At 48.7% G+C, this 57,671-nt stretch carries 45 protein-coding genes (1 of these 45 running past the window's edge); 11 read left to right on the plus strand and 34 right to left on the minus strand.

Annotation, left to right across the window (positions count from 1 at the left end; translation table 11 throughout):
• Positions 1–120: 120 nt before the first annotated feature.
• The gene (locus SD53_RS16615; protein WP_046519100.1) at positions 121–936 is read right to left on the minus strand and encodes an alpha/beta fold hydrolase; all 816 of its coding nucleotides are present in this window, start codon (positions 934–936) and stop codon (positions 121–123) included.
• A 427-nt stretch (positions 937–1,363) separates the two neighbouring features.
• Between SD53_RS16615 and SD53_RS16620 the strand changes: the two genes are divergently transcribed.
• Positions 1,364–2,470: a phosphoribosylaminoimidazolesuccinocarboxamide synthase gene (locus SD53_RS16620; RefSeq protein ID WP_046521320.1), complete on the plus strand. Its 1,107-nt coding sequence runs from the start codon at positions 1,364–1,366 to the stop codon at positions 2,468–2,470.
• A 77-nt stretch (positions 2,471–2,547) separates the two neighbouring features.
• A complete protein-coding gene (locus tag SD53_RS16625; protein ID WP_046521321.1) occupies positions 2,548–3,033 on the plus strand; it encodes an arsinothricin resistance N-acetyltransferase ArsN1 family B in 486 nt (161 codons plus the stop codon).
• 77 nt (positions 3,034–3,110) lie between these two features.
• Here SD53_RS16625 and SD53_RS16630 read toward each other — a convergent pair whose 3' ends face one another.
• The 7 genes from SD53_RS16630 to SD53_RS16660 all read right to left on the minus strand — a co-directional run bounded on the left by SD53_RS16630 (position 3,111) and on the right by SD53_RS16660 (position 14,847).
• The gene (locus SD53_RS16630) at positions 3,111–6,230 is read right to left on the minus strand and encodes an efflux RND transporter permease subunit (protein ID WP_046521322.1); all 3,120 of its coding nucleotides are present in this window, start codon (positions 6,228–6,230) and stop codon (positions 3,111–3,113) included.
• A gap of 9 nt (positions 6,231–6,239) precedes the next feature.
• A complete protein-coding gene (locus SD53_RS16635; protein ID WP_046521323.1) occupies positions 6,240–7,481 on the minus strand; it encodes an efflux RND transporter periplasmic adaptor subunit in 1,242 nt (413 codons plus the stop codon).
• Entirely contained in the window at positions 7,478–8,791 is a 1,314-nt protein-coding gene (locus tag SD53_RS16640) for a TolC family protein (protein ID WP_052749439.1), read from the minus strand. The genes SD53_RS16635 and SD53_RS16640 overlap by 4 nt, the downstream gene beginning before the upstream one ends.
• Before the next feature lie 45 nt (positions 8,792–8,836).
• Positions 8,837–9,208, minus strand: coding sequence for a hypothetical protein (locus tag SD53_RS16645; protein WP_052749440.1), 372 nt, complete (start codon positions 9,206–9,208; stop codon positions 8,837–8,839).
• A gap of 123 nt (positions 9,209–9,331) precedes the next feature.
• Positions 9,332–10,201, minus strand: coding sequence for a nucleoside diphosphate kinase regulator (gene rnk / locus SD53_RS19030; protein WP_162198676.1), 870 nt, complete (start codon positions 10,199–10,201; stop codon positions 9,332–9,334).
• A 374-nt stretch (positions 10,202–10,575) separates the two neighbouring features.
• Positions 10,576–11,889 (minus strand): DUF3472 domain-containing protein, encoded by a 1,314-nt coding sequence (locus SD53_RS16655; protein WP_068226385.1) that lies wholly within the window; start codon positions 11,887–11,889, stop codon positions 10,576–10,578.
• 96 nt (positions 11,890–11,985) lie between these two features.
• The gene (locus SD53_RS16660; protein WP_046521324.1) at positions 11,986–14,847 is read right to left on the minus strand and encodes a TonB-dependent receptor; all 2,862 of its coding nucleotides are present in this window, start codon (positions 14,845–14,847) and stop codon (positions 11,986–11,988) included.
• A 320-nt stretch (positions 14,848–15,167) separates the two neighbouring features.
• Between SD53_RS16660 and agaR the strand changes: the two genes are divergently transcribed.
• From agaR to SD53_RS16700, 8 genes are all read left to right on the plus strand, one after another.
• Positions 15,168–15,953: a transcriptional repressor AgaR gene (gene agaR, locus SD53_RS16665; RefSeq protein ID WP_046521325.1), complete on the plus strand. Its 786-nt coding sequence runs from the start codon at positions 15,168–15,170 to the stop codon at positions 15,951–15,953.
• 51 nt (positions 15,954–16,004) lie between these two features.
• Positions 16,005–17,384 (plus strand): Gfo/Idh/MocA family protein, encoded by a 1,380-nt coding sequence (locus SD53_RS16670; protein WP_046521326.1) that lies wholly within the window; start codon positions 16,005–16,007, stop codon positions 17,382–17,384.
• A 2-nt stretch (positions 17,385–17,386) separates the two neighbouring features.
• Positions 17,387–18,670 (plus strand): class II D-tagatose-bisphosphate aldolase, non-catalytic subunit, encoded by a 1,284-nt coding sequence (locus tag SD53_RS16675; RefSeq protein WP_046521327.1) that lies wholly within the window; start codon positions 17,387–17,389, stop codon positions 18,668–18,670.
• Complete coding sequence (locus SD53_RS16680) at positions 18,670–19,812, plus strand: SIS domain-containing protein (RefSeq protein ID WP_082101904.1); 1,143 nt, start codon at positions 18,670–18,672, stop codon at positions 19,810–19,812. Before SD53_RS16675 ends, SD53_RS16680 begins: the two co-directional genes overlap by 1 nt.
• 3 nt (positions 19,813–19,815) lie before the next feature.
• On the plus strand, positions 19,816–20,742 hold the full coding sequence (locus SD53_RS16685) for an ROK family protein (RefSeq protein ID WP_046521328.1): 927 nt from the start codon (positions 19,816–19,818) through the stop codon (positions 20,740–20,742).
• On the plus strand, positions 20,732–21,871 hold the full coding sequence (gene nagA / locus SD53_RS16690; RefSeq protein ID WP_052749442.1) for an N-acetylglucosamine-6-phosphate deacetylase: 1,140 nt from the start codon (positions 20,732–20,734) through the stop codon (positions 21,869–21,871). Before SD53_RS16685 ends, nagA begins: the two co-directional genes overlap by 11 nt.
• Positions 21,872–21,990: 119 nt before the next feature.
• Positions 21,991–23,298 carry a sugar MFS transporter gene (locus SD53_RS16695; RefSeq protein ID WP_046521329.1) on the plus strand — a complete coding sequence of 436 codons (1,308 nt, stop codon included), beginning with the start codon at positions 21,991–21,993 and terminating at the stop codon, positions 23,296–23,298.
• A gap of 214 nt (positions 23,299–23,512) precedes the next feature.
• On the plus strand, positions 23,513–25,696 hold the full coding sequence (locus SD53_RS16700; RefSeq protein ID WP_046521330.1) for a M3 family metallopeptidase: 2,184 nt from the start codon (positions 23,513–23,515) through the stop codon (positions 25,694–25,696).
• Between the two features lie 39 nt (positions 25,697–25,735).
• Here SD53_RS16700 and SD53_RS16705 read toward each other — a convergent pair whose 3' ends face one another.
• Both SD53_RS16705 and pmbA read right to left on the minus strand, forming a co-directional pair.
• On the minus strand, positions 25,736–26,266 hold the full coding sequence (locus SD53_RS16705) for a hypothetical protein (RefSeq protein ID WP_046521331.1): 531 nt from the start codon (positions 26,264–26,266) through the stop codon (positions 25,736–25,738).
• 109 nt (positions 26,267–26,375) lie between these two features.
• A complete protein-coding gene (gene pmbA, locus SD53_RS16710) occupies positions 26,376–27,722 on the minus strand; it encodes a metalloprotease PmbA (protein ID WP_046521332.1) in 1,347 nt (448 codons plus the stop codon).
• 166 nt (positions 27,723–27,888) lie between these two features.
• Here pmbA and yjgA point away from each other — a divergent pair, with 166 nt between their 5' ends.
• Positions 27,889–28,416, plus strand: a complete 528-nt coding sequence (gene yjgA, locus SD53_RS16715) for a ribosome biogenesis factor YjgA (protein ID WP_046521333.1) — start codon at positions 27,889–27,891, stop codon at positions 28,414–28,416.
• Between the two features lie 56 nt (positions 28,417–28,472).
• Here the strand turns inward: yjgA and pssA are convergent, their stop codons facing one another.
• From pssA to SD53_RS16830, 24 genes are all read right to left on the minus strand, one after another.
• Positions 28,473–29,816: a CDP-diacylglycerol--serine O-phosphatidyltransferase gene (gene pssA / locus SD53_RS16720; RefSeq protein ID WP_046521334.1), complete on the minus strand. Its 1,344-nt coding sequence runs from the start codon at positions 29,814–29,816 to the stop codon at positions 28,473–28,475.
• A 147-nt stretch (positions 29,817–29,963) separates the two neighbouring features.
• Complete coding sequence (gene tldD, locus SD53_RS16725) at positions 29,964–31,403, minus strand: metalloprotease TldD (RefSeq protein ID WP_046521335.1); 1,440 nt, start codon at positions 31,401–31,403, stop codon at positions 29,964–29,966.
• Positions 31,400–32,239, minus strand: a complete 840-nt coding sequence (locus SD53_RS16730; RefSeq protein WP_046521336.1) for a carbon-nitrogen hydrolase family protein — start codon at positions 32,237–32,239, stop codon at positions 31,400–31,402. The genes tldD and SD53_RS16730 overlap by 4 nt, the downstream gene beginning before the upstream one ends.
• Entirely contained in the window at positions 32,232–36,218 is a 3,987-nt protein-coding gene (locus SD53_RS16735; RefSeq protein WP_046521337.1) for a YhdP family protein, read from the minus strand. Before SD53_RS16735 ends, SD53_RS16730 begins: the two co-directional genes overlap by 8 nt.
• The gene (gene rng / locus SD53_RS16740) at positions 36,218–37,687 is read right to left on the minus strand and encodes a ribonuclease G (protein WP_046521338.1); all 1,470 of its coding nucleotides are present in this window, start codon (positions 37,685–37,687) and stop codon (positions 36,218–36,220) included. Before rng ends, SD53_RS16735 begins: the two co-directional genes overlap by 1 nt.
• Positions 37,684–38,247, minus strand: coding sequence for a Maf family protein (locus tag SD53_RS16745; RefSeq protein ID WP_082101905.1), 564 nt, complete (start codon positions 38,245–38,247; stop codon positions 37,684–37,686). Before SD53_RS16745 ends, rng begins: the two co-directional genes overlap by 4 nt.
• An 8-nt stretch (positions 38,248–38,255) precedes the next feature.
• Complete coding sequence (mreD, locus tag SD53_RS16750) at positions 38,256–38,738, minus strand: rod shape-determining protein MreD (protein WP_046521340.1); 483 nt, start codon at positions 38,736–38,738, stop codon at positions 38,256–38,258.
• Complete coding sequence (gene mreC / locus SD53_RS16755) at positions 38,738–39,625, minus strand: rod shape-determining protein MreC (RefSeq protein ID WP_046521341.1); 888 nt, start codon at positions 39,623–39,625, stop codon at positions 38,738–38,740. The genes mreD and mreC overlap by 1 nt, the downstream gene beginning before the upstream one ends.
• A 14-nt stretch (positions 39,626–39,639) precedes the next feature.
• A complete protein-coding gene (locus tag SD53_RS16760) occupies positions 39,640–40,683 on the minus strand; it encodes a rod shape-determining protein (protein WP_046521342.1) in 1,044 nt (347 codons plus the stop codon).
• A gap of 247 nt (positions 40,684–40,930) precedes the next feature.
• Positions 40,931–45,691 (minus strand): DUF8613 domain-containing protein, encoded by a 4,761-nt coding sequence (locus SD53_RS16765; protein ID WP_046521343.1) that lies wholly within the window; start codon positions 45,689–45,691, stop codon positions 40,931–40,933.
• Positions 45,692–45,758: 67 nt separating this feature from the next.
• Complete coding sequence (locus tag SD53_RS16770) at positions 45,759–46,223, minus strand: PilX N-terminal domain-containing pilus assembly protein (RefSeq protein WP_046521344.1); 465 nt, start codon at positions 46,221–46,223, stop codon at positions 45,759–45,761.
• Positions 46,213–47,046 carry a prepilin-type N-terminal cleavage/methylation domain-containing protein gene (locus SD53_RS16775; RefSeq protein ID WP_046521345.1) on the minus strand — a complete coding sequence of 278 codons (834 nt, stop codon included), beginning with the start codon at positions 47,044–47,046 and terminating at the stop codon, positions 46,213–46,215. Before SD53_RS16775 ends, SD53_RS16770 begins: the two co-directional genes overlap by 11 nt.
• Complete coding sequence (locus SD53_RS16780) at positions 47,046–47,693, minus strand: type IV pilus modification PilV family protein (RefSeq protein ID WP_046521346.1); 648 nt, start codon at positions 47,691–47,693, stop codon at positions 47,046–47,048. The genes SD53_RS16775 and SD53_RS16780 overlap by 1 nt, the downstream gene beginning before the upstream one ends.
• The gene (locus tag SD53_RS18420; RefSeq protein WP_082101906.1) at positions 47,684–48,190 is read right to left on the minus strand and encodes a pilus assembly FimT family protein; all 507 of its coding nucleotides are present in this window, start codon (positions 48,188–48,190) and stop codon (positions 47,684–47,686) included. The genes SD53_RS16780 and SD53_RS18420 overlap by 10 nt, the downstream gene beginning before the upstream one ends.
• 15 nt (positions 48,191–48,205) lie before the next feature.
• The gene (locus SD53_RS18975) at positions 48,206–48,775 is read right to left on the minus strand and encodes a prepilin-type N-terminal cleavage/methylation domain-containing protein (RefSeq protein ID WP_052749443.1); all 570 of its coding nucleotides are present in this window, start codon (positions 48,773–48,775) and stop codon (positions 48,206–48,208) included.
• A 32-nt stretch (positions 48,776–48,807) separates the two neighbouring features.
• Entirely contained in the window at positions 48,808–49,443 is a 636-nt protein-coding gene (locus SD53_RS16790) for a prepilin-type N-terminal cleavage/methylation domain-containing protein (protein WP_046521347.1), read from the minus strand.
• A gap of 105 nt (positions 49,444–49,548) precedes the next feature.
• On the minus strand, positions 49,549–50,766 hold the full coding sequence (locus SD53_RS16795) for a type II secretion system F family protein (protein WP_046521348.1): 1,218 nt from the start codon (positions 50,764–50,766) through the stop codon (positions 49,549–49,551).
• Complete coding sequence (locus SD53_RS16800) at positions 50,766–52,511, minus strand: GspE/PulE family protein (protein WP_046521349.1); 1,746 nt, start codon at positions 52,509–52,511, stop codon at positions 50,766–50,768. Before SD53_RS16800 ends, SD53_RS16795 begins: the two co-directional genes overlap by 1 nt.
• A 4-nt stretch (positions 52,512–52,515) precedes the next feature.
• The gene (locus SD53_RS16805; RefSeq protein ID WP_046521350.1) at positions 52,516–53,748 is read right to left on the minus strand and encodes a tetratricopeptide repeat protein; all 1,233 of its coding nucleotides are present in this window, start codon (positions 53,746–53,748) and stop codon (positions 52,516–52,518) included.
• The gene (locus tag SD53_RS16810; RefSeq protein ID WP_106693167.1) at positions 53,745–54,677 is read right to left on the minus strand and encodes an ExeA family protein; all 933 of its coding nucleotides are present in this window, start codon (positions 54,675–54,677) and stop codon (positions 53,745–53,747) included. Before SD53_RS16810 ends, SD53_RS16805 begins: the two co-directional genes overlap by 4 nt.
• A complete protein-coding gene (mshL, locus tag SD53_RS16815; RefSeq protein ID WP_046521351.1) occupies positions 54,659–56,344 on the minus strand; it encodes a pilus (MSHA type) biogenesis protein MshL in 1,686 nt (561 codons plus the stop codon). Before mshL ends, SD53_RS16810 begins: the two co-directional genes overlap by 19 nt.
• On the minus strand, positions 56,341–56,670 hold the full coding sequence (locus SD53_RS16820; RefSeq protein WP_046521352.1) for a hypothetical protein: 330 nt from the start codon (positions 56,668–56,670) through the stop codon (positions 56,341–56,343). The genes mshL and SD53_RS16820 overlap by 4 nt, the downstream gene beginning before the upstream one ends.
• A complete protein-coding gene (locus SD53_RS18140) occupies positions 56,648–57,298 on the minus strand; it encodes a hypothetical protein (RefSeq protein WP_052749444.1) in 651 nt (216 codons plus the stop codon). Before SD53_RS18140 ends, SD53_RS16820 begins: the two co-directional genes overlap by 23 nt.
• Positions 57,295–57,671 carry the 3' portion of a hypothetical protein gene (locus SD53_RS16830; protein ID WP_046521353.1) on the minus strand. It continues 235 nt past the right edge of the window, so 377 of the gene's 612 nt are visible here — the last part of the coding sequence; its start codon lies off the right edge, out of view; it ends in the stop codon at positions 57,295–57,297. Before SD53_RS16830 ends, SD53_RS18140 begins: the two co-directional genes overlap by 4 nt.

Here is a 57,671-nt window from a genome sequence, read left to right on the forward strand (position 1 = left end):
GACTGATTTGATAAAAATATCGGTTGGCAAACAGAATTTCGCGCTCTTCCAAGGTAGTGACCACTAAACCAGCAGGGAAATCGTCCAGAGCAAATTCAGTCTTCATACTGCGCTTTTACCTTATTGTAAGGACTGCATAAAGTGCTGAATATGCTCTGCAACCTGCTTTGGATGCGTCATATGTAAACAATGGCCTTTCGCTTGCACCACCTGTAACTGACTGTGGGGCAGGTGTTTTTGCATGTATTGGCCAATAAACATAGAAGCCAGAGCGTCGGTTTGGCTTTGCAGCAACAATACAGGATGAGTATTCAGGGGCAATAAAGCACGGTAATCGGAGAAAAAAGTCGCCTTGGCAAAGTTTTTGGCGGTAATAGGATTGGTGCTGCAGAAGCTTTCGCTCAGCTCAGTGCTGACAAGGTCTTTGTCTGTCGTGCCTGCCACCAAAGGTGCCAGATACTGCGCCCAGCCAATATAGTTTTTATCCATCAGATCAATTAGCTCTGTTAAGTCGCTCTGATTAAAACCACCCAGATAATCAGGTGGATGATTTAAAAAACAAGGCGACGGGCAGACCATCACCAGGCTATGTATACGCTCTGGAATTTGCCGGGCGGCAATTAAGCTAATCATACTGCTGACTGAATGGCCAACCAGCACCACATTGCTTAAATCCAGCCTGTTACAAATATCGACTAAGTCCTGAGCATAGCCTTCCAGATCAGAGTATTTTTGTCTGGAATACGCTGCCAGATTAGAGCCACCCGACCCAACATAATCAAACAGCACTAGCTTGTACTGGCTACTCAGCTCTGGAGTTAAAAAACGCCACATCAACTGGTTACAACCAAAACCATGCGCCATCAGCATCACCTGCTGGCCAGTGCCTATGATTTTGACATTGTTTCTCTGCAGGACGTTGTCATTGGCAGGCATAAAAAACTCCATTCCGTGCATGCTTACATCGAATCAAGCTAATTCGGGACAATAGTAGGACAAATACGCTCCCTGTATAAGCCAGACAAGGTACTCCTTTAATGCAATAAAAAAAAGACAGCCTGCAGTTGTTTGTCTTGTCAGTCACTAGTTTCGGCTGATCAAGTGGTGCCTGGGCAATGCATTTTGATGCCTTAGCGCTTGGCTTCTTCAAGCTATTGTTACTGCTGCCTTGGTATTGGTGCGCGGCTTCAGCCTTACCAAAAACCGTTAAATATCCTGCATAGTACTTCTATGATGAGAAGCTGGAATAAAAATAACTGGTCTTCTGCATTTTGCCCCTCAAGCCAGCAAAGCGCCGATTCAGTTCACCCGCACTTTCTGTTAAACTCCACCGCGCCTTTTTTCAGCCACAGAAGAAGTGAAGATGACTCTTGCAACTCAGGTCCTGGCGGTCAATGACGACTTGCCTATTCGTACAGATTTACCCGTTCATTCAGGCAAAGTTCGTAGTGTGTACTGGCTGACTGCCGCTGACAGCGCGCGCTTAATCCGCGAAAAAAACTACCCTGTAGCACCAGATACGCCGCTGGCTATTATGGTGATCAGCGACCGTATCAGCGCTTTTGACTGCATCTGGCATGGCGAAAATGGTTTAAATGGTGTGCCGGGTAAAGGCGCGGCCTTAAATGCTATTTCTAATCACTGGTTTGCTTTGTTTAAACAACATGGCCTGGCCGACAGTCATATTCTGGACATTCCGCACCCGCTGGTGTGGATAGTGCAAAAAGCCCGTCCGCTGAAAATTGAAGCCATAGCCCGTCAGTACATTACCGGTTCTATGTGGCGTGCTTATAGCAAAGGCGAACGTGAATTCTGTGGTATTACCCTGCCGGAAGGCCTGCAAAAAGATCAAAAACTGCCAGAGATTTTAATTACTCCGTCCACCAAGGGCATTCTGACTGGCTTAGCCGGTGTGCCGGAAGCGGACGATGTCAACATTTCCCGCGCCGATATTGAGCGCCATAGCGCGGCTTTTGGTTTTGAACAAATATCCGATATCAGCCTGTATGAAACTTTGTTAAAACAAGGTTTTGGCGTAATCAGCGACGCTTTGGCTACACTGGATCAGATGTTTGTCGATACCAAGTTTGAGTTTGGTTATGTCAATGACGCAGAAGGCCGCAGCAAACTGATTTATATGGACGAAGTGGGCACACCAGACAGCTCACGGATTTGGGATGGCGCCAGTTGGCGTAATGGCCAGATTGTTGAGCAATCCAAAGAAGGCTTCCGTCAGTGGCTTTTGAGCAACTTCCCGGATCCGGATATTTTACTGAACAAAGACCGGATGCCAGAGCGCGCTGCACTGGCCCGCGACAACGCTTTGCCCACTGAAGTGATGATGGATATTTCCCGCACTTACCTTGGCATAGCGGAAAAAGTCACAGGCCGTAAAATTGAACTCGCCGCCAACCCGAAAGCCGAAATTATTGAGGTGTTAGGCCGCGATTATGGTTTGATTGTCGGTTAATACAAGCCAAAGCACAGAACAATAGCAATGCCAGTTTTCGAACTGGCATTTTTGTATTTAATACCAAGGAGATACTGATGATCCGCAGTGCAACCCCGGCAGATGCAGCGGCTATTGCAACTATTTATAACCACTATGTGCTCAATACCAGTGTCACTTTTGAAGAGCAGGCGGTTGCTCCTTCACAGATGGCCGAGCGTATTATGCAGGTACAAAACGATGGCTTACCCTGGTTGGTGCTGGAACAAAACGGCGAACTGCTGGGGTATGCTTATGCGACCAAATGGCGGGTACGCTCGGCTTATCGGTTTTCAGTGGAAAGCACTGTGTATGTTAAAGATGGAATAACAGCCAAAGGTTTGGGTAGCCGGTTGTATCAACAGTTACTGACTGAGCTGAAAGCTTTAGGTTTGCATCTGGTGATAGGCGGAATTACTTTACCGAATGACAAAAGCGTAGCGCTGCATGAAAAATTTGGCTTTGAAAAATGTGGCCACTTTCAACAAGTCGGCTTTAAGTTTGAGCAGTGGCGCGATGTCGGCTACTGGCAAAAGTTGCTGTAGTAGCCGACCAAAGTTCGTCAGATGAGGCGGCAGAACACACTAGTTATAGGTAACTTATGTACCTTGCCCCCCAAGTTTTAGGATTTTCTGAAATTTGCCAGCCGGTATAAAGCGGGTAGCACCAGCAAGGTTAATAAGGTGGAGCTGATAATACCGCCAATCACTACTGTGGCTAAAGGCCGCTGAATTTCAGCGCCTGTGCCGGTATTAAAGGCCATAGGCACAAAACCTAAACTGGCAACTAAAGCGGTCATTAATACTGGCCTTAACCGCGACAATGCACCTTGCTCCAATGCCGCCAACCACTCCATGCCCTGCTCACGCAACTGGCGGATAAAACTGACCAGCACTATACCGTTAAGCACAGCAATACCAGACAAGGCAATAAAGCCAACAGCGGCTGAGATAGACAACGGCATATCCCGTAGCAACAGCGCAAAAACACCGCCAGTCAGCGCAAGCGGTATACCGCTAAAGACCACCACAGTGTCCCGCACTGAGTTCAGCGCACCATACAAAAGCCCGATGATCAGCAGCAGAGTTAACGGCAGCACTATGCTTAAACGCTGTGTTGCTGACTGTAACTGCTTAAACGTACCGCCGTAATCCAGCCAGTAGCCTTCAGGCAAGGCTAAGGCATTCATACGTTGCTGCACTTCGGCGATAAAACTGCCGAGGTCGCGGTCGGTTACATTGGCCGTTACCACTACATTACGTTTACCACTTTCCCTGTTGATTTGGTTCGGGCCGGTAATTTCCTTAATAGTGGCAATTTCGCCCAGCGGCACATACCGCAGTTCAAGTGACTCATCCAAAGGCAAAGTGACAGGAATACGCGCCAAAGCCGCCGGGTCTTGCCGCAACTCTTCCGGTAAACGCAACATCAGCTTAAAGCGTTTATCGCCTTCGTACATCAGCCCCACCTGACGACCACCGATAGCGGTTTGGATTAACTGCTGCATTTGCGCTACGTCCATACCCACCAAAGCTAAATGGTCCCGCTGCGGCTCTATCGACAATAAAGGTAAGCCTGTGGCTTGTTCCATCCGGGCATCCTCAGCGCCCGGCACAGCAGCAAGCACAGCGGCCACTTGCTTGCCCACCTCGGCGAGCGTATCCAGATCATCACCATACACCCGCACGGCAACGTCGGTACGCACCCCGGCGATCAGCTCGTTAAAACGCATTTCGATCGGCTGGGTAAACTCGTATTTATTCCCCGGAATTTGCTCGACTAACTGACGCAGTTCCTCATCAAACTCAGCGCGGGTTTTAGCCGGATTGGGCCAATCCTGCTGGTTTTTCAGAATGATAAAGGTGTCGGCCACATTAGGCGGCATAGGATCGGTGGCCACTTCTGGCGTGCCAATTTTTGAGAACACCCGTGCCACTTCCGGCAAAGTCGCTATCTCAGCCTCCAATTGCAGTTGCATATGCACCGACTGGCTCAGACTGGTACCGGGGATCCGCAAGGCATGCATAGCAATATCACCTTCGTCCAGTTGAGGCAAAAACTCCGAACCCATTTTACTGGCCGACCATAAAGCGCTGAACAGCAGCAGTATCGCCAGGCCAGACACCAACAGCGGCGTTTTGATCGACCAGGCCAACAGAGGCTGATAGCTGCGGCGTAACGCCGACATCAGAGCATTTTCTTTTTCCGACACTTTACCACTGACAAACAAAGCAATAGCAGCCGGAATAAAGGTAATGGCCAAAATCAAAGCGCCTAACAAAGCCGCTATTACGGTAAAGGCCATCGGCTGGAACATTTTGCCTTCAACCCCACTTAGGGCAAAAATCGGCAGATACACCAGCATAATAATAAAGACGCCAAACATAGCCGGGGTCATCACTTCTCTGGTTGCCCGCAATACCACGGCAGAACGTTCTTTTAACGTTAGTAAGCGGCCTTGCTGATGCTGGGCTAAACCGAGCTGACGTAAGCAGTTTTCAACCACGATCACAGAGCCATCAACAATAAGGCCAAAGTCGATGGCGCCCAAACTCATCAGGTTGCCACTCATTTTATTCGCCGCCATGCCACTGATGGCAAACAGCATACTCAGTGGGATCACTAAAGCCGTTAACAGCGCGGCACGCACGTTGCCAAGAAACAAAAACAGGATCACCACCACCAACACCGCGCCTTCGAGCAGGTTGGTTTCCACTGTTTTGATGGTTTTATCCACCAAGGTTGTGCGGTTGTAATTAGCTTCGGCGACTACGCCAGATGGTAAACGTAAGTTAATTTCATCAAGGCGGGCAGCTACCTGTTGCGATACAGTGCGGCTGTTTTGCCCAACCAGCATCATCACTGTGCCCAGCACCACTTCGTTACCATCCTGAGTGGCAGCGCCGGTTCGAAGCTGTTTGCCGATAGCAACATCGGCCACATCTTTGACCCGAACCGGGCCATCGTCACGTTTGGCCACCACCAACTGAGCTATATCCTCAAGTGATTGCAGTTGACCCGGCGATCGGATCAGCCACTGCTCGCCATTACGTTCAATATAACCTGCTCCCACATTGCTGTTGTTTTGTGCCAGCGCTTGGGCCAAATCATCCAGTGTCAGTTTAAACGCCAGTAACTTGACTAAATCAGGCGAGACCTGATACTCGCGAACATAACCGCCTATGGTGTTAATTTCTGTTACACCCGGCACTTTCAGCAGTTGTGGCCGGATCACCCAGTCTTGAATAGTGCGCAAATCCTCTGGGCTGTAAGCAGAACCATCAGCTTTTTTCGCATCAGGCAACACCTTCACTGTGTAGGAAAAAATCTCGCCAAGGCCAGAGACTATAGGCCCCATTTCTGGATCTATATCGGCTGGCAGTTCGTTTCTGACGTTTTGCAGCCGTTCCGCCACTTGTTGTCTGGCCCAGTAAATATCCGTGCCTTCGGTAAAAACCACTGTGACTTGTGACAAACCATACCGGGATAAGGAACGGGTGTACTCCAATCTGGGCAAGCCCGCCATCGCTGTTTCAATGGCGTAGGTAATACGCTGCTCGGTTTCCTGCGGCGAAAAGCCTTCGGCTGCCGTATTGATTTGTACCTGTATATTGGTGATATCAGGCACAGCATCCACCGGCAACTTCATGGCCTGCCAAAGCCCGGCTGCTGCCAGTAACAAGGTCAGCAGCATCACCAGCACTGGCCTTGCCAGCGCTGTTTTTAATAAGCTGTTTATCATGACAAGTCCTTAGTGATCATGGCTGGCGCCAGACTTCATCACGTCGGCTTTGAGGATAAAACTGTGAGTAGTGGCGTATTCAACCCCCAGCGGTACACCGGATAGTACTTCGACCTGAGTGTCATCACTTCGGCCAATTTCAGGCATGCGGATCTCAAATACATCTCCAACCTTGATAAAAATCACCGTCTTCTCATTCCATAACTGCAGCGCTGATTTTTTGATCACCAAAGGCACATCCACTGTCGCTACTGTGACATCGGCTTTCACATGCATACCAGGCCGCCAATGACCGTCCGGATTCGCTAACACGCCACGGGCGCGCGCTATATGGCCGCCGGTCATTTGTGGTGCTATATAACTGATTTGGCTTGTGGTCGCTTGGTGACCATGTAAATCCTGCACTAAAAATTGTTGTCCTAACTTGAGCTGTTCTGTATCCGAAGGAAAAGCCGACATTTCGACATACACCGATGAAAAATCGCTGATTTCGAGAAGAGGCTGCTCTGAAACTTTGCTCCCCACACTGACGTAGCTTGCTGTAACCTCACCGGACAACGGCGCAAAAATAGCGTAGTTTTTTAAGCTGTTAGGATTTTGAACACTGGCCAGCCTTTGGCCTTTGACTACCTTATCGCCGACTTTAACCGCAATATCCTGCACAATTCCGGCATAAGCAGCCCCCACCTGAACCTGTTGCTCTGGCACAGGCGCAACTACCCCAAACAAATGCAACTGAGTGTGGATTTGGCCTGGCCGGGTTTGCTCCAGCTCTATGCCGGCTTTTTCCACTGAGCGTGCCGATAAAGTAGTGCGGCCTTCAAAGGCGTCATACTGCCATTGGTAGTTTTTGCCCTTATAACTCACGTCGATTTGCACGGCAAAGGAATGAGGTTCCCGCACCACAGTATCACCCAGCCAGTAATCCAGTTCAGGACTGAATTGGATAAGCTCTGCCGCTTCGCCTAAACGCTGTAACCTGACCTGCAATGTTGCTGCTGTGGTTTTGACAGGCTCGCCGTTTTGATACAAATACAGCCGGAATTCTGGCTCTACTTCGGTTTCATAAATAGTGACTTCTACAGCAAAGTCATCTTGAGTCAATAAACGCCCACCATGTGGCCCTTTGGCTGGTTCTGCTTCCGTGTGCTGATGTTCGTCTTCGTGATGTTCGCCGCTGGCAAATACAGCCGGGCTGATCAGCAGTGTGAGGCTTAGGTAGAGCATGAAGAAAAATACTGACCTATTCATTGAGTAAGCTCCTTTTGTGCGCCGAGAGAAGAAGCACTGCGCTTTTGAAGTAAAGCCTGTGGCGCATTCACCACCATAGGTAAGCCGGTGAGGCGTTCCAGCTCTAATAGCTGTAAATGCAGCGCGTAGTGCAGGTCAATCAGGTGGCGTTTGGCCAGCAGGATCTCCTGCTGCGCTGCGAGTAAATCTGTCATATCAAACAGGCCTTGCTGGTAACCGGCCCTGATCTGCTCCAGTACTTGTTGTGACAGTGGCAGCACGGCTTTTTGCTGATCCTTGATTTGTTCACTCAACTGAGTCAGTTGCAGATAGCTGCGCTCTGTTTGCAACTGCAGTTGCTGCATTGTCTGTTGTTGCTGGAGCTGGGTTTGTTCTGTTGCGGCTTGAGTGGCGAGCAAAGTCCCCTGCTGCGGGTTTTCCAGTTGCAGCGGCAGGCTGACTTGCAGCACCACAGCGTTATCGTCAGTTTGCTGATTGCGGCGAATACCGGCAGCAAGAGTTAAATCCGCCTGACCTAAAGCTTTGGCCAGTTGTAACTGACTCTCCAACACCCGCTGCTGCGTTAGCCACCACTGCAACTCTGGGGCTTGTTGCAGTTGCGTCAACACATCCGCAAGCGCAGGCAAAGCGGGCAGCAGAGTTAAATCGCCGGAGACTGTATCAAAGTCGGGCTGGTCGGCCCAATGACTGGCCAACAGGCGCAAGTTTAGCTGTTTGGTTGCAGACAAACCTTTATGTTCCATCCGGCTTTGCAGCACTTTAAGCTCCAGGCGGCTGAGATCTGCATCTTTGACAATGCCCGCTTGTGCACGCTGTTTGGCCAGATCCAGAGCCTGTTGCTCCATGGCTATTTTTTGCTCCGCCCAGTTCAGCAGCGCCTGTTGATGCAATAGCTGCAAAAAGCTTCGCATAGTTGCCGCCAGCGCATCGACTTTATCCAACTGATATTGTCGCTCTGTCAGCTCACTTTGCCACTGAGTCAGTTCAAGCCGCTGCTGGCGTTTATCGCCAAGTTCAATCAACTGACTCAGGCTTAAAGTCAGCTCGGCACTTTTCAATCCCCTACTGTCGCCTGTGCCCAGCACATCCGCCAGTTCCACTTGCAGTTCAGGATTAGGCCGCATTCCGGCGCTGATCGCCGCTGCGTCGTTGACCCGCTGTTGATAGGGATACAATTGCAAGCCAGGGTTGTGCTCTAAGGTCCGTTGTAAGGCTTGTGCCAGGCTAAGTTCGGTCGCCTTGGCAGGCATAGCCCATAACAAGCATAAAGCCAGCAGCTTAATTGCCGCATGGCTGGTTCTGATCGTCATAACTGAATCCAGTAAATTATTGAAATAAAATTGAAAATCTAAGTTTTAAATCAATAATGACCGGTTAGGTGGGGGCACGGCAGGGCTGTAGCTGGTGGTAATTAACGCATATTGAGCTAAAGCTGAAGCTTTATGTACAACAGGGTCTGCGCTGACCGAATAGGCTTCGGCTATGTAACAGGCCACATGAGCATGGCTGGGGTGATGGTCGTCCGTCTGCTCCGGACCAACCTCTTGTGAAGACCCCTTGGTGTTTGCATGCTGATGCAACGGAAAGTCGGCATGAGTACTATTGTCGAGCACAACAAAAGGGTGATCCTCGTCCGGCAAATGCATCACCACACTGTCACAAGCAGAAACAGCGTGATTGAGCATAATCAGCAGTAATAACAACAGCCGGAGTGCAGGTTTTGGCATAAAGTCCCCGATAAAAACTGGCTTTATCTTAGCCTATCGTCCTCGTCCAGCTCAAGCGATGAAATTGCAGCTCAGATCAGATTAGTTACACTTAACGAATCTGATCTGAGTCCATTGTCAGTGTTACCTGTGCAACTGTCCTGCCCGCTCTGGCTGGTAGACCAGTTGCAGCACCTGGATCGGCTGAATATCGCCCGATGGCATAGGCCAGTAAATTTCATCGCCCTCACAGAGGCCAAGTAAAGCTGAACCTACAGGCGCCAGTACGGAAACCTTGTCACCGCTTGTATCCAGATCTTTTGGATAAACCAGAGTCAGGCAAGATTCGTCCCCTGTTTTGGCCAGACGGACCCGCACTGTCGAGTTCATCGTGACCACATTGGGCGGTATCAGGTCGGGCTCTACAATCTCGCCCCGCTCCAGCTCCTGCTCCAATGATAAACGAGCTGGATCTGTCGCGGGTAAAGTGGTTAACAAGTGCTCTAACCTGTCCAAATCCAGACTGGACAGCACAAGTGGAGGTAATGCATGGTCAGAGCATGCCTGCTGGGGCAACGGGTGTTTCATGGAGTTCTCCTGTATAGAAGGAAAAAAAGCCGGTGGTTGTTTCACCGACATCAGATCAGATAACAAAAAACGTAACGGACGGCGTAACAGCTTTACTTCGGCCACTTCACCGACATTTTTACCCAATAAAGCTGCACCCAAAGGCGATAACACGGAAATAAAGCCCTGCTCCGGTTTGGCCTGCTGTGGATAGACCAAGGTCAGCCAGACTTCGGTGTGATCGGATAAATCTAATAAACGTGCTGAACAGCCGGGCAACATGCCGGTTTCACTTAAGGCTCTGCGTTTGCCTTTGGCAGCGGATTCCAGTTGCAGCAACAGCCGTTGCAATTGCCAGGGCGGCAGCGGTTGAATAGCCGAACTGGCCATTAAAAATAAAGCCGAAATATCGGTTTTACCCGATGGGTGTTTTTTGAATAAGGTCATTCCAGACTCCGGAATTGATACCCAAGTTACTTGAAGATGCAGGGAGGCGACAAGCCAGTGACACCCCGGGAGCATAGTCACGCTATGTAACAGGGGCGAAATGGCGCAGTCAACAAAGCTGCAACGTCAAGGACTACGGGTATAAGCGGTTAAAAATAAACAAATAACAGCTATGCCGACTCCATCAGGATGGAGCCGGCTCAGAAATGGAAGACGGTAAAAAAAGCGGCGTGGTAAGACGGCGACTTTATTGCAGTTTTAAACAACATCACCTCCGTCTTAGTGCAATGAAAGGGCAATTCAATGCTGGCTACCTTATCGTATTTGGCGGCAAAATTCAAAGCCAACTCAGCTTTGCATGGTGCCGCACAGTATTAAGGCAAAGCAGCAAACTCGATCTGCGGTGCATTGCTGTTTGCAGGCAGTTGCCATTCTGTGCCTGCTGCTGTGGTTTCGCTGAAAAAACCACAGTTTTGCAGCAGAAATCCCCGCTCTGTCAGGCCACCTTTGTAATCCAGCCGGTTGCCTCTGTCGCCTGTGTTATCAACACTAAAGCTGGCTTTGCGGTTTTGTGTCCAGTTGCCCTCTGCATCGGCAAACCATTGGCTGGGGAAATACACTTTACGGCTTGTATCGCCGGTTTCAGGAATAAAGTTTTCCAGAAAAGAATGCGGCCGCTCTATGTTGCGTTGTGTGTCAGGTCGGCTGAAACTGGCGATCAGTTGCCACTGGCCCAATTCAGGTGGATAAAACCAGGCGCTGTAGTGGGTATGATTGTCGGCTTGAGGTTCAGCTTTGAGTAAAAAACCATAACGGGTATCGGTTTGCCAGTTATAGCGCAGGAAACTCTGACCTCCAGAGCCTTCATTACCAAACTCCCCTGTTTGCACATCAGCACCTTTACGCAACAATTTCACCTGATACTGCTCCGGTATACTGGTTGGATCGTCGGTTTGATAAGGACTCCAGACCGAAAACAACACCCGCCGCTCTGTAGCGGAATTGACCTGAATACCAAAATAACCATCGGCAAAACCATTGGCCATAAAATAACTGCCCAAAGTATCGCTGCCGGACGGAATTTCCATTTCGCTGTAAAACCAGCGCACTGCCGTGTTTTGTGGTAACTGATAGCTTAAATGCACTGAAGGACCACGCCGCCCCCAATAGACTTCATCTTTGATATAACTGGCATTGGCCGCAGCAGAGCCACCAAAATTCAGTTGTGTCAGTTCAGCAAAAGTCTGGCTACTGCTGCTTAAACCGCGGAGCAGAATTTTCTGATAACCACTTTGAGTTACCTGAAAAGAGCCTACAGCATGTTGCTGACTGGCCGTTGAGCTTATCGTCACAGTCCGGCGCTGCTCGCCTAAACTGACCTCCAGCTTCGACTCGCCCTGACTGACCTTGCCTGTTAACGCCAGCTCCAGCTGTCCGGTTTGAGGTAAATGCAGATAAACCGCCAGCACATCATCACTGTGTTGCCAGTTTTGAATGCCCTGTTCTGTCACTATAGTTGCGGTGGCACTGGCATCGCCCTCCACCCAGCTATTAGCGGCCAGACTCAACTGGTATGGCAAAGGTTGTTGTTGCACTGGTGGCGGAGTTATCACCTCCTGTGCTGTGGAACCGCCACCGCAGGCGGTTAAACACATCAGGCCACAAAGGGCCATGGCATATCGAATCATAGGGTTACCCTAATAAAGGTCCGGCTTTGAGAGCCGGACTCATATTTTTTAAATAACATTTAGCCTTTATCCAAAGTAATAGTACGCAGGATAAAGTTAGAAACTGCCGCGAATACCTACAGCCAACTGCGTGCCAAAACGCTCCAGATAGTTGACCTGATCTTCACGTTTGACATACCCCCAGTAGCGGCTGTTGCTTAAGTTACTGGCTTCAGCAAACACCGTCAGGCCATGCATAAAGTCGTAGCTGACGCTGGCATCCAACTGACCATAAGAGGCTATCCAGGAGGCACCACCCCAATCTTCCGGGTTAGTGACAAACTTCGAACGCCAGTTATAGGCTAAACGGGCCTGCACGCCATATTGCTCGTAGTACAGCACAGCGTTGTAGGAGTTTTTCGACATGCCCTGAAATGGCAGGTTTTTCGCTTTTAAATCGGGATCATCGTAGTTGCTGTCAACATAGGTGTAGTTGAGCTGGAAACCTAACCCATTAAAAGGTTCAGGCACTAACTCTTGCAGCGACTGCTGCCAGGCCATTTCATAGCCTTCCACTTTAGCGCCGTATTCACCATTGACAGAGGTCGTGACCAGATAATCAGTGCCTGCCACATTGGCGGCAAATTTGCCTTCAGTGACAAAAGACTTAATGTCTTTCACAAACACACCCCCACTTAAAGCGCTGCTTTCACCGTAATACCATTCCAGCGTGACATCCGCCTGATTGGCTTCTTCTGGTTGAACCCCCGGATTGCCCATAGCCAAGGTAGGTAAGCCCTGCTCACGCACCGTGAAATTTGGCGCGGCCCAGGAACGCAGATAATACAAAGAAGGACGACTTAACACCTCTGCGGCTGAAAAACGCAGCAGCAACTCATCGGTTAAATTCAACTTAAAGTTTAAGCTGGGTAAAACATTGGTGTAACTGTCTTCGTAGCTGACAGGCAATACCTGACGCCAGTCATTGTTGATGGGTAAACCACCAGCATCCAGTTCAACTTTAGCCAGGTCATAACCAAAACCTGACGAGGTCACTTCGGTTTTGCTGCCGCGTAAACCTAAGTTCAGCATCGAACTTAAACCAAAAATCTCCGGCTCCATCGTAACTTGTACAAAGGCTGTACTGACCGCTTCCTGCACCTGATAACTGCCGGCTCTGTCCTGCACTGCCACTATGCTTTTATCCGCCGCTTCGGCATTTAAACCACGGTAATAAGCCAGCAGTTTGTCGTAGTCAAAACTTGGCCATGGCTGCGGTGATAGGCTGTTTTCACCTTCGAGGAAGTTATCAAAGTTAGCCGGAACAAACACATCCTTTGGAATACGAAACAGCTCAAATTCGCCTTTCTGGAACACTGTGCTGTCGTCAAAGGCATAACCGTCGCGGGTCAGATAAAAACCACCCCGGCTAAACTGACTTGGATTGGCAGACGCAAACTGGTTTTGCGCTTTTTTCTGATCGACATAACTGAGGCCAGCGTCCACTTTAGTGATCAGGCCCTCGGCAGGCGTATAGGTGGTCAGCAGTTTCAGATCACTGATCTTATCCGTCACCCCGGTGCCTGAGTTATAACTGTAATGCGCACCATAATCCTGATCGGCAGTTAAGCCAGGACTTATCACCACATCAGGTAACTTGTTGCCTGAGCTGTAATCAATGTCGATGGCGTCAACAAAACCCCGGGCCACAATAAAACGGTTATCACCGGCGTTTTGATCTTTGGCTTCTGAATAAGCGGCATCAAGCGTAAAAGCCCACTGCTCGTTGTACTGGTATTTAGTATTTAACCCCAGCTGGTAGGTATCGGTTTTACGGGGTGTGCTGATATTCAGCAGCTCCACCATAGTGTTTTCACCGGTCTGGCGCATTTTGACCACGCGGTCCATCTCGTCAAAACTGGCATCGCTGAATAAGGGTGTGCCGGGCGTCCAGCTTTCGTCGTAGTTAACGAAACCAATCTGATAGCGGTTTCCGTCTGTGTTGTAACGGGAGTACAGGCTGTCAAAGTTAATGTCGAGTTGATCGGTAGGTTTCCACTGCAAAGCAAGAGTTGCACCTAAACGTTCACGCACATCCTGTGCATTGGCGTAATACATATAACTTGGAATTTTCGAAGCATAAATTTCGCCTGTATCTATCACACCGTTTTCATTGGTGTCGACCGGTACACCGGCACTATCCACGCCCCAGCCTTCGTCTTCATCAAAAAAACCTGAGGCTGAATAGGTGTCAGCTCGCAGCGTTTTTTTCGAGTACACGGCTGAAAACAAGGCACCAAAACTGTCGTCGTCATTTTTTTGCCCGACAATAAAAGAGGCATGCGGATGGGTATCTTCGGTTCTGGACTCGTAAATGCCCTTGGCAGAAGCAGAGATGGTAGTGCCATCCATCTCCAGCGGCTTGCGGGTTTCAATATCAATCACAGCCCCAATACCGCCCTCAGGTAACTGAGCTTCAGGCGATTTATACACCCGAAGCACACTGACTAATTCGGAAGCTATGGTGTCAAAGTTAAAATCACGCCCCGCATACTCAGAGGCCAGTTTGCGGCCATTTAAGGTGGTGATGTTGTAACCGCCACCTAAACCCCGCACCAGAATATTCTGCCCTTCACCGCCGTTACGGGTAATGGTAATACCGGGAATACGCTGCAAGGCTTCAGCTAAGTTTTCGTCCGGAAACTTCCCTATGTCATCCGACACCACTAAATCCACCACACTGGTGGCGTTTTGTTTTTGAAACAACGACTCTTTGATACTGCTGCGAATGCCAGACACCTGGATCACTTCAATATCTTTGTCATTTTTTGCCGCGGCCTTATCGTCCGCCCGTGCTGCGGTTTGAGTTTCAATAGCGTTGGTTTGCGCTTGCTCCGCTGCGGCTTGCCAGCTTAACCCTGCGAAAGCAGCACTGATGGCCAGGCTTAGTACAGCCGGTTTTGTTGCGATCCTGTTCATGTATTCCCCGCTCTGGTGTTTTTATAGTTGGCTCAATTCGCAAATCAACGAAAACAAATTAACTTGCGATAACTTACTTATAGCGTTAAAAAACACCAATAATCAACATCGAAATACAAAAAAACTTTTATTTATTTTCTTTTCGTGCCATGCTAGATTCAACTGAAAGCAGCTCAAGTGCAGTGAAACCTTAGCTAAAGCCAAATAAATCAAGGCTTTTTATAAAAACAAAACAGGGAATGCTAACTTTCGAAAGCTTTCGAAACTAAAACCGGCGTGTTATGTTCTGCACATCTCTCAGTGCATGAACAGGAAAATAAATGGACAACTTAAACACCATTGAGCGACAGCAAGAAATAGTCCGCCTGACGCAACAGTTAGGCAAAGTAGCAGTGCGGGAGCTGGCAGACCGTTTTGCCGTGTCTGAGGTCACCATCCGCAGCGATCTGGCGGTGCTGGATCAGAAAAAGTTACTGGTGCGCTCGCGTGGAGGTGCTTTGGTGAACAACGAGCTGAGCCGCGAATTGTCATTAAAAGAAAAACGCCATTGTTATTCGGCGCTGAAACAACAATTGGGCGCAGCAGCAGCGGCGTTGATCCGCGATGGCGACAGAGTGATTTTAGATTCAGGCACCACCACACAGCAGGTGGCCGCTCACTTAGCTGATCATAAAGATCTGATTGTGATGACTAACGGCTTAAATATCGCGATGGAGCTGGCGCAAAAAGAAGAAGTGGAAGTGATGCTGACAGGTGGCTTGTTACGCAAAAAATCCATGTCGTTTTACGGCAATGTAGCGGAAAAAAGCCTGCGCGATTACAACTTCAACAAACTGATTTTAGGGGTGGATGGCTTTGATTTAAAAGCAGGTTTAACCACTCACTTTGAAAAAGAAGCCAGCTTAAACCGGCTGATGTGTGACATCGCCAACGAAATTATTGTGGTGACAGATTCGTCCAAATTTGACCAGCGCGCTTTTCACGTGATTTGTGGCAGCAGCCAGATCCATAGCCTGGTGACGGACAGCGGTATACCTGAACAGTATGCAGAGTATTTAACCAAACAAGGTGTGCAACTGCACATCATAGAAAAAACTAACTTGTAACTAACCCCCAACGTCACAGCACTAGCGGACCTGGGGAATAAGGGGAGCTTTATGTCTGGATTCGATCGTCGTTCATTTTTAAAAGCATCGATGGCCACTGCGGCAATGGGCGCATTGGCGGCCTGTGCACAAGGCAACGGCAGCAGTACAGGTATCACCACTAAACCTAAAGGCAAGTCGGTGATGGGGTTGGTGGTGCCAAAAATGAACGAAGTGCGGGTTGGTTTGATTGGCGTGGGCGAACGTGGCTCAGGTTTTGTTGATCACTTCAATAAAATTGCAGGCGCCCGCATTACCGCAATCTGCGATCCAGATTCTATAGTGCTCGACCGGGCCCGCAAAAAAATGGCGGAGTATGGTAATACCACTGCCGCCTATTACGGCAATGGCGATTATGCCTACCGCGAACTGCTGAACCGTCAGGATGTGGATATTGTGGTGATCGCCACGCCATGGAAATGGCACCATCCTATGGCCAAAGAAGCCATGCTGGCTGGTAAACATGCCTTTGTTGAAGTGCCCATGGCGCTGACGCTGGAAGAAATGTGGGATTTAGTCGACACGGCCGAAGCCACTCAGCTCAACTGCATGATGATGGAAAACGTCAATTATGGCCGTGACGAGCTGATGGTGCTGAATATGGTGCGCCAGGGTGTATTTGGTGAACTGTTGCATGGCGAGGCGGCTTATATCCACGAATTACGCTGGCAGATGAAAGAAATCGACCGTAAAACCGGCTCGTGGCGTACTTTGTACCACACTAAACTAAACGGTAATATTTACCCTACTCATGGTTTGGGTCCTGTGGCTCAGTACATGAATATCAACAGAGGCGACCGTTTTGACTATTTAAGTTCGGTCAGCTCCCCGGCTTTAGGCCGTGCCGCTTATGCCAAACGTGAATTTCCGGCCGACCATCCACGCAATCAACTGAACTACATTCATGGTGATATCAATACCAGTGTGATTAAAACCATCAAAGGCCGGACCATTATGATCCAGCATGACACCACCACACCACGGCCTTATTCCCGCCATAATCTGATCCAGGGCACCAATGGCGTCTTTGCCGGTTTCCCGAATCGTATTGCCTTAGAAAACGGGGGCAGTGGCAATTACCATGAGTGGGATACCAATATGGAACCCTGGTACAACAAATACGATCATCCACTCTGGGTGCGTATGGGCCAGGAAGCGGAGCGCAATGGCGGCCATGGCGGTATGGACTTTTTAATGTGCTGGCGGATGATTTATTGCCTGCGTAACGGCGAGGCGTTGGATCAGGATGTCTACGACGGTGCCGCCTGGTCTGCGGTATTGCCTCTGTCAGTCGCTTCAGTGTCGGATCGTGGCAACTCGAAAGATTTCCCTGACTTTACCCGTGGCGCCTGGCAAACCGGCACTCCGCTTGGCATTGTAGGGAAAAGCTAAGCATGAATGCCTTATCGCAAATTTTGCAGCAAAATAAACAAGGGCTGGGCACCGGTATTTATTCGGTCTGTTCGGCTCAACCTCTGGTGCTGCGCGCGGCTTTGCGTCGCGCCAAAGCCGATGGTTCAGTGTTATTGATTGAAGCAACCGCCAATCAGGTGAATCAGTTTGGCGGGTACACCGGCATGTTGCCTGCTGATTTTATTGCTTATGTGCAGCAACTGGCGAAGCAGGAAGGGCTGGCGCAACAGCAACTGATGTTTGGCGGTGATCATTTAGGCCCAGTGGTTTGGTGCAAAGAACCTGCTGAGCAGGCGATGCAAAAAGCTGAGCAACTGATTGCCGTTTTTGTCCAGGCCGGTTTTAGCAAAATCCATCTGGATACCAGCATGGCCTGTGCCGATGACCCAGCCGTGTTGTCGGATGAAGTGATAGCAAACCGGGCAGCGCGTTTATGCAAAGTGGCCGAACAACATCGCAAACCTGATCAACAGCTCTGTTATGTGATAGGCACTGAAGTACCGGCGCCCGGTGGTGTCACAGAGCTGGAACATGAATTAGCGCCGACGCCGGTTCAGGCAGTGTTGCATACCTTAAATACGCACAAAGCAGCTTTTGCCGCTGCTGCTTTGGCGGATGAAGTCTGGCAAAAGGTCATAGCTGTGGTGGTGCAACCCGGGGTGGAATTTGATAACAGCAAAGTGCATTTATTTGATGCACCGGCCGCTCAGAGCCTGACGGATTTTATTCAGCGCCAACAGGGTCTGGTGTACGAGGCCCATTCCACTGACTATCAGTTGCCTGAACATTTACAGGCTTTAGTTCAGGGCCACTTTGCGATTTTAAAAGTAGGGCCAGGCCTGACCTTTGCGCTGCGTGAAGCCTTATTTGCGTTAAGTTTTATTGAGGACGAACTGGTGGCTGTGGCGCAAAGTTCGCAGTTACGTCAGCGCTGTAAAGCGCTGATGCAGGACAAGCCTGCCTACTGGCAAAAGTTTTACACGGACACAGAGCAAGGCTGGCAGTTGTTGTACAGTTTTAGCGACCGGCTTCGTTATTACTGGCCCGAAGCAGCCTTGCAGCAGGCCACTGAGACATTGTTCAGTAATTTATCCAAACCTTTGCCTTTGCCGTTATTAAGTCAGTTTTTGCCAGCCGGTTATCAGGCCGTGTTAAGAGGCTCAGTGCCCAATAACGCCAAAGACTTAGTGATCCACCATATCGATCAGGTGCTGGCAACTTATGCCAAAGCCTGTGCTTTAGCAGCGACAAGCAGGAGTAGGTAATGTCAATGCCGGATTTATTTTTACAGTTGAGCACCGCTGAACTGGAGCAAGCAGGTGGTTATTGGACAGCCCGTGAAATTCAGCAGCAACCCGCGTTATGGCGACAGGTGCAGCACGAGCACCAGCACAAACAACAGGTGCTGCAGGATTTTCTGCAGCCACTGCTGAGCAAAGCTGACTTGCGTATTATTTTAACCGGCGCTGGTACTTCGGCTTATATAGGGGCCGCTTTAGCCGCTTTTGTGCAACAACAACTGCCTTTTGCCAGCCAAAAAGTGGAAGCCATCAGCACCACAGATTTAGTCAGCCATCCTGCTTTGTATTTAGATGCTCGTCTGCCGACTTTGCTGGTGTCCTATGGTCGTTCCGGCAATAGCCCTGAGAGTGTGGCGGCCGTAGAACTGGCCGATCAGTTACTGCCGCAGGTGCAGCATCTGATGATCACCTGCAATGCCCAAGGCAAACTGGCCAGTTACGCCAGCCGTCATCCCAGCCGCAGTGCTGTGTATCAATTGCCTGAACAAAGTCATGACCAAAGTTTTGCCATGACCAGTAGTTTCAGTTCTATGTATCTGGCAACTTTATTGACCTTTGCTAAAGACATTTCGGCTTTTGCACAGGCCTCTGCACTGGCCGATCACGTGCTGCAACAGAAATTGCCAGAAATCAAAGCTCAGGCCGAACAGCAGTGCGAGCGCATGGTGTTTTTAGGCAGTGGCCCACTCAAAGCCATAGCTCAGGAAGCTGCACTGAAGTATCTGGAACTGACGGCAGGACAAGTCAGCAGCAGCTTTGAAAGCCCGTTAGGCTTCAGGCATGGCCCTAAATCGCTGGTGAATCAGAAAACCCAAATTGTAGTGCTGCAAAGCTCGGATCCCTACAGCCGTTTATACGATCAGGATCTGCTGGCTGAACTGCAAAGGGACAATATAGCGCTGGATACTGCAGTGTTATCCGAAGCCTTACTGGGTGGCAACAACAGCTTAAGCGATGTCTGGCTGACCTTGCCTTTTATTGTCTGGTGTCAGGCTCTGGCTTTTTACAAAGCACTGCAATTGAAGGTAGCGCCGGATAATCCTTGCCCGGGTGGTCAGGTCAACCGGGTGGTACAGGGTGTCACTTTGTATCCCTTTAAGGACTGAACCATGTGGTACGGGCTGGACATAGGTGGTACTAAAATTGAACTGGCAGTGCTGGACCAGCAGTTTGAACTGCAACATAGCTGGCGGGTCCCCACCCCACAACACAGCTATGACGACTTTTTGCAGACAGTGCTGGCACAGATTCAAAAGGCCGATACGCTGTGCGCCAACTCCGGCAGCCTGGGGATAGCTTTGCCCGGCGTGATCCGCAGCGACGGCACAGTGTTATCCAGCAATGTGCCCTGCTTAACCAATAAAGCTGTGGCTCAGGATTTAACAGCTTTGCTAAAACGCCCTGTGGCTATAGGCAACGATTGCCGCTGCTTTGCTTTATCCGAAGCTGTGCTGGGTGCAGGTCAGCAGCATGACAAAGTGCTGGGTGTTATTTTGGGCACGGGCGCTGGTGGTGGTTTTTGCCTCAATGGCAAGTTGTATCAGGGCGCTTCGGGTCTGGCAGGGGAATATGGCCATCAGGGTTTAGCCGCCTCTGTGATACAGCAGTTTAATCTGCCGCTTTTTCCTTGTGGTTGTGGCTTAACAGGCTGCAACGAACCTTATATTTCAGGCACTGGTTTAGCCCGTTTGTATCAGTATTTTAGTGGCCAGACTGCGGATACTTATCAATGGCTGGCCGATTATCGGGCAGAAAAACCTGCCGCTCTTCGTACTTTTGAGGCTTATATCAGCGCCTTAGGTTCAGTGATGGCCAATCAGATCCTGAGCTTAAACCCGGATTTGATTGTTCTGGGTGGTGGTTTATCCGATATACCGGAAATTCTTAGCGCTCTGCCCAAAGCTACAGCAGCCCATTTATTTGCTGGCGCTAACGTGCCGGAATTTAAAACAGCGCAATGGGGTGCTGCCAGTGGTGTGCGCGGTGCGGCTTTATTGGGTAAAGCGCTTACTGAAGGACAAAGCTATGAATTCTAAAGCCTTTTATTTACATGCCCACAAAGCACAGATCGATGGTCGCTGGCAACAGCAGCAGTATTTACTGATTGCTGACGGAATGATTCAACAGATCGGCAGCAAAGCTGAAGAAGGTCTGCCGGTACTGGAATTACCGGACGGTATGCTGCTGCCAGGTTTTATTGATACCCAAGTGAACGGTGGCGGCGGCATTTTATTTAACCAGCAGCCAACCGTAGAAGCGTTACGGCTGATGATGGCCGCCCACCGGGTATATGGCACCACGGCCATGTTACCTACTGTGATCACCGATGATATCCACACCATGCAACAGGCCGCTGATGCAGTAGCAGCAGCTTTGGCCCGCAACGAACCCGGTATTATTGGTATTCACTTTGAAGGGCCGCATTTATCCCATGCCAAAAGAGGCTGTCACCCGACTCAGTATTTACGCACTTTGTCTGCGGCCGAACTGGCGCTCTATCAACGCACGGACTTAGGGGTGCGGATGCTGACGGTTGCCCCTGAGGCGGTGAGCCCTGAACAGATCCGTTTATTATGCAATGCCGGTGTTATTGTTTGTTTGGGCCATTCCAATGCCAACAGCGATACAGTGCTGGCCGCTTTGGATGCCGGAGCCAAAGGTTTTACTCATTTGTACAACGGCATGTCAGGCTTAACCTCACGTGAGCCCGGCATGGTCGGCACTGCCCTGGCTGATCCCCGCGCCTATTGCGGCATTATTCTGGATGGCGAGCATGTGCACCCGCTATCAGCCCGGCTGGCTTATCAGGCCAAAGGGACAGCACGTTTAGTGCTGGTGACAGATGCGATGTCGCCCGTAGGCACAGACCAAAAAGAGTTTGAGTTTTTTGACGGCAAAGTGACCCGACAAGGACTGAAACTGACTAATGCCGAAGGCTCTTTGGCCGGTTCTGTATTGGATATGGCCAGTGCTGTGCGTTTTGCCACAGAGCAACTGCAGTTGGAGCTCGCCACCGCAGTGCAAATGGCAACTGCAACTCCGGCCGACTTTATCGGCCAGAGCGGTATTCGTGGTCAAATCACTCAGGGGGCTGTGGCCGATTTAATCTGGATGGATCACCACTATAAAATTCAACAAAGCTGGATAGCAGGCAAAACTGCCTAATTAACAACAATAATACTCCCCTAAGTTATTGCGGTTGCAGCCAGGCGATGCCCTTTCTAACAGATTGGGCAGCCAACAAAGCTGCAACTTCAAGTACGACGGGGAAAACGGGGAAATTTATGAGCAATTCTACAGCCGTACCTTTGGCACGGCAGAGCAGCCTATTGCCTATGATACTGATAGGTATACTGTTTTTTGTCTTTGGTTTTGTCACCTGGCTGAATGGGGCTTTGATCCCCTTCCTGAAAATTGCCTGTCAGCTCAATGAGTTTCAGGCGCTGCTGGTGACTTTTGTATTTTATATCGCCTACTTTGTGATGGCCTTACCAACCTCGGCCGTGCTGACCCGTTTCGGTTATAAACAAGGTATGCTGTTTGGTCTGGGACTGATGGCGATTGGCGCTGTACTTTTTATCCCAGCCGCGCTGAGTGCGACCTTTGGTCTATTTTTATTGGCTTTGTTTGTGCTGGGTACTGGCCTGACGCTGCTGCAAACAGCGACCAATCCTTATATTGTCTGTATTGGCCCACGCGAGAGTGCGGCTATGCGTATCAGTCTGATGGGCATAGTGAATAAAGGCGCAGGTTTTGTTGTGCCTTTACTGTTCAGCGCCTGGTTTCTAACGGGGATGGATGCCTTTAGTGACGCCGCTTTGGCCCAACTGAGCAATGACGAAAAATCGCTGCTGCTGGCTGAGTTGTCTGGCCGTCTGGTGCAGCCCTATCTATTAATGGCGTTGGTGCTGCTGGCTCTGATGGCTTTTGTCTACTGGTCACCTTTACCCGAGTTGGACTTAGACGATCCGGCGGACAAAAACAATAACTGGCAAGCCGTGCTGAAGTACCCGCAAGTACTGCTCGGTACTTTGACCTTGTTTTGTTATGTCGGTGTTGAAGTGATAGCTGGCGATACCATAGGACTGTTTGGTCAGGGCTTAGGGCTGGCCCATTTTGGCAGTTTAACCTCCTACACTATGGCCTTTATGGTACTGGGTTATCTGCTGGGTATAGTGCTGATCCCTCGTTGGCTCAGTCAGCAACAGGCCCTGGTGGCTTCGGCTATCGCCGGTATGCTGTTTACCGCCGCTGTGCTGCTGTCAGAGAGTCAGTCTTTTGCAGTCTCAGAGCTGCTACTGGGCTGGCTTGGCATTCCGGCCGTACCCGACCCTGTGTTGTATCTGGCTCTGTTAGGTTTAGCTAATGCCTTAGTCTGGCCTGCCGTTTGGCCTCTGGCTTTAGCTGGTTTAGGCAAGCTCACCGCAACAGCCTCAGCTTTATTGATTATGGGAATAGCCGGGGGTGCCATTTTGCCATTGCTCTATGGCTATCTGGCTGGTGTGCAAAGCAGCCAGCAGGCGTATTGGTTACTGCTCCCCTGTTACGCCATGATTTTGTTTTATGCCGTCAAAGGTCATAAATTAAAGTGATTGTTGTAAGCGGCTGGAGCCTCGCTCGCAGCCGCTTTTCTGTAAAGCATACAAAATAGTACAGAGCCCCCCACTTATCCCACTAAATCTGCCATTTACTGCAAAACCTGTTTTTTCAGTACAGCTTTTGGCATACTCGACCGGTTAACAGTTGAGGATTTTTACTGTAATTCCATAACAAAAAAGCAACCAAGATACCCAGAAGGAAATATCGATGCGCAAGACCTTAATCGCCAGCGCTATAGGCGCGGCAGTCGCTTTAAGTGCCTGCTCCAAACCAGCAGAAGAAGCTAAAACTACCGCAGCAGTTGAGCAAACTCAAACTGCGGCCCCAGAGTCGGAGCAAGCTGCAGTGACCAATCCGTTATTAGTGAAAAGCTCGCTGCAATACGAAGCACCAGAATTTGACAAAATTAAAGTTGAACATTATCAGCCAGCGATGGAAGAAGGCATCAAACAGCATATGGCTGAGATCCTGGCTATCGCTGAGAATAAAGAGCCAGCTACTTTCGAAAACACCATAGTAGCGATGGAAAAAAGCGGTGCTCTGTTAACCCGCGCCTCCAGCACCTTCTTTAATATGACAGGCACTATCAGCAACGAGCAGATCCAAAAAATTCAGGCTGAAATGGCGCCTAAATTTGCTGCGCATTCAGACAATATCAACCTGAATCCACAGTTATTTGCTCGTGTTAAAGCTGTGTATGACGCCCGCGCTACTTTAGGTTTAGACGGTGAAGCCACGCGTTTGGTTGAAGATTATTATGAGCGTTTTGTGCGCGCCGGCGCTAACTTAACCGAAGAGCAGAAAACCAAGATCCGTGCGTTAAACGAAGAACAATCGACGCTGACCAACAAATATCAGCAGAACCTGATGCAGATGACGAAAGACATCGCCATCTTCGTCGACAGCAAAGAGCAGTTAAAAGGTTTAACCGAAGCTGAAATTACGGCTGCCGCGGAAGGTGCTAAAGCCCGTGGTCAGGACGGTAAATTTATTATCGAAATTACCAACACCACCCGTCAGCCAGTGTTAGCCTCGCTGGAAAACCGCGAATTACGTAAAAAAGTATGGGAAGCCTCTGCCTACCGCGGTACTTCAGGTGAAACTGACAACCAGCCTATCGTTGCCCGTTTAGCGCAGTTACGTGCTGAGCGTGCCAAGCTGTTAGGTTATGACAACTGGGCTACCTACCAATTAGAACCAACTATGGCGAAAACTCCAAAAGCTGTATTGGATATGTTCGGCTCTATGGTGCCTGCTGTGGTAGAAAACACCAAAAAAGAAGCTGAAGCTATTCAGGCCATGATCAAAGAAACCGGCGGTGACTTTGAGTTACAACCATGGGACTGGGAGTTCTACGCAGAGAAAGTCCGTAAAGCCAAATACGATTTAGACGAAGCTGAAGTCCGTCAGTACTTTGAGTTTGAGCGTGTACTGAACGACGGCATGTTCTACACCATGAACAAGCTGTTTGGTATCACCATGAAAGCGCGTCCGGATTTACCTGTGTATCATCCGGATGTCAAAGCTTATGAAGTGTTTGACGCTGATGGCACCAGCATTGCAATTTTCTATGCAGATTACTTTGCCCGTGAAGGCAAACGTGGTGGCGCCTGGATGAGTTCTTTTGTGGAGCAAAGCAAGCTGTTAAATCAGAAGCCTGTGGTTGTGAATGTGATGAACATTCCAAAAGGCCCGGCTGGCGAACCTACATTGGTCAGCTATGACAACGTGACCACTATGTTCCACGAATTTGGTCATGCGGTGCATGGTTTATTCTCAGATGTGAACTACCCAAGCTTGGCTGGGACTTCTGTATCCCGTGATTTCGTTGAATTCCCGTCGACTTTCCAGGAAGACTGGGCAGCTCATCCTGATGTCATTGGCAACTATGCCAAGCACTACAAAACAGGTGAAGCTATTCCGGCTGAACTGCTGGCAAAAATCATGAAGTCACGCAGCTTCAACCAGGGCTATGACACACTGGAGTACATGTCTTCTGCGCTGCTGGATATGGAATGGCACTCTCTGCCAGCCGATGCACCACTGCAGGACGTACAGAAGTTTGAAGCCGCTGCACTGAAGAAACACGGTGTGGACTTAGCTGCTGTGCCACCACGTTATAAATCGACTTTCTTCGCTCACGTGTTCTCTGGTGGTTACTCAGCCAGTTACTACGCCTATATGTGGAGTGAAATTCTGGCGGCTGATGCTTTTGCTTATGTGCAAACTCAGGGCGGTTTAAAGCTGGAAAACGGCATTAACTTCCGTAAAAACATTCTGTCTATTGGTAACAGCAAAGACCCAATGGAAGCTTACAAAGCTTTCCGTGGTCAGGAACCTACCACAGATGCATTGTTAATCCGTCGTGGTTTAAAGACGGGTATTAACTAAGTGATCAGGGTCAGAGCCTTGGCTCTGACCCTCTCTGATTTATTCGGCTGGCTTGGTCGGGCAACTGGCTAATAACTGCTGTAAATGTGCCCCTAAATCCTGCTGGGCAAACTGCTGACTGGCAACGGCCATCTGCTTTAAGGTCTGCAATGCCTGCTCTACACCTTGTTGTTCAATTAAGGTTTTGGCGTACACAGCCGCATCAGCGCCACGTTGTAACAAACCTGCCATTTGCTCCAGTGAAACGTCCTGCTCCATCACTTGTTGTAAATCTGCCAGTAACTGCGCCACTTTGGCCGACTCGACTAAAGCCCCTTCGACACTGATTAAACGGCCAACCGGATCAGCCACTAAAGTAGTAGCCACACAAGAGGCTACTGTGCCCGCTTCGGCACCATTGGCAACAGCTTCTAAACCCTGTGTACGGATTTGTTCTACCGCTTGCTGTAATTGCTGATCTTTCGCCAGCCAGGCTTGCTCCAATTGTTGTTTTTCATCGCCAGCCAAATAACCACAACTGGTGAGCAAAAAAGATAAGGTAGCAGGTACTAAAAAAGATAAAGGCTTCATAAAAACTCCGGGAATTTCATTCAGGTCTTAGTGGGTATAGCTGGGGGAAAGTTCAGAAAAATCAAGGGGAAGTAGCAAAGGTCAGAGCCAAAGCTCTGACCCAAACAGATCAGTGACCAGCGATTTGCATCTGGCCTATCAGCACTGAACCTGTCAGCACGCCACCGCGAGGGTCTACGTCTTTGCCTATGGCTTGAATATCCATAAACATTTGCTGCAAAGTCCCGGCTATGGTGATTTCGGACACTGGGAACTGAATTTGGCCATTTTCTACCCAGAAACCTGCGGCACCACGGGAGTAGTCGCCTGTGACTGTGTTGACACCTTGCCCCATTAGCTCTGTCACCAACAACCCTTTTCCCATGTCACGGCAAAGCTGAGCTAAATCAGCATCGCCATGTTGCACCAGCCAGTTATGAATACCACCGGCATGACCTGTGCTGGGTAAACCTAACTTACGGCCAGAGTAACTGGTGGTCAGGTAGGTAGTTAATACGCCTTTGTCCAAAATGGTCAGGTCGCGGGTTTTCACCCCCTCGCCATCAAAAGGGCTCGAAGCTAAGGCTTTCTTTAAATGCGGACGCTCCAGAATAGTGACTTTATCTGACATCACGCTCTGACCGACCTTATCCAGCAGGAAGCTGGATTTACGATAAATACTGCCACCACTGATGGCTGATACCAGATGACCAAACAGACTACTGGCGATATCAGCGCGGAAAATGACCGGTACTTTTTGCGTGCCGAGCTTGCGGCCATTTAAGCGTTGTACTGTTTCCATTGCGGCTTCACGACCAATCTGAGCCGGGTCCAGCAAAGCGCCTAATTCGCGGGCGACTGTGTAGCTGTAATCCCGCTGCATATCGTCGCCGTCTTCGCCTATCACCACACAGCTTAAACTGTGACGACTGCTTGGGTAACCCACCAGTTGACCATGACTGTTGCCGTAGACTTTTAAGCCCTGATGTGATGAAAAGGACGCGCCTTCCGAATTGGTAATACGGCCATCATAAGCAAAAGCCGCCTCTTCCGAGGCTTTACACCATTCAATGGCTTGTTCAGTCGAGACAGAGGCCGGGTGAAACAAATCAAGATCCGGCGGTGATAATTCCAGCCAAGCCGCTTCTGCTAAACCTGCATGCGGATCTTCCGAAGTGTAACGGGCTATATCAATAGCCGCTTCGACTGTACGTTTTAACGCCGCAGGGCTTAAATCAGCGGTAGAAGCAGAACCTTTACGCTGACCAACATAAATACTGATCCCCAGGCCACCGTCCTGATTAAATTCAACTGTCTCTACTTCACCATGGCGGGTTTCCACGCTTAAACCCCGGGTGCGGTTCATTGAAGCTTCGGCGCTGCTGGCGCCTAATTGTTTGGCATGCGCCAGTACCTGGCTGACCGCATCTTTGACTTCGGCGATTTCTTGCCAGATTGTAACTTCGGTTTGACTCATCTGTGTTTATACCTACCAGAATTTTGCGTTCAGCTTATCATAGTTCGACAATAATTGGGCCAGGGCACGAGCTTTATGGTTGCCCGGCCCAAGCCAATCCGAAACACGACAGAGTACAGCCAATCAGGTATACTTGCCGTATTAATCAAGATGGTAAGAGAATTCTATGGCCGATATGACCGACTTTACCCATGGCGACGACTGGGATGTTGAGCATGGTAAAAGTAAGACCCAAGTCAAAAAAGAGATGACCGCACTGCAAAAGCTGGGCGAAGAGCTGGTGGCATTAAGCCCTGCAGCCCGCGCTAAGCTCGACTTAGATGATGAGTTAAGAGAAGCGTTGGCTTTAGCTGACAAGCTGGTAAAAAAACACGAAGCGTTACGTCGTCATATTCAGTTTATCGGCCGTTTAATGCGTACCCGCGATCTGGAACCTATTGAGCGTGCTTTGGCTGTGCTGCGTAATACCAATCAGGCCGCCACCCGTAAGTTTCATTTAGTCGAAACCTGGCGCGATAAGCTAATTGCCAACCCTGATGCAGTGACTGAATTTGTGGCGGCATTTCCGCAAGTGGATGTACAACAATTACGCACCCTGATCCGTAATGCGAAAAAGGAGCAGGAAAAAAACCAGCCTCCTAAGGCATTTCGTGAACTGTTCCAGCTGATTAAACCGGCTATTTTAGAAGACTGATCGACGGGGTCAGGCCTTGGATTTTGCATTCAACATTCAAGGCCTGACCCTCAGGCTTAAATCAATCGCTTGACCACTAAATCTGCACCTATCCGACGCAACTGACCTAACAGTTTTTGCACCACGTCCGGATAATCGCGCACAGTTTCAATTTCTGAATAATGCACAATTTCGCTGGCGTGGGCTGTGATCACCTGTTTTTCCTGCTCCAGCAAGGTTTTTAGTTGCTGCAGGTCATCTTCGACATAAATTCCATTTTCAAAATCAAGCGAAAAAGCCCGTGGATTCAGATTGTGGCCGGTAAATAGATGTTTGACCCCATCCACACTTAAGCCTTTGAGGTGATAACTGTTGTCTTCATGTTTCCACAGTTTGACGTGCAATATACCGGCATCGATAAACTTTTGATTGGCACGGACAAACTTACGCAAAATAGTTTCGTAGAAATAAGGTAAACCACCAATTTTGCTAAAACGCTGGCCTGGCGGAATGTAAAAATCGTTAGCGGTTTTATCGCCCACTACTATGGTCACAGTGACACCACGTTTTAAACATTTACGCAGCGCTCTGGCCAAAGCCACAGGCGGATTAAAATAAGGAGTGTAAATCAGCACATCCTGCTGCGCTACAGCAAGCAAAGCCAGTACAGTGCTATTGAGCTCATTGTTGCGGCGCCCTAAGCCCATCAGCAACGAAGCGCGTAAGGCTGAATCTGTTTTATCTTCATAATGATAACGGGTGGCTTTGGCATGTTTGAGCCATAAACGTGACTGACGTTTGACTGCCTGACTGACATAAGCTTCGTCATCCAGCAACTGTGGTGTTTGTTCTTCATCACCAAATAACTGCTGATGGGCCTGCACTATCGCATCTGTCATCACCTGATTTTGCAGCACCAGATAGCGGTCCGCCCGGTAGCGGTTTTGCTCTGCCAGATAAACATTATTCAGCGAAGCGCCGCTGTACAGCAGGGTGTGATCAAACACAAAACCTTTTAAATGCAGCACACCAAAGAGTTCACGCTTTTTTACCGGTACACCAATAATTTGGATCGGCAGCTCGTAGTCTTTGGCAATCTCACGATAAAAATCATTATTGGTGCGCGCACCTTCCTGACCTATCAAGCCACGACGGGCTCTGTGATAATCAACATAAACCGTGACCTGTAAATCAGGTTTTTGCTGTTTGGCACTGAATAAAGCCCGCAGAATTTGTTCGCCTGCTTCATCGGCTTGCAGATACAACGCCGTGATCACAATACGATGTTGCGCACGCTGGATCAGTTCCAGCACTGTGCTTTTGTAATCGGCGGCTGACCAGAGGACAGAAACGGTTTCAGCAACCAGATCTGTTTTTGGCAATTTGGCCAGACGGCGTCTATTTAACAAAGTTTGTAACATAACAGGCGAAATTCTCAGTCGGTTAAACGGAGATCAGAACACAATGCTGTGAACACGGTGATCGGACCCCATTTTTAGCTCTCTCTAATGAGTTGGATCTTGCCGCAAAACGGCACAAAGTCCTAGCGTTTTTCGTCAGGATAGCCGTTATGCCGTACCGCCGACCGTCATTGCATCCAGTTTTAAGGTAGGTTGTCCCACCCCTACTGGCAGACTTTGACCTTGCTTACCGCAGACCCCCACACCAGTGTCTAACGATAGATCATTCCCCACCATAGACACTTGTTGCATCGCCTCCGGGCCATTGCCGATCAGAGTTGCACCTTTAATAGGAGTGGTAATTTTGCCATTTTCAATCAGGTAGGCTTCTGAAGCGGAGAATACAAATTTGCCGGATGTGATATCCACCTGGCCACCACCAAAGTTTGGCGCATAAATACCTTTTTTCACACTGCCAATAATTTCTTGTGGATCATAGTCCCCGGCCAACATGTAGGTATTGGTCATACGGGGCATAGGCAAATGAGCAAATGACTCACGACGGCCATTGCCTGTCGGAGCTACATTCATCAGCATGGCATTGTGTTTATCCTGAATATAGCCCTTGAGAATACCTTTTTCGATCAGCACGTTACATTGACTGGCAGTGCCTTCGTCATCGACATTCAGTGAACCACGTCTATGCGCTAAAGTACCATCATCGACAATAGTGCAGTGCCTGGACGCCACCTGCTCACCAACACGACCAGAAAAAGTAGAAGAGCCTTTGCGGTTAAAATCCCCTTCCAGACCATGGCCTACCGCTTCGTGTAACAACACGCCCGGCCAGCCAGAGCCCAAGACCACAGGCATAGTACCGGCAGGTGCATCAACCGCTGTTAAGTTCACCTGAGCCATACGCACAGCTTCACGGGCATAGCCCTGCCAACGCGGCGAACCATTCACATCTTCGAGGAAATACTGATAGTTGGTACGGGCACCACCACCACTGCCACCGCGCTCACGACGACCGTTATGCTGCAGTAAGACAGAGCAATTCAGTCGCACCAAAGGCCGAATATCTGTCGCAAAAGTACCATCAGAGGCCGCTACTAACACTTCTTCATAAACGCCGGATAAACTGACCGCCACTTGTTCTGCTCTGCTGTCGAGGCTACGAATATAAGCTTCAATTTGCTTGAGCAGCTCCACCTTGGCAGTATTGTCTAAACTTTGCAGCGGCTCACAAGGCAAATAAATTTGCGGCTGGGATTGTGACTTAAAAACCTGCACTGCGCCTTGTTGCCCCACTGCAGCTATACCACGGGCCGCCTCTGCCGCCTGTTTTAAGGCGGCGGCTGAAATAGAATCGGCATAGGCAAAACCAGTTTTTTCGCCACTGATCGCACGAACACCAACCCCACGCTCAATATTAAAAGAGCCATCTTTGACTAAACCATCTTCTAAACCCCAGGACTCATGCACACTGGACTGAAAATACAAATCAGCGTAGTCCAGTTTATGCGCAAACAAAAAGCCTAAGCTTTGCTGTAAATCACTGGCGCTCAAGTCACTGGCGCTTAACAGGTTCTGTTCGACCTTATTCATGTTTTGAACTCACTTTGAAATCTGTTGTGGTGCCTTATTGGCATTTTCTCTGCCAACTGCTGGCAAAGATCTAAATCTGTTTCGACACTCAGCACCATTTCGCTGCTGCCATCGGCTTCGGCCAGAATACGGCCCCAGGGGTCGATAATTAAACTATGGCCATAGGTCTGACGACCATTGGGATGAGTACCCACCTGAGCTGGTGCCACGACAAAACTCTGGGTTTCGATAGCACGGGCTCTTAACAAAGTATGCCAATGCGCCTCTCCTGTCACAGTAGTAAAGGCCGAGGGCACCGCCATCACGTTCATGCCCTGGGCGGCCAAAGCCTGGGCTAAGCCCGGAAAACGCATATCGTAGCAAATCAGCATGCCTAACTTTAACTGCGCCAGTTGAGCCAGAGTTAACTTCTGACCCGGCATAGTAGTGGCGGACTCCAGATACTGCTTGCTGCTGTCATTAACTAAGGCATCAAACAAATGAATTTTCTGATAATCCGCCAGTAACTCGCCGTTTGGGCTGTATAACAAACTACTGGCGGCAAAACGGCTTGGATCAGAAGTTTGGGTGGGCAAAGTACCCACTAATAAATGTAGCTGATGTTGTTTTGCCAAAGCTGCATAGGCGTTTTGCAAAGGACCAGAGCCTAAGGCTTCCGCCAATTGCAGGTTTAAGCCGTCAGGGCCGGCAAATACAGCGACACCTTCAGGCAATACTGCCAGATGTTGTGATGCTTTAGGCAACTGAGCCAGCAACTGATCCACTTTCTCCAGATTCACTAAAGGATCAGGTCCACTGGTCATTTGTACCGCAGATAAACGCCAGAGCTTAGCCATTGGCTTTCTCCCTGCTTTGCTCTTTTGCTTTACTGCTCGCAGCGGGTTTAACCGGCTTTTGCTGCGGTTCTTGTTCTTGCTGCAAACGTAAACGTTTTTCCTGCTCGGCTTTTAATAATTCAGAACGAGGGATCTCTACCTCTGTGGTGTGCCGCGCAACCTCAACCACTTCCGGCTGATCAAAATTACCTGTCACGACAAAGTTAACTTTCGACACCACCTCAGCCGACTCCACGATTTCATCCAGAGCCAAAGCGGCTAAGCCTGTGGCCGGATTAAATTGCAATAAAGCGACTAACACCGGCAGACTCGAGGTGATCTTCGGTAAAAATGCCATCTGATAATCCAGTTGCCTTGTGACTAAATCAGCATAACCCTGGATCTCAATTTTACCGGCAGCACCGTCCACTACAGTGTTATTGGTGTGCACTACACCTTTATCCAGTTGCAAGTCGCCTTTCATTTCCGTGTAGAAAAAGCCTTTGGCGAAGATATCCCTGAAGTCCAGTTTCAACTTACGCACCAACGATCCCAGACTGAATAACGACAGTAAACGAGCGCCTTTGTCACTGACTTCAGACAACGAACCTTCACCCAACTGCCAGTTCAGTTTGCCAGCTAAAGTGGCATAGTTAAACTGAGTGGGGCCACCAGCCCAGCTTAGGTTGTCAATTTGCACTTGGGCAGAACTGCCCGCAATCGCCGAGCTTAAGTGGTAATCTTTCATCAATTGACCAAAATCCGGACTGGTTAAGCTCGCGGATAACGTGGTCACTCCGGCCTCTGCATCTTTTTGCCACTGACCTTTGATACTGAGCTGATGCTTTTTATAGCGGGATTCAAAACTATGTATAGTTAAACGCTCACCGTCTGCTTCGGTCTGCATCGTCAGGTGACCTAAATCAAAAGGTCCAAACACACAACGCTTACAGTCCAGGTTGATCGGAGGCAAATCAGCCAGCCAGGGCATGGGTTCAGGTTTCACCACTTCAGCCAGGGCTTTGGCAATTTGTTGTTCTTTCGTAAGCTTTGCCAGAGATTCTGCAGCAGCCAAAGCTTCAGCTTCGGCTTTCACCGGGTCGTAAGGGAATAATTGCAAGAACTCCAGATTGGCCGCTATGCCCTGCGCCATCAAATCTTTTGCTAAGGTTAACTGGCCTTTGGTTTGACTGGAGTTAATGTCAACAACCCAGGCATCCTGTTGTGGTTTTAACTGCAGTTGCACCTGTTCGAAGCGGATATCCTCAGTCACCGTCAGGGTATTCACTTTGGCTTTGACTGAAGTTAGCGCAGGCAATAGTCCGGTGTCATCCGATTGCTGACTGATCTGCTGACGGATCAGATCAAACCAGGGCATAAAGTCGGTTTTATCCAGCTCAGCGCTAATGGTAAAACCATCGGCAAAACCAGCATTTTCTTTACTGCCTAAGCTTAAATGCGCACGACCAATTTGCCCCTGCGCATGCAGATAACTGGCATCAAAAAAGACTAAATCCTGATACGTCAGGGCGATGACAGAGTTGTCCTGACTGCCACTGGAGGACCAGAACACAGTGCCGGTCTGACCGGCTGGTTTTGCCAGCGGCGCAGGTAGCACTAATTCGGTATCAGTTAAATCTAAGGCCAGATCAGCCTGATAGGTATACCCCTCACCAGCCAATAATAAATCCAGCTTAAACTGCCAGTTTAACGGGCCTGTAGCAAACTGCTCCAGTTGAGGCGCCAGGCTCAGTAGTAATTCCTGACTGTTCTGCAATCCCTGACTTAACAAAGAAATTTTGTAATTGTCCTGCTGCTGTGCACCACGAAAACCAAACTGCACTGGAATATTGCTGATAAATAGCTGCAAATCGTCAGCCGTCAGAACATCGTTGTGAAATGACAGTCTGCCTGTCAGATTCTCCCCTACCAGAGCTGGTGCAGACAACGCCACCCCATTGCGTTCAAAATCAATAGCGCCTTTGACATCAACGCTTGGCTCATTCAACCCCAGGGTCAGACGCACGTCACCTTTCACCGGCCCTGTCACGCCTAAATAAGCCAGCGTTTCACCGACAGAATCATGTAAAGGTGAAGCCTGCATTAAGGTCGTTACCTGTTCAGCCAGTAACTGCTGTTTAATATCAATAATTAAATGTTCGGCATTGTACAAATCAGGAATGGCGACTTGTACGCCCTGATCCACAGGGGCATCCACCAAATAACCGGATTTACTGCTGATCAGCATGGCGGCATTTTCAAAAAATAGTTCAGCCGATAAATCCGTTAAGCTGGGCCAGTTTTCATCAAATAAAAACTCGGCATTGGTGACATCGGCCAGTGCCTGAAATACCCCATCTTTTCCGGCATAAGGGTAGGCTGCAAAATTACCGGACCACAGCACTTTGCCTGAGCTGACATCGCCCGACACCAGGGCTGGTTTCAAATAATTGATCACCGACTCTGGCATGTAAAATTTCGGGAAAAACTGCTCTGCGTTTTGTACCGGCACACCATGCAGCTCAGCCACTAAATCCATATCAGGTTGATCGTCCAGATTGACCACCAGCTCAGCTTCCAGAGTAAAGGCGTCTTGCCATAAGCTCAGATAAGGCACCAGAATTTGCCAGTTGCCCGCTCTTTTGCGCCAGGCCAGTTCTAATTCAGCCCCTGTGTAAGTCCAATCTTTACTGAAGGCCTGGCCCCACTGCAGCGCGCCATCTTCTGCTTTTAAACCCAGCCAGCCAAAATGTTCAGATGCGACAAAACGGCCATGAAAACCTTTCACACCCGGCACATCAGCCACAGGTGCTGAAGCGAGTTCATTAAACTGACCGGATAAGTACCACTGTTCGTTTTCGGTGATCAGGTCCAGTCGTTCGACTTTGCCATCCAGTTGGTAAGCAAGCAGCGACTGCAATTGCTCCGAACCATCAGAAAACAGTTCCAGTAAAGGACGGGCGACCCCCAACTGCACATTCTGTAACGAAGCCTGATAACCCAATTCATTCTGACTGAGTTGCAACTGTAAACCTGGCCAGCTTTGACTGCTGTTACTCAGCGTCATAGGGCTGGAACTTAAATTCCAGCCTTTGGCCATAGGCACCCAACGCAGATAACCGTCAGACAAGGCGACTTTGTTCCAGACCCCATCTTTCAGCCAGCCGACGTTGTTATCCGACAAAGCCACATCAATCTGCTGTAACTTACCGGCTTTAATATCCCCCCAGGCGGCGAAGTTTAATTTGGCACTGTTGAGTTTACGGGTTTGCGGTAACAACTGCTGAAACCAGGGCAACAAGTCCAGTTGCTGGCTGGCCAGATACAACTGGCCCTGAGCCTTAGACGGCTCACCAGTTAAATCAATGATAAAAGACAAGGTATTGGCGGTGACATCAGCCACAGACAGCTCACCCCAGCCCTGATGCCGCTCGCCTTCGTTTTGCCAGTTCAGCGCTTTGATATCCAACCGGATATCCTCGTCTTGGGTGTTGTTGAACACCAGTTGGCTATCCAGCACAGAGAAATGTTGCAACTGCTTAAAAAACAGATCCTGCAAGGCATCAAATAACTGCTGATTGTCTGTCGGGGTAGCAACGCCAGTCCCCAACCAACGCTGGGCATCCACTCTGTAGGTTAAACCTGTCAGTTCAAAATGAGCAGCACTGAGTTTCATGGTACGCAGCGAACGCCAGAAATCTAACCGGATCCCGGTTTCTTTGATGGTCAGTTGCGGTTGATATTGACTATCCAGCACTTCCAATTGCTGTAATACCAGAGCTGGCCCTGTACCCTGCCAGCCGGCCGACAAAGCGCCAATCCGTACTTCAGTACCATATTCGGCTTTGATCCACTGTTCAATGTCAGTTTTATAACCGGGGGCGTAAGGCAGGCCAAAACGTAAAGCAGAGACTAAGGTGGCCATCAACACCACGAAGATAGCAAAAAAGATCCAGAGCTTGTGTAAGCAATAAAACCAGGCCTGTTTTACCGTTCGCACTACATCATCACCACGTCAAATTGTTCCTGACCGTATTGAGGTTCGATCACCACACTGATTTGTTTACCGATAAAAACTTCGAGTTCAGCCATGCTGTGAAATTCGTCATTAATTAACGCATCTTTTACCGCAGGTGAGGCATAGACTACAAATTTATCTGCCACATAAGCCCGGTTCACCCGCACTATTTCCCGCAATATTTCAAAACAGACCGTCTCCACTGTTTTTAAACTGCCACGGCCGGCACAGACAGGGCATTCGCCGCACAGCACATGCTCCAGACTCTCGCGGGTGCGTTTGCGGGTCATCTCCACTAACCCAAGCGCAGAAAAACCATGAATATTGGTTTTAGTTTTATCCCGGCTCAGCGCCACTTCTAAACTATGCAACACCCGCTTTTGGTGTTCTTCGCTTTGCATGTCGATAAAATCGATAATAATAATGCCGCCCAGATTGCGTAGTCGTAACTGACGGGCTATGGCCTGAGTGGCTTCAATATTGGTGTTAAAAATGGTTTCTTCTAAATTACGATGGCCAACAAAAGCACCGGTATTAACGTCTATCGTGGTCATGGCTTCGGTTTGGTCGATCATCAGATAACCGCCACTTTTTAGCATGACCCTGCGCTCCAGCGCGCGCTGAATTTCATTTTCCACGTCGAATAAGTCAAACACCGGCCGCTCGCCCGGATAATACTCCAGCCGGGATGTCATTTCAGGCACAAATTCTTCAGTAAAGGCATGCAGTTGCTGGTAGGTTAGTTTGCTGTCAATCCGCACCCGCTCTAAATCAGAACCGACAAAATCACGCAAAATACGATAGGCCAAGGTTAACTCTTCATACAACATGGTTTCTTTGCGGGCATTTTTTTTGCGCTTTAAAACCTTGGCCCAGAGTTTTTGCAAAAACTTACCATCGTGCAGCAGTTCATCTTCACCTGCCCCTTCAGCTGCAGTACGAACTATGTAACCGCCGCTTTCATCCAGACAAGTACTGACTATGTCTTTTAAACGCTGACGCTCTGCTTCACTTTCAATACGCTGCGACACCCCAACATGGGCGGAGCCCGGCATAAACACCAGATGGCGGCTGGGTAAAGTGATATCCGTCGTTAAACGGGCGCCTTTAGTACCCAGCGGGTCTTTCACCACCTGCACCAGCAAAAACTGACCTTCGTGCACTAAAAGACGAATATCTTTGACCGGACCAGCTTTAAGTTCAGCATCGGCAATGTTTAACCCCGCAGTGACTATATCGGACGCGTGCAAAAAAGCGGCTTTATCTAAACCGATATCGACAAAGGCAGCTTGCATCCCAGGCAATACCCGGCTGATTTTGCCCATATAAATATTGCCGACCAGCCCGTGTTTGGCCTGCCGTTCGATGTGCACTTCCTGTAACACGCCGTTTTCAATCAAAGCGACCCGGGTTTCACTGGGCGTTACATTGATCAGTAATTCTGCGCTCATGGCTTTTCCTTCAGAGTGAGCAACAACTGGGCCGTTTCGTACAAAGGCAAACCGACCACAGCAAAGTAGCTGCCATCTATACGCTGCACAAACTGGCCAGCCAGGCCCTGAATACCGTAACCACCGGCTTTATCTGCTGGTTCACCTGTGTTCCAGTACCAGAGTATTTCCTGTTCAGACAGAGGCTTAAACCAGACTTTAGTCGCGACTGTGCGACTGACTATACCCTGCTGGGTTGCCAGAGCCACCGCAGTTTTTACCCAATGACTCCGACCTGATAATAACCTCATCATGCGTTGAAAATCACCCAGGTCGGCAGGTTTACCTAACACTAAGTCGTCCACCTGCACTATGGTATCGGCGCCTAAAGTAGGAAGTGGAGTGCTTTGACTTGCAAAACCTGCCTGAGCTTTTTGCTCTGCTAAACGCAAAACGTACTGATCAGCGGTTTCTCCGTTGAGCTGAGTTTCGTCAATAGTGCCACTGACCAGCACAAACTCCTGCTGCAACTGGCCTAATAACTCGCGGCGACGGGGTGAAGCGGATGCAAGGGCAATCATACAAACACTCAATGAATTTTAAACTGGCGACGGATGCGGCGTAGTAACCAGAAAATCCAGGGCCAGACTGCAGCTCCCGTCACCACGGGCCATAAATAGGCCATAGTGAAGACTACACCGGTTAAGAAATGGCTGAGCCAAAAGATAAAGTAATGATAAAACGCCAGGAACAGCGCTATCACTAAGCTTTGTTGCAAAATAGAGAAGTTACGGATTTTTAAATGATGGGCTGAGCAAAAATAAATGATGATCGAATACGCCAGAGCATTGACGCCAAGCACAGTACCGACCAGCACGTCCAATAAAAAGCCGACCACAAAAGCAGTGCCTATACTGACCCGGAATGGCAAAGCCAAGGCCCAGTAAAATAGCACCAGCAAAGGCCAGTCCGGGCGAAATAACTTCACCATAGCAGGCAAAGGCACTACCGCCAGCACCAGAGAAAACATCAGGGATAAATACACCAGATATAAACGATGCGACTTTTCCATCAACGATCTCCTGCCACAGCAGCAGCTTCGGCATCAGGCGGCGCAATCTGCTCGTCAATTTCTGGTTTAGCTTTAGGCCAGACTAACAATACATAACGGATCCGGTCTAACTGAGCATAAGGCCGGGCATACACCTGTAAAAATGGCTGCTGTGCGTTGCGGCTGATCCGCACGACTTCAGCCACCGGATAGCCCTCAGGGAAAATACCATCCAGCCCAGAGGTAATCAGTTTGTCACCCTGCTGAATATCGGCACTGTGCGGAATATGCATCAGCCGCACTTCATCCGACTGACCCAAGCCTTCAGCCACCACATGATCGCCATTACGTTCAACCCGCAAAGAGATCGCATGAGTGGTATCAGAAATCAGTAAAGCACGGCTGCTGGTTGGCCCCACGCTGACAATTTGTCCCAGTACACCTAAATCGTCGATTAAAGGTTGCTGCGCGACCACTCCGTCGTTGCTGCCTTTGTTAATCACTATCTGGTTACTGAATGGATGGCTGTAGACCGCCAGTACTTCAGCCACCAGGCGTTTACTATCAGCCACAGGCACTGAGCCTAACAAGGAACGTAATTTGTCGTTTTCCTGCTGTAAAAACTGCAGGCGCTGCATCTGGGTATTTTGCCGCAGTAAGGTTTCGCGCAGCTTCTGGTTTTGCTCCAGTAAGCGCTGATGCGACATAAATTGTTCGGAGGCGTCAGACAACATAGCCTGAGGTAAATTGGCCAGATAATACAAAGGACTCACAGTTGCGGTTAAATAACTGCGCAACTGTGTCGAGCTGTCGGTAAATCTGTCCAGCGTCATTAGCCCAACACTGCATAAGACTGCAAGAAACAGTCGTAATGGCAAAGATGGGCCACGCTCAAAGATAGGTTTCATTCAGGACTGACTTGTTAGTCGTAACTAAATACATCACCACCATGCATATCGATCATTTCTAAGGCTTTACCACCACCACGCGCAACACAGGTCAGCGGATCGTCAGCCACCACCACAGGAATACCGGTCTCTTCCATCAACAGGCGGTCTAAATCACGTAATAAAGCGCCACCACCTGTTAATACCATGCCACGCTCTGAAATATCAGACGCCAACTCTGGCGGAGATTGCTCCAGTGCAACCATTACCGCGGAAACGATACCAGCTAAAGGCTCTTGTAAGGCTTCTAAAATTTCGTTGCTGGTCATGGTGAAACTGCGAGGCACACCTTCAGCCAGATTACGGCCACGCACTTCAATCTCCAGAATTTCGTCGCTTGGGTAAGCTGAACCAATTTCGGTTTTGATCCGTTCTGCTGTGGCTTCACCAATCAGGATGCCGTAGTTACGACGGATATAGTTGATGATAGCGTCGTCAAACTTGTCGCCACCAATACGAACGGATGAGGAATACACCACACCGTTCAAAGAGATAATGGCTACTTCAGTGGTGCCACCACCAATGTCGACCACCATAGAACCTGTCGCTTCAGACACTGGTAAACCTGCACCTATAGCGGCGGCCATTGGCTCGTCGATTAAGTAGACTTCGCGGGCACCAGCGCCCTGAGCAGATTCACGAATAGCACGGCGTTCAACCTGGGTAGAACCACAAGGCACGCAGACCAAAACCCGTGGGCTAGGACGCAGGAAACTGTTGCTGTGGGCTTGTTTGATAAAATGCTGCAGCATTTTTTCAGTCACATAAAAGTCGGCTATTACACCGTCTTTCATTGGGCGAATGGCTTTGATGTTGCCAGGAGTACGTCCAAGCATACGCTTAGCGGCGTGGCCAACGGCCGCAACACTCTTAGGTCCGCCAGTTCTTTCCTGACGAATAGCAACTACTGAAGGCTCGTTTAATACGATACCCTGATCTTTTACGTAAATGAGTGTATTGGCTGTCCCCAGGTCGATCGACAGATCATTTGAAAACAGACCACGCAATTTATTTAACATGGAACAGACTAATCCTTTTAACTAAGAGGTGGTGACACAAGGTGCCCGACGAAATGGCGCTTATTTTAAGTAACAAAACGCCAAGAAAATAGCTTTATCTTTAGTTTTTACCAAATTAAACCAAAGCTATTGAAAAGCCAATTATTTCGTCATCAGACAAAGCGGATGAATTTAAGTTTTGTTGCAGCGAGAATATAAGTCGCAAGGGCGCGATCTCGCCCGCACCCACTCTCCGACTTAATTTTTCTTAGTTCAGCTTCTCCTGCCAGAAGATTTGCCGCTTGTTGCCGCGGAAACGACCAAAAACAGCTTCGGCAGTGGGGTTTTCCATACTGCTTCCATTCCAGGGATATTTCATGAATTCTAATTCAACAGGAATTTGATACTCCAGCCCTGCCATACCCGGCACATTCGGCGCAGGAATAAACAAATGCTGGTATGGGTTTTCGCCTAATTCCATAGCCCCAGCAACTCCCCCCTTATTTGTGGTAACACCCGTAACCCACAATTTGTCTGGGGTAAATAGACTGCAATTATCTGCAGTGTTTCTCACAAATCTATCACGATTCCAATACTGACTTTGCAGCACTATAGGCAAGTCTTCGTCTTCCGGACCTGAAGCATTCAGCAAGGCAAAACGGCCATAACGCATATCCAGAGTTCCACTGAGAGCCACAGCTACACAGGCGCTGCCGCATACTCCTGCACTGGTTGGGTTCATATTTTTTATTTCCAAATCTCTGCCATCCAGAGTATCGGTAAGTTTAACGCCAGCCATCAGCGCTGGATAAGGACCGTCCGGAGTCGTCAGTTTGCTAAAACTTAGGTTGTTCTGTGAGAAGGTATATTTACCTTGGCTCCAACTCGAGACGGCAACACTGGCTCTGCTGCTGAGATCGGTGCCATTGTCCGCATTTTCCAGCACCACCGAAGGTACGGCGAGCACACCATAGCCTGGACCGTAGTTTTGTGTCACAGCACCAACCAGATTTTTAGCCTGAAGCTCATACTCCAGCGTCACAGCAGGTTGCCCCATATAACTGAAGGTTGAGCAAGTATTGTTGAAGGATGAGCTGGCTAATGAATAGTGTTTTGGGAAAAAACGCCCGACTGTATAGGGCACACTACTCAATTGAGCCCCTGCGCCCGTTGCCAGATAATTATTATCTCCAACTCTGCCCAGCAAACTGATACTACCCACCTCATTCCAGCTAAAACCAGTGCTATGAAATCTATTGCTATAAGTCCCGCTATTGATCTTGGTAAAAGCTGTACCCGAAGTTAAAGTGCCGTTACTACCTCCCACTGGGTGCAATAATTGGCCAAAATCAACAGCAACAGTTTCGGGGCTGGTCTCGTTGCCATAGTTAGGGGTGATAGCTCCAGATGCATTTACCGGGGAAACATAGACCTGAAAGGCTTCTCCTGCTGCAATAAATCCAGCACCAGTGTCTAAAGTTTGCGGGTTAGGCGCATTGGCTGGATTTGCAGTCGCAGAGGACAGAGCTGTGGTGACATTAATCTGGTAAGGCCTTACCACAAATGCATTAGACTCCTGACTTAATGACAAAGCAGGCTCATTGCCTGAAGCAGCAAGCTGAAGCTGGGCATATAGTTTGACTTGCCCAACATCGGAATACTTAATATTAAATTCCGTCTCCGCAGAACTTGAATTAAAACAGCGATTTAAGCTGGTGTATTGAGTCACACCTGAAACAGGATTTGCACTTATCGCATTAAAATTGGGGCTGGTTGAGCAGCTTGCTCCATTTGCCGATTGCACAGAGTCATTGATTTCAAAGGTTTGACCCGCAACACAACTTGTCGGGTTTACACATTGATAAGCAAATCTGACTGCGCTGGCTGGAGTGACTCGCGCAACACAAGCGCCCGTATTTGTATCAGTGCGAACAACCTGCAACTTCACCTTGCTGGCACTCTGAGCACCCGCGACCTGATTCGGAATTGTGCTAAAACGCAACCCCGTATTCTGGAACGTCATGCTACAAGCAGCATCCACTGAGCTTCCTTCTTTACAGACCGCTGCAGCGCTGGTTGCGACACTGGATGATGCGACACTGATCACCGAATCACCACTGGCTGTTTTACTCAGGTATTTAGTAGCCAGACCATTACTTAAGGTCACCTGATTTCCACCCACCCAGGACGCAATGTTGCTGGCGTTTAGAGTTAAAGTAGCAGCCCCGGTATATAAAGTAGAACAACTCGCATCCGCACAAGCCTTGATTGTTACGGCTGAAGATTCGCAGGTTAATCCCTGTACCGGATAACTCAGTTCAAAATGGTGGACACTTGGCCCTATCTCAACAGGTGTCGAGGGCTTTTGCGTACAGACCTGAATATTAGTAATTTCATGAAAATTGGTATTGTCGCCTGTAGAACCAGTGTAAGACAGCAACAGGTTTGCCGGCGGTGCAGGTTGTCCCAAACTGAGTAAATTTGATGAAGTCAGTAACGTGCTGTAACTGGAACCACCAGCCAGACGTCTTTCCAACTGGAACGAAACCGTTTGCGGGCTTGAGATTCTGGAATCAATAGTAATTCTGTATCTGTCACCACGGGCAAGAGTACTACCTGTAGCACTCAAAGTGGGGGATAAGGTATTGGTGCCTCCCAGCCAGCCATAGTTTGTGCTGCTCGCCGCCCTGACGCCAATGGCCTGAGGCCTTGCTGTTGTACCACCAACCCGACCCTCTGTAGCCTGAGAGAAATTGCCAAATTCGTCAAAGCCTATGCCCAACCAGCCACCGGCAAAACCATTTTGCGCCGGACTGACATTAGTCCGCTGTGCATAACCTAAACTGCCGCCATAACTACCGGGTACGGGAGTGACAGCAGCATCAGACAAGACTAAAGCAATACCATCAGCTCCGGAGCCGCCATACGCATAATGGTCAAACTCTATGGTCATTTTATTACCGGCCGCAGGAAAACTGCGTTTGAAAGTAATAGAAGTGGCCTGATTTATAGTATTTTCAGTCAGTCGCAAACGATTGGGCGAAGTTCTTAACGACGGAGGCGTGCTGTTGCGCTGGGTTAAATACCAGTTGGTGTCATTAGAAAAATTTTCAGTAAAACATTCACTGACACAAGTCGCGACTTGTTCGTACATTGTTTTAATATCAGACGCGCGCAACTCCCGATCATAAAACCTGACTTCGTCAATCTGGCCACGGATACCTGTGGTTCCGTCCGGTAAAGCCCCTATCGCCAGGTTACCTGTGCCGTCATTCGGCGTTTTTGCATTGGTGTTGTCACCTATGCTGTTGTTCGGAACATCATCCACCAGTTGATTATTCACATACAGCCGCATCCGCCTGTTATCCTTGCTGTAGCTGAACGCAATATGCTGCCACTGATCGTTAAAAATCGCCGTACCACTGGTTTCGACAAAACGTACAGTCCCCCCGGTCATCCGGATAGAGAATCTCAAGTTACCGCCCGACTCGCGGGTTAATTGAAAACGACCAGCTACACCACTGACAGCGCCACCATACGCCATAATAGTCTGGCTACCGGATGCCTGAGCCGCTGCACTCATTTTTAGCCACAGGGTAAAACCAAATTCATCGCTGTCGTGAAAATAGCTATTTCTGGCAATATCTACAAAAGGATTAGCAGTAGCTCCAACCGCCTGAAAATCGCCATAAGTACAGGAGGCTGGTGATGGAAACAACTGAGCGACCACAGCACCATTCACAGCACGACCATGTTTGGTCTCCAATGAGGAATCTTTTACCTCACCGCTGGTGCCATTCCACAGCACTTCATCAAAACGCCAGTAGGCATCTCTGGTGACAGTAGCCACGCCACCACAGGCATATAAAGGCTCATCAACAGGAATACAGGAACCCACTACCTCACTGCTGCCGTTGACATAAACTTTGTCGTAGTCAGGTGTGACTAAATCTCCATACACTTGCGAATTATTTACCGTAATACTACCGGACACTGAGGTGACCAAAACCGGAGAAGTGTCTGACCCCAGTGTACTGTTATTGATAGTGACCGTACTGGCGCTGGTGATAGAACCACTGGTCATAGTGACATTGTTCACTACAGCCGGGTTATTGGACGTCATGGTGTAGTCACCTGAGATAGTACCGCCTGTGATACTAATACCAGACTGCACCGTAGCACCGCCGGCCAGGTTGGTATTATTGGTGGTTAAGGTACAACAAGGGGTTGTGATCATGCCGGTAACCGAGCCACCGGTCAGGTTTAACGCCCCGTTGGTACTGGTAATATCCGCTAAGAAAACATCATTATTGGTGGTGATACTCCCGCTGATAGTGACATTGGCATTGTAAGTGCTGTTACTGGTATTCAAAGTTCCATTCGTCACTGTCACTGTTGAGCTGTACTGACTGGCGGAGCTGGTAATGCCATTTCGAATACTGACGGCACCACCAACAGAGCTGCTACTGACAGACCCCGTGCCTGAGGTTGTTAAACTTCCGCTTAAACTGGTATTGGTCAGTGTAAGGCTGCCATAGGTAGCCAGAATACTACCCGTCTGATTCAGGTTCTGCACACTGACGGCAGCCTCAGAGCTGATATTACCTGTGATACTGGCACGTGCCGCATTGCTGGTGCCCTGCACAAGCACACCACCACTTTCGGTTTGAATAGTGCCAAAAAGCTGAGTTTGGCCATAAATCTGGATTTGACCAAAACTACTGACCAGACTGATGCGGTTAGTGCTACTGCCGATCAGGTTATTTGTGGCCGTAATACCAGCGTTGGCGGACAAGCTAATGCCTGAGCTGGTATTGGTTGAAATTTGGTCGCCGCTGGCAAAGCTGATTTGGCCCGAACAGGTGAAAGTCCGGCTACCACCACTGTAAGACCAGGTTCCACTGCAAGTGCCACTGCTGTTTAATGAGGCCAGATTGGTTGGACTGATATTGAAGTTAATAGTGGCGGCAAAAGCAGGCAGATTCGCCAAAAACAACAAGCTGGCAATCAGCCACACCGATAATTTCATACAGCTACCTCACTCTTTCGCAAAAGAGTATCACTACAGATCACAGCTTTATTAGTTATAGCACCCACTATTGCCAGACTTCCATTTCTATAGTGCGGGAGGTTTGGACTCCATCAGCGCCACACTGGCCTGTACTGACTAACCAAAAATGAGTCACTGCACCTGCCGTATCTGCTCTTTCACGACAACTGACGTGTGCAGTACAGTTATATAGCCCAGCAGTATAAAAAGATATCGTAGGAGACAACATAAGGTTGACTGTCTCACCGCTTTGCAATGACACCGGACAACTAGTTGTTACTGTTGCAGAAGAGAGCGGAAACAATTCTGTCAATGCGTACTCCATACCACTTTGGGCGGCAAAAAAGCTACGCGTTCCCTGAGCTTCGTAAGATACTCCCTCAGATGAAGCTGTTAATAATTTAGACAAAGCAACCACGAGCAATAACATCACTACACTAATAAAAACAGCGATTACCAGTGCGCTACCTCTTTGCGATGAAGCTGAGTAAGCACCAAAATTAAGGGACATTGGGAATATGCACCTCTTGGTTGAAGAACAAATCATCGCCAAAATCTGATTTAAACTTGAGTATGATGTGTACAACAGAGTTTCGCTGCAAAACAGCTGGCGCAATAGTAAAAGGCTGGAAACCGTCTTGCTGCAGGTCTTCAGCCATCAAAACTCCCCCACTTGGATTCATCACTTGCTGGGTTGCTGTCACCGCATAATTATCGTATCTACGAAGCTGACTACCGGCCACGCAATAAGAAACAGGGCTTGAGGGCATCAGGTACATACGCTGGCTGGACGACTGCGCCGGGAAGCGATTGGATGCGATAGCTAAACTGACAGTGCCATTTGTAGCAACAGGATTAGCTGTGATCTGAACTGTTCTTTTTTCCGCTACAACTGAAACTATATCGCTATAAATATGACCTGAAAGCGTAGGATAAATACTGACGTAATCCCCATTCTTAACAAGAATATTATCATTTGAAGCGTTTGCATCCTGCCATTCAGGCGCAGCACTGTAAAATGTCAAACTGGTCCCTGCACTATCAAAAGGAGCAATCGAATAACGGGCGGCTGCACTCAGGGGCATAAATTCAATACAGCTTCCCAGAATACGCACTGAGTTCGGCACTACATTCCTCAATTCTCTGGTCAAGCGTTCTATCGCAAACCTACTCTGACTTAGTAATTGTGCACGTTGGTTAACTTCAGTGTACATACGAACTCCGAGGCCAAGATAGCTGGTGGTCAGAGTACCTATTATACCCAGTACCAGAACAACCAAAATCAACTCGACCAAAGTGAAGCCATTATTTAGCTGAGCTTGCTGTCTGGACATCACCAGTTACCTTTATAGGCGGAAAAATCGACCTGTTCACCAGCAGGCGTTACAATAGACACTGTTATTTTTTTCGCTCTTCTTTCGTTTGTTGTAACCGACAGTTCAGTCCCGGCATAACGCACGTCTACACAAATTTTGTAGCTTTGGTAATAGCTGGCAAGTGCCTCATCAGCTTCCTCATTTCCACTGCCGAGTACATTTGCAATATCTGCTCCGGTACCCACATAAGCATGGAAATCATCAACATCATCAAAAGAAGTTCTGACTGTTTCCTCGCGCCAAGCTGAGCAGCCACCAGTCTGTTCACAAGGTTGCTGATCGCGACACGCTAATACAGGAGCATCACTCAGCAGTAATAGGTTATTACAAGAAGTCGCTCCGGGTTCAGGCTCAGTCCCCGCCTCAGCGTCACATCTATATTCTCCTCCGGCTTTATCGGATGCTTCGTCGAACGCTCTTGCCATAATTTCATTTAAAAAGCTCTGCCCGAGCTCTGCTGCACGTACCTGATGCCAGGGATCGGAGCTGCGTTTATACAAAGGTCCTAAAGCGCTGGTAATTACTACAAGCGCAATAGCCAGAACAACAATACCAATAATAATTTCAATCAGAGTAAAGCCTGCACTGTATTTTTTCAGTTGCATACTCCCCCCTGGACAATGGCATGAATATAGCCTTGTGATTCAACACAAATATCAAGAATGCTATCCGCTGAAATGCGTACTCTGTAGCCTGAGCTTGTTGGTAAAACAGGCCTTCCATTAGCGTCAAAACTCAGAATCGAACTGGGTAACACTGAATTTCCGTCATAACTGACCAAAGATAGAGTTACATTTGAATCCGAGGAACTTTGGAAATAAAAAGCAGAATCAGGCGACGCAACACAACCATTTATAGCTTGCAGCGCGATCACTGAAGAGGAAAGTTCAAGATTATGACACCCTCCTGAGGTTTGTTGCATAGCTCTTATTTGGACAGTTTGCAGCAAGCTAACTATTTGATCGCGCGCTACAAACTCAGAAACTCCATCTTTGCCAACAAAACGGGGCAATAAAGTGACGGTTAATATGCCAATTAACAGAACCACAATAATAAGTTCTATAAGCGTAAAACCTGAAACCCTAGCCCGTATTGTTGGCATAGCGAGTACTAAAGCTTAGTTACAACCGTCTGTGACTTTGCCCAAGGCTCTGCGAAGTACGTCATCGCTTGTATCACCAGCAGTACCGTTGTCATCTACATAGTTAACCACATACACATAACAACCAAGGTCTGCCGCTGCTGTTGGAGCACTGTAGCCAGCAGGAAGAATCAAAATTGCATCACGTTGATCTGCCGCAGTAGCGGTAAATTTGCCTGTTGTTTGATCGATACTTGCATTAAATACTGCTGTAAAATCAGTAGAATCTAACAACTGAGCCCATTCAGTTTCATCACCTGTGTTTGTGCTTGGCTGCCCCTGAGCTACATTAATAGTTAAAGTACCATCAGTCACCGTAGCGGTAGAAGCTGCTACATCAACACCCTGCAGTCTCGCCTTACCATTGATCAGACTATTGATACTGATAACAGACGCTTCTACAGCATCTAAGGTTGCAGCACGGGCATCACCAGTCAGATTCAGAAAACGCGGCGCTGCTGTTACAGCCAAAATACCTAAAATTACGATCACGATAATCAGTTCAACTAAGGTGAAACCTTGTTGAGTTTTATTAATAGCTTTCATACTTCTTACCTCTGTTTATAAATTAAAATCTGTTAATTCGGTCTATTTTTAAAAACATTCACAGCTCCAGTGGCTGGATTGTAAGTGAAACCATTCAAGTCCGTTGTAACACCTGCCGCCGGTATTGCTGCCAGACCATTGGTTTGGTAGTAGAAACACTGGTTATTGGTTGTGCCGGTCCCTTCCTGCACAAATAAGCTGAAGCCGGTTAAGTCATCCAGATCAAGAGCTGGCGACGTTTGAGCTATAGCTCTTGGAGCATTTTGCATAATGTTTTCTAATACATTCAGACATTCAGCATGAGTAATAGATGCATCAGCGATAGTTGTATCTGCTCTGCTATCACCTGTTGGGAAACCAGCGATAATACCAGTACCAGCTTCAGCATTTACACCAACAACCACACCATCTACAGTGATAAAAGTACCATCAGCAGATAACGTGCCACCACCAGTGTCAAAATTACCTGAAGGACGGCCGTCAATTTCCCACTGGCCGCGCACTAAACCTACTGCGGACGCAAAACCACCTGCGATACCATCAATAGATGCGTCTTCAGCATCATCAGTAATAGCCAAAAAACGTGGCAATGCTGTTGCTGCTAACAAACCTAAAATAATCACTACTATGATAATTTCGATAATAGTGAAACCGCTTTGTCGTCTCATTCTGTTAACCCCGTATCTTTATTTGTTAGTTTATCGCTAATAGCGCCTATTTTACTCAGTATTGTCAACTTGTCTTATATTTTTTTCATTTTTGCCGATTATTTGCTAACCACCTTTATAAGCATTCAGCATATCCCACATCGGCGTAAAGATACCCAGGGCTAAAACCAGCACCATAGCTGATACCACACAAATCAGAATAGGCTCTATTTTTGCCGTTAGCGCTTTCAGGTCATATGCCACTTCTCTTTCATAAAAAGAAGCAACTTCTGTCAGCATCTCGTCTACCTGCCCTGTTTCTTCACCTACGGCTAACATTTGCAGCACCAAAGGTGTAAATAACTCACTTTGCACCGCCACTCTGAGTAAGCTTTCACCGCGCTCTATATTTTTCCGCATCTCGCGGATTTTTTCTGCCATATAGTCGTTGTCTACCGCCTCAGCGACCAGGGTTAAAGCTGAGGTTAGAGGCACACCGGCTTTGAGCATCATAGAAAAACTACGGCTAAAGCGGCCTAATGTCGCCCGCACAATAATAGAGCCCATCAAAGGTGTTTTTAACTTCCAGTAGCTCCATTGATAACGGCCTTTTTCTGTCTGTAAGTAGAGTTTCAAAGCCCAGATCATGCCAATCAACACAGCCAACATCCATTGCCAGTAATTAACAAAAAGGTTGGAACTGGCCAGAAGCACCTTGGTTGCCCAGGGCAACTCCGTATTAAATTTGGCAAACATAGTGGCAAATTGCGGTATCACCAGCATATTCATCAGTACCATGGCGACCGCAATCGCAAAAAGTACAAAAGTGGGATAACGGGTGGCTTGTTTAATTTGCTTTTTGGTTTCCATTTCCTGCTCAAAGTAGCTGGAAAGTTGCAAAAAGGATTCATCCAAACGACCGGTGTTTTCACCCACATGCACAATAGACACCACTAACCGACTAAATATTTTTGGGTGCTGTGCCATAGCTGCCGACAAAGTACGACCTTTTTCTAACTGCTCGGCTAAATCTAACAACACGGTATTTAACGCGGAAGAACTAGTGCTTTCGGCCAAACCAACAATAGCGCGGATAATAGGAATACCGGCTTTCATCAGCGAGTACATCTGACGCGAGAAAATTATCAGCTCGGTCATGCTGACCCGCTGCCAGGGCCAGACGATAGCAGCACTGGCCTGTTTTTCTTCCTGTAGCTGAATTTTTATCGGGATCTGGCTGCGTTTAAGCAGAATATCTGCCGCCGCCATTTCACTGCCGGCTTCTATACTGCCGCTTACCGACTGACCTTGTCGGTCTCTGGCTATGTAGTTGAAGGTTGCCATTAGCTGTATTCCTGCACTGGATCAGCGCTGTCTGCCGGCTCTTCCAGTTCAAGGTATTCAGACACTTTAATCACTTCGTCTATACTGGTCAGGCCCTGCATCGCATAATCCAGCGCCATATCGCCCAGCGGCCGGAATCCCTCGTTAATACGGGCAGCACTGGCAAAACCCTCTGCATCGCCACGACGCAACGCATCGGCCAGCTCGCGGTTCATTACCAGCAACTCAAACACCCCAATACGGCCTGAATAACCGGTATGGTTGCAGTTCTGGCAGCCTTCACCATGCCAAAACTCTTGATCCGCCGCGATCTGTTTGTGTTGCAGCCAACTGATTTCAGCAGAATCCGGTGTATAAGGCTTTTTGCAATGTGGGCATAAACGTCGCACCAGCCGCTGTGCCAGAATGGCGCGTAGTGCACTGGCGACTAAATATTCAGCCGCACCCATATCAATTAACCGCAAGGTGCTACTGATCGCATCGTTGGTGTGCAAAGTGGACAACACCAGGTGACCGGTGAGGGCGCCGCGTAAGCCAATTTCTGCTGTTTCCTGATCACGCATCTCACCGACCATGATAATGTCCGGATCCTGACGCAGGCTGGTTCTTAATACATTACTGAAAGTCAGGCCAATTTTGTGGTTGACCTGCACCTGATTAATACGGGGCAAACGGTACTCCACCGGGTCTTCCACCGTAATAATTTTATTGCCTTCTTTGTTCAGTTCGCTGAGCATGCCGTACAAACTGGTGGTTTTGCCTGAGCCTGTGGGGCCAGTCACCAGAATCATGCCATGTGGTGTTTTTAAAATCCGGCGCAAGCGTTTCAGCAATGCGTCCGGCATACCGGTTTGTTCCATCGTCAGCAAACCTGCAGATTGGTCCAGCAAACGCATCACCACAGACTCGCCATACTGCACAGGCATGGTCGACATCCGCACATCTATAGTGCGGCCTTTAATTTTGATTTGAAAACGGCCATCCTGAGGTAAACGTTTTTCCGAAATATCCAACTGCGCCATCAGCTTTAACCGTAACACCAAGGCCGGCACTATACTGACTTCTTTTAAGACGTTTTCTTGCAGCACACCGTCGACGCGCTGACGAATGCGCAGCAGTTTTTCGTCCGGCTCTATATGAATATCCGAGGCCCGCACCTGCACTGCGTCTTCAAAAATGGACTGCAGCAGTTTGACTATGGTGTTCTCGTTGTCGGTCGGATCGCTTAACGCGCCAAAGTCCAGAATATCGGTTTCGGCATATTCTTCTTTGAGCTGAGTGGCAAAACTTTCAATCTGTTTAGTGCGGCGGTACAAACGGTCGAAAGCACTAATGAGCTGACTTTCCCGTACTATTGCAATGGAGATATCTTTCGGCGCCAGCATAGGTGCGATTTGGTCCAACACGGACAGATCCGCCGGGTCGCTCATGCCAAGCAACACGGAGCTGCCTCTGTCTTCCAGCACTAAAGCCCGGAACCGACGGGCATGTACTTCAGGCAATAAGGCAACCGCCTTGGGATCAATTTGCTGCTGACTAATATCCAGCAAATCCACTTTAAGCTGTTGCGATAAAAACTGCAGCAACTGATCTTCGGTCAAAAACTGCATATCAATCAGGCTGCTACCCAGTTTGCGGCCTGTTTTTTGTTGTTGCGCTAACGCCTGTTGCAATTGCTGTTCAGTGATGATGTTTTCATGCACTAACAAATCGCCAAGCCGCATTTTAAGTCTGGGTTTTAACATAAAATTACTCTAGTGCTGCGATACGCTTTTTGACATAGTCCAGACTTTGGGCTGACAAGCCAAAGCCATTGACAGCCACCTGGCGGTAGGCATGCAATGCTTGCTCTGATTGCGACATCGCATCGTAGCTTAATGCCATGCCGAGCCACCACCTCGCCTGTTCCGGTTGTTGACGGGCCAATTGCTGAAACACTTGCACAGCTTGGGCGTGCTGGCTGGTTTTTTGCAGCGCTGCAGCTTTTAAGGCGTAAAAATCGGTGTAACTCAAAATATCAGGTTCGTACTGCAAATAGCTTAATGCTTTGGCCCAATCCTGTTGTTTCAATGCTAAAGCCGCTGACGCCATAGAAAGTTTTGGATCTTGCACTCCTACTGCACTGGCCTGTTCCAGTAGTTGCAAAGCGCCGGCGTCATTGCCCTGAAGTTGAGCCAACCGCGACAACTCTAAATAAGCTTCAGTTTGGGAAGGGTCAAGCTGCCGGATTTGCTGCCATAACTGCATCGCCTGAGCCAGATTTCCAACGGATTCAGCTTTTTTTGCTTTGCTTTTCAGCAGATCTTTTTGTTGCTGCGGACTCAGTTGTACTTTCTCAATCGCCAGAGTGCGGGGTTTCTCCGAAACTTGGGGGGGCTCATTCCAGTCAGGTTCGATCACAGTTTCAGACTCAGCGCTAAAGTCACCACTTTGGTCAAATTCGTTTACCTGCACTTCGTCTGTCGCTGCGGTATCTGCAAACGAGCTTTCATTGCTGGCCGCAGCCACAGGTTCAGCCACTACCACTTCAACAACACGCTGCTGCGCCACAGGCTGGTTGACAAAAGGCTGTAATTCAGTTTCTGTTACGGCAACTGGTTCTGTTGTTGGCTGTTTGGCCAGTTGAGCAGCAGCTTCCGGGGAGACGCGGGCTGCTACCACATCCTGCAAACGCACAGGCTCTGTCGCAGCAGTACTGACGGCTGCCAGACTTTGCGCCTGCGGCACCAGTTCAGTGACCGCAGCTAACGGATGCACTTGTCCTTTTTGCACTTCAGCAGCGGTAACGGCTTGTTCGGTATGAATAGAAAAACGCTCCATATACCAGGCCTGGCCACACCAGCCCGCTAAAAGCGCCAACGGCACCGCAGCCCATAACAATAGATGAGATTTACGCTGAGGTTTAAAGCTGACAAAGCCTCTGTGCTGTTGCTGCTGTTGTTGTTTGTCTAAATCGCGCAGCATTTTATTGATGACACTCATAACCACAACTCCCGATAGTGCCAGGCAGCAGCCGCCAGGATGAAAACGACAGAGACCAGCACTCCAAGCAGGATAGGGTTGATGAAGGGTTTGTGCTCCTGCACATCTTCCGTATCTTTTGCGGCATAACGTAAATGTTTGGTGTCCACCTGCAGCTTATTTTCGCCAAAGGCTAACATCAGCCCCTTATGACTGAGCACATTGACTAACCGTGGGATCCCTCTGCTGTATTTCCAGATGGCCTTTAACGCACCGGGAGAAAACAGTGGTTGTCGTACACCCGCTATTTCGCTGCGTGTGCTGACATAGGCCTGAACTTCGTAATAGGTCATACCGCGCAACAGATAAGAAAAACTGACGCGTTGACGTAACTGACGGAATTTGTAGCTGGCCAAACGCTTATCCAGCTCGGGCTGACCAAACAGCACCACCTGTAATAATTTACGTTGCTCAGTTTCGAGATTGGTTAATAAACGCACAGCTTCCAGTGTATCGTCAGGCAAAGCCTGTGCTTCATCGATAATCAGCACGACTCTTTTGCCTTCAGCAGCCAAGGCCACCAGGCGGTGCTGCAGCAACTGCACCAACTGTTGATTATCTATCGTATCGGCCTGCTTTAATCCAAGCTCGGTGGCAAAAGCCCAACGTAATTCCAGCGGAGACAAATAAGGATCGGGAATATAAGCAATCACCCAATCCTCCGCGGCTTCATTCATCAGTTTGCGGCACAGCATAGTTTTGCCTGTGCCCACTTCCCCCGTCACCTTAATAAAGCCTTCACCTACATTCAGCGCTGTGGTCAGCACTTCTAAAGCTTCATGATGCTGAGGTAAATCGACATAAAACGCCGTGTTTGGAGTTAAACTGAAAGGAGGTTGCTGTAAACCAAAGTGGCGTAAATACAACATAATCAGTTCTTCGGATACCATTGATCAATCAAATCGGCAGACTGCTTCAGTTGCTGCTGCATAGCACTGCCGGACGATACGGTAGGTTTGATCAGAATAATCAGCTCTTTTTTCCGCTCTACTTTACTGATATTGGTGAATAATTTACCCACTAATGGCACAGAACCTAACACAGGGACTTTAGATTCAGTGTCGCTGATAGTGGATTGCATTAAGCCACCTATCACAACAATTTCACCATTGCGGGCTTTGATAATAGTATCGGATTCGCGGATATTGGTTTGTGCTGAAGGCAGCGTGTAAGCACTGGTGCCTCCTAAGTTGATCGATTTGCTCAGCTCTGTGGTTTCAGAGACTGAAGGATGCACGTGTAAAATCACATCTCCATCGACGTTAATCTGGGGAGTGACATCCAACGCGATACCAGAGAAAAAAGGCTCCAGCTCAGGGATCGGCACATCTCTGGTGATGCCTGTTCCTGTGCCTGTGGTATCCGCCAGGTTCGAGCTGCTGCTGACGCCTGTGACATAGTATTCATCCGAACCAACTTTGATCACCGCTTTTTGGTTATTAATAGCAGTGACGCGGGGGCTTGACAGCACCTGTGCATTGCCCTGAGTTTCCAGCAGGTTAATCACACCACTAAAATCATCGCCCTCAAAACCTATACTGCCTAAGCCACCGATCTGAGCGGTAATATTATTGCCCAGGGTAAAGCTGTTATTGCTGAAATTGATATCGGTCGAACCTATAGTGCCTGCGATTTGACTCCAGTTAATACCTTGCTGATAGTCATCATTTAAAGTCACTTCAATGATTTTAACTTCCAGTATCACCTGACGCTGCAAACTGGCTTCGGTCTGACCTAAATAAGCCCGAACGGCTTCTATTTCAGCAGGCAAACCACGGACAGTCACTAAACCAGCCTGCGGACTGACAACAACAGCTCTGTCAGGGCCAGAGCCCATCACCCCTGTAATAGCTTCTTTTAGATCTTTCCAGAAATCGGTCTCGCTGGAGCTTTGTACTGAACTGCCGTTACCTTGCCCGCCCTGACCGTTCTGGTTATAGCCGTTTTGATTCGTGTTGTTCTGGTTGTTGTTATTCTGGTTATTGTTTTGATTATTGAAATTACCGTTAGTGTTGCCGTTTTGCGATGACGAAATACCACCAGCCGTTACCGAAATAGAGGAACTGCCTGAGCGCTGCATCAATAAATAATTCACCGGAATAGTTTCAGTACGTAAACCACCAGGCATCACTTTGTAAATAGAACCTACCTGCTGGATATGGTAACCATACAGTTGTTCAACAACGGCAAAAGCTTCGTTGAGTGTGACTTGTTTTAAATCCAGCGTGATCTGGCCCGATACAGCCGGATGAATAGCCACACTGTAGTCTGTATCTGCGACTAAAGAGGTAAAAAAATCTGCCACATCAACATTAGCGGCGGCGACATTAAAACGCGGTTGAATAGACTGGCCTGGTTGCATAGGTGAGGCCAGCGCTAATATATCCTGAGTGACACTGTCTGGCACCACAGGCGCCGCAGCCTTAGGTTGCTTTTGCGATTCAGCTAAAGCAGCTCTGGCCTGCTGTGGCACCTTAGTGTCCTGCATGCCCTGACAGGCCGCTAAACCCAGACTGATGAAAGCTAATGTGAAATAGTTTTTCTTAAAATAATTCATTGAGTTTTCATCACTTTAAACAAACTTAAGGTTAAACGCTCATTGGCTCGCTGCAACACCACCTGTTTGCGGTTAATGCTCAGCACTGTGTAGCCGTCAATTTCATCACCCTGTTGCACTGACTGCCCATTGACCAAGGCTCTGTACTGGCCCTGCACATTTTTGATCAGACCCAGTTTAAATTCAGCGGCAGGGTCTGCCACAGCCAGATCGGCCCCCACAGTCACAGGCACGGCCATCGCCACGTCGGGTTTTGTTGGGTCTGAAGCGGCTTGCACAGCAAGACTCAACAGCATAGATAAGCTACAACTTAATATAACTTTCATGATCGCTCACAGTCAGTAAATGCAAAGTCAGCTCTGCATCAGGGTATTCAGTGACCTTATAGTCAATACTTTGCCAGCCTAAAGACCAGGACAAGGCATCAAGCCGCTCCAGCACCGCTGTTAATGCAAAATAGCTGCCCGTCAGAACCACTACTGTCGAGTGTTGATAAATAACAGCTTTATTGTCAGTTCCCTGCTCTGCAAAGGTTAAAGGCACGGGTGGATTCGCCATCACGGATTTCATTTTTACATTATTGCTACTTTTTAACACATCTTGCAGTACAGATGCCATGCGCTCTGAACCGATAAAGTAGCTAGTCAATTTGGAAATCTGCTGTTGCAGTTCTTGCTCCTGCTGTTTCAGACTCTCCAGTTCAGTTTGGTACCCCGCATCAATATCGACTCCGGCTTGTTGTTGCAGTGCCGTTAAGGTATTGCTGTTCTGTTGTATGGTCAAAGTGGCGCTGGTAATTTGCTGCTCTACTTTGCTTAGCTCTTCAAAAGCCGGGACCAGAAGTTGCAACATAAAAAGCCATAAAGACAACAGCAAAGCACCGATCAACGCTGTGTATTTTTCTCTTTCTTTTAACGCGCTAAAACGTTCGGACAACTGTTGCCATGCACTCATGGTTTAGCCTCCGCAGTGGCATTCGCCGCCGAAGACGTTACTTTAAAAGCTAAAGCTTCAGTGTTTTCTACTTGTTTGATTTCAAACTGAGAAAAGCTGTGGCCTTTAAAAAATTCTGTGCCACCTAACTTGTTCAACCACTGGGGTAATAATTCAGGTTCAGTGACAAAACCGCTAAACTGGCTGTTGTGCGCACTTAAACTGAAGCTACCTAACCAAAAACCCTGTGGATCTATACCGGCCAGATACCGCAATACCGGCGAATACTGCACTGAAGTTTTTAATTGCTCACCTTGCACAAACTGCAACAGCTTTTGTTTTTGCGCTATGGTCTGATTTAACTCGGTACGCTGCTTCACCAAAGCCGGAGACG

It is taken from the genome of Rheinheimera mesophila (assembly GCF_000986865.1).
Taxonomy (GTDB): domain Bacteria; phylum Pseudomonadota; class Gammaproteobacteria; order Enterobacterales; family Alteromonadaceae; genus Pararheinheimera; species Pararheinheimera mesophila.

Bases quoted from the DNA above. Each gene is read 5' to 3' on its own strand.
- SD53_RS16685 (WP_046521328.1), top strand. From the start codon at position 19,816: ATGTGGTACGGGCTGGACATAGGTGGTACTAAAATTGAACTGGCAGTG.
- tldD (WP_046521335.1), bottom strand. From the start codon at position 31,403: ATGAATAAGGTCGAACAGAACCTGTTAAGCGCCAGTGACTTGAGCGCC.
- SD53_RS16680 (WP_082101904.1), top strand. From the start codon at position 18,670: ATGTCAATGCCGGATTTATTTTTACAGTTGAGCACCGCTGAACTGGAG.
- SD53_RS16645 (WP_052749440.1), bottom strand. From the start codon at position 9,208: ATGCCAAAACCTGCACTCCGGCTGTTGTTATTACTGCTGATTATGCTC.
- SD53_RS16780 (WP_046521346.1), bottom strand. From the start codon at position 47,693: ATGCAACTGAAAAAATACAGTGCAGGCTTTACTCTGATTGAAATTATT.
- SD53_RS16790 (WP_046521347.1), bottom strand. From the start codon at position 49,443: ATGAGACGACAAAGCGGTTTCACTATTATCGAAATTATCATAGTAGTG.
- SD53_RS16615 (WP_046519100.1), bottom strand. From the start codon at position 936: ATGCCTGCCAATGACAACGTCCTGCAGAGAAACAATGTCAAAATCATA.
- SD53_RS16800 (WP_046521349.1), bottom strand. From the start codon at position 52,511: ATGTTAAAACCCAGACTTAAAATGCGGCTTGGCGATTTGTTAGTGCAT.
- rnk (WP_162198676.1), bottom strand. From the start codon at position 10,201: ATGACCTTATTCAAAAAACACCCATCGGGTAAAACCGATATTTCGGCT.
- SD53_RS16770 (WP_046521344.1), bottom strand. From the start codon at position 46,223: ATGTCCCTTAATTTTGGTGCTTACTCAGCTTCATCGCAAAGAGGTAGC.
- rng (WP_046521338.1), bottom strand. From the start codon at position 37,687: ATGAGCGCAGAATTACTGATCAATGTAACGCCCAGTGAAACCCGGGTC.
- pssA (WP_046521334.1), bottom strand. From the start codon at position 29,816: ATGTTACAAACTTTGTTAAATAGACGCCGTCTGGCCAAATTGCCAAAA.
- agaR (WP_046521325.1), top strand. From the start codon at position 15,168: ATGGACAACTTAAACACCATTGAGCGACAGCAAGAAATAGTCCGCCTG.
- nagA (WP_052749442.1), top strand. From the start codon at position 20,732: ATGAATTCTAAAGCCTTTTATTTACATGCCCACAAAGCACAGATCGAT.
- yjgA (WP_046521333.1), top strand. From the start codon at position 27,889: ATGGCCGATATGACCGACTTTACCCATGGCGACGACTGGGATGTTGAG.
- SD53_RS16810 (WP_106693167.1), bottom strand. From the start codon at position 54,677: ATGGTATCCGAAGAACTGATTATGTTGTATTTACGCCACTTTGGTTTA.
- mreD (WP_046521340.1), bottom strand. From the start codon at position 38,738: ATGGAAAAGTCGCATCGTTTATATCTGGTGTATTTATCCCTGATGTTT.
- SD53_RS16635 (WP_046521323.1), bottom strand. From the start codon at position 7,481: ATGAATAGGTCAGTATTTTTCTTCATGCTCTACCTAAGCCTCACACTG.
- SD53_RS16705 (WP_046521331.1), bottom strand. From the start codon at position 26,266: ATGAAGCCTTTATCTTTTTTAGTACCTGCTACCTTATCTTTTTTGCTC.
- SD53_RS16760 (WP_046521342.1), bottom strand. From the start codon at position 40,683: ATGTTAAATAAATTGCGTGGTCTGTTTTCAAATGATCTGTCGATCGAC.
- mreC (WP_046521341.1), bottom strand. From the start codon at position 39,625: ATGAAACCTATCTTTGAGCGTGGCCCATCTTTGCCATTACGACTGTTT.
- SD53_RS16675 (WP_046521327.1), top strand. From the start codon at position 17,387: ATGAATGCCTTATCGCAAATTTTGCAGCAAAATAAACAAGGGCTGGGC.
- SD53_RS16730 (WP_046521336.1), bottom strand. From the start codon at position 32,239: ATGGCTAAGCTCTGGCGTTTATCTGCGGTACAAATGACCAGTGGACCT.
- SD53_RS18975 (WP_052749443.1), bottom strand. From the start codon at position 48,775: ATGAAAGCTATTAATAAAACTCAACAAGGTTTCACCTTAGTTGAACTG.
- SD53_RS16660 (WP_046521324.1), bottom strand. From the start codon at position 14,847: ATGAACAGGATCGCAACAAAACCGGCTGTACTAAGCCTGGCCATCAGT.
- SD53_RS16620 (WP_046521320.1), top strand. From the start codon at position 1,364: ATGACTCTTGCAACTCAGGTCCTGGCGGTCAATGACGACTTGCCTATT.
- SD53_RS16630 (WP_046521322.1), bottom strand. From the start codon at position 6,230: ATGATAAACAGCTTATTAAAAACAGCGCTGGCAAGGCCAGTGCTGGTG.
- SD53_RS18140 (WP_052749444.1), bottom strand. From the start codon at position 57,298: ATGAGTGCATGGCAACAGTTGTCCGAACGTTTTAGCGCGTTAAAAGAA.
- SD53_RS16775 (WP_046521345.1), bottom strand. From the start codon at position 47,046: ATGTCCAGACAGCAAGCTCAGCTAAATAATGGCTTCACTTTGGTCGAG.
- mshL (WP_046521351.1), bottom strand. From the start codon at position 56,344: ATGAATTATTTTAAGAAAAACTATTTCACATTAGCTTTCATCAGTCTG.
- SD53_RS16640 (WP_052749439.1), bottom strand. From the start codon at position 8,791: ATGACGATCAGAACCAGCCATGCGGCAATTAAGCTGCTGGCTTTATGC.
- pmbA (WP_046521332.1), bottom strand. From the start codon at position 27,722: ATGAGTCAAACCGAAGTTACAATCTGGCAAGAAATCGCCGAAGTCAAA.
- SD53_RS16670 (WP_046521326.1), top strand. From the start codon at position 16,005: ATGTCTGGATTCGATCGTCGTTCATTTTTAAAAGCATCGATGGCCACT.
- SD53_RS16795 (WP_046521348.1), bottom strand. From the start codon at position 50,766: ATGGCAACCTTCAACTACATAGCCAGAGACCGACAAGGTCAGTCGGTA.
- SD53_RS16765 (WP_046521343.1), bottom strand. From the start codon at position 45,691: ATGAAATTATCGGTGTGGCTGATTGCCAGCTTGTTGTTTTTGGCGAAT.
- SD53_RS16655 (WP_068226385.1), bottom strand. From the start codon at position 11,889: ATGATTCGATATGCCATGGCCCTTTGTGGCCTGATGTGTTTAACCGCC.
- SD53_RS16625 (WP_046521321.1), top strand. From the start codon at position 2,548: ATGATCCGCAGTGCAACCCCGGCAGATGCAGCGGCTATTGCAACTATT.
- SD53_RS18420 (WP_082101906.1), bottom strand. From the start codon at position 48,190: ATGCCAACAATACGGGCTAGGGTTTCAGGTTTTACGCTTATAGAACTT.
- SD53_RS16745 (WP_082101905.1), bottom strand. From the start codon at position 38,247: ATGATTGCCCTTGCATCCGCTTCACCCCGTCGCCGCGAGTTATTAGGC.
- SD53_RS16820 (WP_046521352.1), bottom strand. From the start codon at position 56,670: ATGAAAGTTATATTAAGTTGTAGCTTATCTATGCTGTTGAGTCTTGCT.
- SD53_RS16805 (WP_046521350.1), bottom strand. From the start codon at position 53,748: ATGAGTGTCATCAATAAAATGCTGCGCGATTTAGACAAACAACAACAG.
- SD53_RS16700 (WP_046521330.1), top strand. From the start codon at position 23,513: ATGCGCAAGACCTTAATCGCCAGCGCTATAGGCGCGGCAGTCGCTTTA.
- SD53_RS16695 (WP_046521329.1), top strand. From the start codon at position 21,991: ATGAGCAATTCTACAGCCGTACCTTTGGCACGGCAGAGCAGCCTATTG.